Annotated in this window: 46 protein-coding genes; 31 read left to right on the top strand and 15 right to left on the bottom strand. The window is 65.7% G+C overall.

Going from position 1 to position 48,860, the window contains the following annotated elements:
- From Q8K99_06265 to Q8K99_06235, 7 genes are all read left to right on the top strand, one after another.
- Window positions 1-853, top strand: an 853-nt coding sequence (locus Q8K99_06265) for a hypothetical protein (protein ID MDP2182155.1), incomplete at its 5' end; no start/stop codon positions are given.
- 174 nt (window positions 854-1,027) lie between these two features.
- Window positions 1,028-2,326, top strand: coding sequence for an arginine deiminase (locus Q8K99_06260; protein MDP2182154.1), 1,299 nt, complete (start codon window positions 1,028-1,030; stop codon window positions 2,324-2,326).
- Window positions 2,327-2,407: 81 nt separating this feature from the next.
- The gene (locus Q8K99_06255) at window positions 2,408-2,851 is read left to right on the top strand and encodes a GatB/YqeY domain-containing protein (protein MDP2182153.1); all 444 of its coding nucleotides are present in this window, start codon (window positions 2,408-2,410) and stop codon (window positions 2,849-2,851) included.
- Between the two features lie 13 nt (window positions 2,852-2,864).
- Window positions 2,865-3,746: a radical SAM protein gene (locus Q8K99_06250; protein ID MDP2182152.1), complete on the top strand. Its 882-nt coding sequence runs from the start codon at window positions 2,865-2,867 to the stop codon at window positions 3,744-3,746.
- On the top strand, window positions 3,743-5,038 hold the full coding sequence (locus tag Q8K99_06245) for a radical SAM protein (GenBank protein MDP2182151.1): 1,296 nt from the start codon (window positions 3,743-3,745) through the stop codon (window positions 5,036-5,038). The genes Q8K99_06250 and Q8K99_06245 overlap by 4 nt, the downstream gene beginning before the upstream one ends.
- 342 nt (window positions 5,039-5,380) lie before the next feature.
- Window positions 5,381-6,796: a hypothetical protein gene (locus tag Q8K99_06240; protein ID MDP2182150.1), complete on the top strand. Its 1,416-nt coding sequence runs from the start codon at window positions 5,381-5,383 to the stop codon at window positions 6,794-6,796.
- 142 nt (window positions 6,797-6,938) lie between these two features.
- Window positions 6,939-8,186, top strand: a complete 1,248-nt coding sequence (locus tag Q8K99_06235) for a DEAD/DEAH box helicase (protein MDP2182149.1) — start codon at window positions 6,939-6,941, stop codon at window positions 8,184-8,186.
- A 24-nt stretch (window positions 8,187-8,210) separates the two neighbouring features.
- Here Q8K99_06235 and Q8K99_06230 read toward each other — a convergent pair whose 3' ends face one another.
- From Q8K99_06230 to Q8K99_06220, 3 genes are read right to left on the bottom strand one after another with little or no spacing between them, the layout of a single operon-like run.
- On the bottom strand, window positions 8,211-8,441 hold the full coding sequence (locus Q8K99_06230) for a DUF2905 family protein (protein ID MDP2182148.1): 231 nt from the start codon (window positions 8,439-8,441) through the stop codon (window positions 8,211-8,213).
- Between the two features lie 7 nt (window positions 8,442-8,448).
- The gene (locus Q8K99_06225) at window positions 8,449-9,246 is read right to left on the bottom strand and encodes an endonuclease V (GenBank protein MDP2182147.1); all 798 of its coding nucleotides are present in this window, start codon (window positions 9,244-9,246) and stop codon (window positions 8,449-8,451) included.
- Between the two features lie 5 nt (window positions 9,247-9,251).
- Window positions 9,252-10,412: an RtcB family protein gene (locus tag Q8K99_06220; GenBank protein MDP2182146.1), complete on the bottom strand. Its 1,161-nt coding sequence runs from the start codon at window positions 10,410-10,412 to the stop codon at window positions 9,252-9,254.
- Between the two features lie 254 nt (window positions 10,413-10,666).
- On the opposite strand from Q8K99_06220, the gene Q8K99_06215 reads away from it, so the two are divergent.
- The 3 genes from Q8K99_06215 to Q8K99_06205 are packed head-to-tail and all read left to right on the top strand — an operon-like array spanning window position 10,667 to window position 14,089.
- A complete protein-coding gene (locus Q8K99_06215; GenBank protein MDP2182145.1) occupies window positions 10,667-12,676 on the top strand; it encodes an EAL domain-containing protein in 2,010 nt (669 codons plus the stop codon).
- A gap of 27 nt (window positions 12,677-12,703) precedes the next feature.
- Window positions 12,704-13,054 (top strand): transposase, encoded by a 351-nt coding sequence (locus Q8K99_06210; protein ID MDP2182144.1) that lies wholly within the window; start codon window positions 12,704-12,706, stop codon window positions 13,052-13,054.
- 27 nt (window positions 13,055-13,081) lie between these two features.
- Complete coding sequence (locus Q8K99_06205; GenBank protein ID MDP2182143.1) at window positions 13,082-14,089, top strand: Fic family protein; 1,008 nt, start codon at window positions 13,082-13,084, stop codon at window positions 14,087-14,089.
- Between the two features lie 39 nt (window positions 14,090-14,128).
- Here the strand turns inward: Q8K99_06205 and Q8K99_06200 are convergent, their stop codons facing one another.
- The gene (locus tag Q8K99_06200) at window positions 14,129-14,764 is read right to left on the bottom strand and encodes an RlpA-like double-psi beta-barrel domain-containing protein (GenBank protein MDP2182142.1); all 636 of its coding nucleotides are present in this window, start codon (window positions 14,762-14,764) and stop codon (window positions 14,129-14,131) included.
- A gap of 197 nt (window positions 14,765-14,961) precedes the next feature.
- Between Q8K99_06200 and Q8K99_06195 the strand changes: the two genes are divergently transcribed.
- Both Q8K99_06195 and Q8K99_06190 read left to right on the top strand, forming a co-directional pair.
- Entirely contained in the window at window positions 14,962-16,140 is a 1,179-nt protein-coding gene (locus tag Q8K99_06195) for an acetate kinase (GenBank protein MDP2182141.1), read from the top strand.
- Window positions 16,137-18,539: a phosphoketolase family protein gene (locus Q8K99_06190; GenBank protein ID MDP2182140.1), complete on the top strand. Its 2,403-nt coding sequence runs from the start codon at window positions 16,137-16,139 to the stop codon at window positions 18,537-18,539. Before Q8K99_06195 ends, Q8K99_06190 begins: the two co-directional genes overlap by 4 nt.
- Before the next feature lie 16 nt (window positions 18,540-18,555).
- On the opposite strand, the gene Q8K99_06185 is transcribed toward Q8K99_06190, so the two are convergent.
- Window positions 18,556-19,293, bottom strand: coding sequence for a hypothetical protein (locus tag Q8K99_06185; GenBank protein MDP2182139.1), 738 nt, complete (start codon window positions 19,291-19,293; stop codon window positions 18,556-18,558).
- 196 nt (window positions 19,294-19,489) lie between these two features.
- On the opposite strand from Q8K99_06185, the gene Q8K99_06180 reads away from it, so the two are divergent.
- From Q8K99_06180 to Q8K99_06155, 6 genes are all read left to right on the top strand, one after another.
- Window positions 19,490-20,065, top strand: a complete 576-nt coding sequence (locus tag Q8K99_06180) for a hypothetical protein (GenBank protein ID MDP2182138.1) — start codon at window positions 19,490-19,492, stop codon at window positions 20,063-20,065.
- A 105-nt stretch (window positions 20,066-20,170) separates the two neighbouring features.
- A complete protein-coding gene (locus Q8K99_06175) occupies window positions 20,171-20,857 on the top strand; it encodes a response regulator transcription factor (protein ID MDP2182137.1) in 687 nt (228 codons plus the stop codon).
- Window position 20,858: 1 nt separating this feature from the next.
- Complete coding sequence (locus tag Q8K99_06170) at window positions 20,859-21,983, top strand: HAMP domain-containing sensor histidine kinase (GenBank protein MDP2182136.1); 1,125 nt, start codon at window positions 20,859-20,861, stop codon at window positions 21,981-21,983.
- Between the two features lie 109 nt (window positions 21,984-22,092).
- Complete coding sequence (locus Q8K99_06165; protein MDP2182135.1) at window positions 22,093-22,602, top strand: MarR family transcriptional regulator; 510 nt, start codon at window positions 22,093-22,095, stop codon at window positions 22,600-22,602.
- A gap of 67 nt (window positions 22,603-22,669) precedes the next feature.
- Complete coding sequence (locus Q8K99_06160; protein ID MDP2182134.1) at window positions 22,670-24,400, top strand: ABC transporter ATP-binding protein; 1,731 nt, start codon at window positions 22,670-22,672, stop codon at window positions 24,398-24,400.
- Entirely contained in the window at window positions 24,397-26,385 is a 1,989-nt protein-coding gene (locus Q8K99_06155; protein MDP2182133.1) for an ABC transporter ATP-binding protein, read from the top strand. Before Q8K99_06160 ends, Q8K99_06155 begins: the two co-directional genes overlap by 4 nt.
- Window positions 26,386-26,419: 34 nt before the next feature.
- Here the strand turns inward: Q8K99_06155 and Q8K99_06150 are convergent, their stop codons facing one another.
- On the bottom strand, window positions 26,420-26,923 hold the full coding sequence (locus Q8K99_06150; protein ID MDP2182132.1) for a hypothetical protein: 504 nt from the start codon (window positions 26,921-26,923) through the stop codon (window positions 26,420-26,422).
- A gap of 88 nt (window positions 26,924-27,011) precedes the next feature.
- Entirely contained in the window at window positions 27,012-27,470 is a 459-nt protein-coding gene (locus Q8K99_06145; protein ID MDP2182131.1) for a PaaI family thioesterase, read from the bottom strand.
- A gap of 173 nt (window positions 27,471-27,643) precedes the next feature.
- Here Q8K99_06145 and Q8K99_06140 point away from each other — a divergent pair, with 173 nt between their 5' ends.
- The gene (locus tag Q8K99_06140; GenBank protein ID MDP2182130.1) at window positions 27,644-29,752 is read left to right on the top strand and encodes a cell wall-binding repeat-containing protein; all 2,109 of its coding nucleotides are present in this window, start codon (window positions 27,644-27,646) and stop codon (window positions 29,750-29,752) included.
- A gap of 11 nt (window positions 29,753-29,763) precedes the next feature.
- Here Q8K99_06140 and Q8K99_06135 read toward each other — a convergent pair whose 3' ends face one another.
- Genes Q8K99_06135 through Q8K99_06125 form a run of 3 tightly spaced genes read right to left on the bottom strand, consistent with a single transcriptional unit; the run spans window position 29,764 to window position 32,641 of the window.
- On the bottom strand, window positions 29,764-31,161 hold the full coding sequence (locus tag Q8K99_06135; protein MDP2182129.1) for an ATP-binding protein: 1,398 nt from the start codon (window positions 31,159-31,161) through the stop codon (window positions 29,764-29,766).
- 16 nt (window positions 31,162-31,177) lie between these two features.
- On the bottom strand, window positions 31,178-31,957 hold the full coding sequence (locus Q8K99_06130) for a hypothetical protein (protein ID MDP2182128.1): 780 nt from the start codon (window positions 31,955-31,957) through the stop codon (window positions 31,178-31,180).
- A 9-nt stretch (window positions 31,958-31,966) separates the two neighbouring features.
- Window positions 31,967-32,641 (bottom strand): zinc ribbon domain-containing protein, encoded by a 675-nt coding sequence (locus tag Q8K99_06125; protein MDP2182127.1) that lies wholly within the window; start codon window positions 32,639-32,641, stop codon window positions 31,967-31,969.
- A gap of 100 nt (window positions 32,642-32,741) precedes the next feature.
- On the opposite strand from Q8K99_06125, the gene Q8K99_06120 reads away from it, so the two are divergent.
- Both Q8K99_06120 and Q8K99_06115 read left to right on the top strand, forming a co-directional pair.
- Entirely contained in the window at window positions 32,742-33,965 is a 1,224-nt protein-coding gene (locus Q8K99_06120; GenBank protein ID MDP2182126.1) for a M28 family peptidase, read from the top strand.
- Between the two features lie 9 nt (window positions 33,966-33,974).
- Window positions 33,975-34,448: a YaiI/YqxD family protein gene (locus Q8K99_06115; protein ID MDP2182125.1), complete on the top strand. Its 474-nt coding sequence runs from the start codon at window positions 33,975-33,977 to the stop codon at window positions 34,446-34,448.
- Window positions 34,449-34,502: 54 nt separating this feature from the next.
- Here the strand turns inward: Q8K99_06115 and Q8K99_06110 are convergent, their stop codons facing one another.
- A complete protein-coding gene (locus Q8K99_06110) occupies window positions 34,503-35,171 on the bottom strand; it encodes a TMEM165/GDT1 family protein (GenBank protein MDP2182124.1) in 669 nt (222 codons plus the stop codon).
- 160 nt (window positions 35,172-35,331) lie between these two features.
- On the opposite strand from Q8K99_06110, the gene Q8K99_06105 reads away from it, so the two are divergent.
- Window positions 35,332-35,808, top strand: a complete 477-nt coding sequence (locus Q8K99_06105; protein ID MDP2182123.1) for a MarR family transcriptional regulator — start codon at window positions 35,332-35,334, stop codon at window positions 35,806-35,808.
- Window positions 35,809-35,849: 41 nt separating this feature from the next.
- Complete coding sequence (locus Q8K99_06100) at window positions 35,850-39,449, top strand: efflux RND transporter permease subunit (GenBank protein MDP2182122.1); 3,600 nt, start codon at window positions 35,850-35,852, stop codon at window positions 39,447-39,449.
- Between the two features lie 6 nt (window positions 39,450-39,455).
- On the opposite strand, the gene Q8K99_06095 is transcribed toward Q8K99_06100, so the two are convergent.
- On the bottom strand, window positions 39,456-39,998 hold the full coding sequence (locus tag Q8K99_06095; protein ID MDP2182121.1) for a hypothetical protein: 543 nt from the start codon (window positions 39,996-39,998) through the stop codon (window positions 39,456-39,458).
- A 95-nt stretch (window positions 39,999-40,093) separates the two neighbouring features.
- Between Q8K99_06095 and Q8K99_06090 the strand changes: the two genes are divergently transcribed.
- The 5 genes from Q8K99_06090 to Q8K99_06070 all read left to right on the top strand — a co-directional run bounded on the left by Q8K99_06090 (window position 40,094) and on the right by Q8K99_06070 (window position 45,493).
- A complete protein-coding gene (locus Q8K99_06090; GenBank protein MDP2182120.1) occupies window positions 40,094-40,618 on the top strand; it encodes a hypothetical protein in 525 nt (174 codons plus the stop codon).
- Between the two features lie 106 nt (window positions 40,619-40,724).
- Window positions 40,725-42,197: a 4Fe-4S binding protein gene (locus tag Q8K99_06085; GenBank protein MDP2182119.1), complete on the top strand. Its 1,473-nt coding sequence runs from the start codon at window positions 40,725-40,727 to the stop codon at window positions 42,195-42,197.
- A gap of 98 nt (window positions 42,198-42,295) precedes the next feature.
- Window positions 42,296-42,823: an L-2-amino-thiazoline-4-carboxylic acid hydrolase gene (locus tag Q8K99_06080; GenBank protein ID MDP2182118.1), complete on the top strand. Its 528-nt coding sequence runs from the start codon at window positions 42,296-42,298 to the stop codon at window positions 42,821-42,823.
- Window positions 42,824-42,830: 7 nt separating this feature from the next.
- The gene (locus Q8K99_06075; GenBank protein MDP2182117.1) at window positions 42,831-43,742 is read left to right on the top strand and encodes a glycerophosphodiester phosphodiesterase family protein; all 912 of its coding nucleotides are present in this window, start codon (window positions 42,831-42,833) and stop codon (window positions 43,740-43,742) included.
- A gap of 86 nt (window positions 43,743-43,828) precedes the next feature.
- Entirely contained in the window at window positions 43,829-45,493 is a 1,665-nt protein-coding gene (locus Q8K99_06070) for a hypothetical protein (GenBank protein MDP2182116.1), read from the top strand.
- Here the strand turns inward: Q8K99_06070 and Q8K99_06065 are convergent.
- Both Q8K99_06065 and Q8K99_06060 read right to left on the bottom strand, forming a co-directional pair.
- The gene (locus Q8K99_06065; GenBank protein ID MDP2182115.1) at window positions 45,483-45,857 is read right to left on the bottom strand and encodes an EamA family transporter; all 375 of its coding nucleotides are present in this window, start codon (window positions 45,855-45,857) and stop codon (window positions 45,483-45,485) included. The genes Q8K99_06070 and Q8K99_06065 overlap by 11 nt on opposite strands.
- Window positions 45,854-46,579: a polyprenol monophosphomannose synthase gene (locus Q8K99_06060; protein MDP2182114.1), complete on the bottom strand. Its 726-nt coding sequence runs from the start codon at window positions 46,577-46,579 to the stop codon at window positions 45,854-45,856. Before Q8K99_06060 ends, Q8K99_06065 begins: the two co-directional genes overlap by 4 nt.
- Window positions 46,580-46,700: 121 nt before the next feature.
- On the opposite strand from Q8K99_06060, the gene Q8K99_06055 reads away from it, so the two are divergent.
- From Q8K99_06055 to Q8K99_06045, 3 genes are all read left to right on the top strand, one after another.
- On the top strand, window positions 46,701-47,081 hold the full coding sequence (locus Q8K99_06055) for an HsmA family protein (protein MDP2182113.1): 381 nt from the start codon (window positions 46,701-46,703) through the stop codon (window positions 47,079-47,081).
- The gene (locus tag Q8K99_06050; GenBank protein MDP2182112.1) at window positions 47,078-47,923 is read left to right on the top strand and encodes a DMT family transporter; all 846 of its coding nucleotides are present in this window, start codon (window positions 47,078-47,080) and stop codon (window positions 47,921-47,923) included. Before Q8K99_06055 ends, Q8K99_06050 begins: the two co-directional genes overlap by 4 nt.
- 130 nt (window positions 47,924-48,053) lie before the next feature.
- A complete protein-coding gene (locus Q8K99_06045; protein ID MDP2182111.1) occupies window positions 48,054-48,524 on the top strand; it encodes a hypothetical protein in 471 nt (156 codons plus the stop codon).
- Between the two features lie 220 nt (window positions 48,525-48,744).
- Here Q8K99_06045 and Q8K99_06040 read toward each other — a convergent pair.
- A partial coding sequence (locus Q8K99_06040; GenBank protein MDP2182110.1) for a hypothetical protein occupies window positions 48,745-48,860 on the bottom strand: 116 nt, incomplete at its 5' end.

Below are 48,860 nucleotides of genomic sequence, written 5' to 3'. Positions count from 1 at the left end.
GACAAGCGCGCGGGTCGTGAGCGGCACACCGGGCACCAACGGCTGGTGGAAGAGCGGCGTAACGGTCGAGCTGACGGCCGAGGACCCCGTAAGCGGAGGGGTCGCCTCCGGCGTTGACGAGACCTGGCACAGCCTCGACGGGGGGACAACGTGGAGCAAGGGCACGGTCGTTCCCGTATCGACCGAGGGCGAGCACACGCTTCAGTTCTACTCGATCGATCGCGCTGGCAACACCGAAGCGACCAAGACCTTCGGCGTCAAGGTCGACCTCAATGCACCGCTCGTGAACGTGGCAAGTCCCACTGCCAAGACGTATCTCTACGGCGCCAACATCGTAGCCGGATTCTCGGCAGCCGACAGCTGTTCCGGGGTGTTGCCGGGCATGCCTACCGCCAAGTTCAACGGGAACGCTGTCTCCAACGGGCAGACCCTGGCGCTCACGACCCCGGGCACCAACGAGTTCGTTGTCTGCGCCACCGATCAGGCGGGTCATGCGGCAGTCGTGACGGTATCGCTGACGGTCGCCTTTGCTCCCGGTGTGATCCTGCCTCCCGGCTCGCTCGACCACACATGGAATGCTGGCAGGATGATGCCGGTCAAGTTCACCGTTCTCGACGCCAATGGTCGGCCGACGGACGCCGCGATCGCGATGGTAGACGTCAAGCTCATCAACACAACCGGTACCACGACCACGCAGGTGGCGTACGGTCAGGCGTTCGTTTCGTACGAGAATGGCGTGCCGTCGTACCACTTCAACGCCAAGACCATCAAGGGGCAAGCGGGGACTCTCAAGGTGAAGATCACGCTTAATGACGGAGTAACGGGCATGTGCAAGGACATGTACTTGCGCTAGAGCCTCCGTTCCAAGATTCGCCGTCACCTGTCGGCCCGCCACTCGTGGCGGGCCGACAGCGTTTGGGGCAGTCGCTGCGTCTGCATGTCGAGCCGTTTGGCACGTGACCTCGCGCGGACTCCCGGTCCGTGGCATCCTGGTGGGGACCGCGACGCGAGAAGGAGCGGGCTCAACGTGCAGCGCCCCGGCGTCTACTCGGAAACCGGCAGACTCAGGACCGTGCTCGTTCATCGGCCGGGCATCGCGCTCGAGCGCCTGACTCCGGCGAACCGCGAGGACCTGCTCTTCGACGACCTCGTGTGGGTCGAGCGCGCGCAGGCGGAGCACGATGCGTTCACCGACGCGCTCCGCGAGCGAGGCGTAGAGGTCCTCTACGTCGAGCAGCTTCTGGCCGAGACGCTGGAGGCCTCGCAAGAGGCTCGCAACGAGGTCATCGGCAGTGCGGTCTCATCGTTCACGGTGGGGCTGTCGTTGGTCGAAGAGCTGCGCGCCTACCTGGCGCAGCTACCGTCCTCGCGTCTCTCCGAGCTGCTCATCGGTGGCGCGCTCGTCCGCGAGCTCGACGGTATCGATCTCGATTCGCTGTCCCGGCATTCCCTGGGGGCCGTGCTCGCCGACCCCGACGAGTTCGTCCTGCCTCCGCTGCCCAACTCCGTCTTCACGCGCGATTCGAGTGCCTGGCTCTACGGCGGAGTGGTGCTGCCACCGCTGTTTCGCTCGGCACGCCGCCTCGAAGTCGTGAATCTCTCGGTCATCTACCGGTACCATCCGGCCTTCGTCGCCGCGGAGTTCGAGTTCTGGTATCCGCCGGAGGGAGACGCGACGCGCTTCGCCGTCGAGGATTTCAGCCAAGGAGTGTCGCTCGAAGGCGGCGACGTCATGCCGATCGGCAACAGCACGGTGCTCGTGGGACTGGGAGAACGCTCGACCGGTCGCATGGTGGAGCATCTCGCGCGGTCGCTGTTTTCGGCCGGAGCTGCGGAGCGCATCATCGTGTGCAGGATGGTTCAAGAGCGCGCCTACATGCACCTCGACACGGTGTTCAACTTCGTCGACCGCGACACGGTCACGCTGTTTCCCCAGGTTGTGGATCAGATGCGCGTCTACAGCATCCGCCCGGGTGCACGTGGCAGCATGTTCGATGTCGCCGAGGAGGAAGGCTTGCTCCCGGCAATCGCCGACGCGCTCGGCGTGGGCAAGCTGCGTGTTGTGCCGACCGGTGGGGACAGCTTCCAGTCGGCCCGCGAGCAGTGGGACGACGCCAACAACGTCGTGGCGGTCGAGCCAGGAGTCGTGATTGGCTACTCGAAGAACACTCACACGAACCGGGCGCTCAGAGCGGCCGGCATCGAGGTCATCGAGGTCGAGGGCTCCGAGCTTGGCAAGGGGCGTGGCGGCTGCCACTGTATGACTTGCCCGATCGTGCGCGAGGCAGTGGACGGGCATCCCATTCGAGCTGGCCGACTGTCGTGATGCGTTCGAACCCGTAGAGGCCCGCCCGGCCGCGTGGTACGGTTCCCTCATAGGCACGGTACTTCGGCAACGGGGGGCGTCATGGACAGGGACCTCATCATCTCCGAGATCACGAAGGCGATGCGCGAGAAGGACAAGCCGCGGCTGTCGATCCTTCGCCTCGTGAAGAACGAGATCGACATAAAGGAAAAGGAATCGGGCGAGACGGTCTCCGATGCGGATGTCGTCGCGCTGGTGAAGAAGCTCATCAAGCAGACCGGCGAGACACTCGAAGCCTCGATCAAGGCGGACACCGACGCCGACCGCACGGCTCTTCTGCAGACCCAGGTCGACATCCTCGCGGGCTACCTCCCAAAGCAGGTCGCCGGTGATGAGCTCGCCGCGATCGTCGATCGCGTGGTCGCCGAGAACGGCATCTCCGAGAAGCGCGACATGGGTCGCGCGATCGGGCTCGTCATCGCCGAGACGGACGGCAACTGCGACAAGGCCGAAGTCGCGCGGCTCGTCGGCTCGAAGCTGGTGTAGGGAGGAGCAGCCGGTGCTCGCTCGGCTCCGATACTACGTCCCATACGGGTGGCACTTCCTCGTGACCCGTACAGCCGGGCCGCTGATCTGCGGCCTCGCCGTCACGGACCGCTGCAACCTCGCGTGCCGCGAGTGTCACGTGTCCAACACCGGCCGGCCGGACATGACGTGGGACGAACTCGTCGATCGCCTGCGCTCCGCGTACGACCGGGGCTGTCGCGAGGCGTACTTCAGCGGCGGCGAGCCGATGTTGTGGCGCGATGGCGAGCGCACCCTCGAAGACGCGATCGCCGAGGCGCGCCGCATCGGCTACTTCCACGTGCACGTCTACACGAACGGGACCCTCGGGCTCGCCTCCTCGGCGGACCTCGTCTGGGTGAGCATGGACGGGCTTCCGGGCGTGTTCGAGATGCGCCGCGGCGACCACTTCGCCGAGGTCGAGCGTGCCGTGCGCGACAAGCCGCACGCTAAGACCGCCGTCATCTACGTGATCGACCGGTTCACGGCTCCGGGCGTCGGGCCGTTCCTGCGTTGGGTCCGCGACACGCGACTGCCCGTCATCGGCGTCATGGTCTACTTCCACACGCCGTACTACGGCATCGACGAGCTCTTCCTTTCCGCCGAGGAGCGCGCTCCCGTCATCGACGAGCTGCTCGCACTCAAGCGCGAAGGCCTGCCGCTCATCAACTCGCGCGCCGGGCTGCGTGCCCTGCAGCGTGGCGACTGGCCAAGGAGGTTGCCGGTCGCGCTCGTCGCCGATGTCGACGGCGAGTCGATGTGCTGCCGTGCCGTGGATGCGGTCTGCGCCGATTGCGGCTACGCTGCATGTACGGAGATCTCCGAGGCGCAGCGGCTGCGCCCGAGCGCCGCCTGGGGACTGGCGAGGTACGTATGAGCGGACCCGGACAGGGCGTCTCGAGGGCGATGACCCGCGCGGTGCGGCGACACATGGTCGGGTCCGCGCAATCGTGGGTCTTTGCGCCGCCCGAACCCGACTGGGTTCCCGGTCGCGTCGAGCGCACCTCGCTCTACCTGCACGTTCCATTCTGTCGCAACTGCTGCCCCTACTGTCCGTACACGAAGGTCGCCTACGACGAGGCGCTCGTTGAGCCCTACACGCGGGCTGCGCTTGCCGAGGTCGACCGGTGGGCCGATGCCGTCGGGCCAGCCGAGGTCACGAGCGTGTACGTGGGAGGAGGCACGCCGACACTCGCGCTCGCGAGCGTGGGCCGCGTGCTCGAGCGGGTGCGGGGGCGCTTCGACCTGACCGGCGACATCTGCATCGAGACCGGCCCCGCAGACGTGACGCCGGAGATCGTCGCACACCTGCGTGACCTCGGTGTGTCGCTCGTGTCTCTCGGCGTGCAGTCGTTCCGGCGCGAGGCACTCGACATCATCGGCAGACGCTACGCGCGCGAGGTGGTCGAGGACGCACTTTCGCTGCTGGTTGCCGGCGGCTTCGCATCGGTCAACGCCGACATCATGTTCGCGTTGCCGGGGCAGGAGACCGCGGGCGTCATCGCCGACCTCGAGCGAGCCGCCGAACTTGGCGCCGACCAGATCACCACGTACCCGCTCTTCACGTTCCCGTACACAGCCGTGGGCGAGTACCTACACCTGCAGGGTGTCAAGATGCCCGACCTCGCCACGAGACGGGAGCAATACCGCGCAATCGCTGCGTGGTGCGAGACGCACGACTTCGAACGCGTGAGTGTGTGGGGGTTCAAACGCGGTGGCGCACCACGCTACTCCTCGGTCACGCGGGATGGCTACATCGGCATCGGTCCCGGTTCGGGCTCCCACCTGCCCGACGGGTTCACTCTCAACACATTCGATCTCGCCGAGTGGGAGAACTCACTTGCCAAGGACCGGTCGCCCATCGCGCTTCGCATGCCGTTCGAAGGCGAGATGGGTGGCTGGTGGTGGCTCTACTGGCGCTTCTACGACACGAGCATTCCGATGATGGCGCTCGACGACGCGCTAGGCGATGACGCCGAGAAGGCGCGACGATGGCTCCGCGCGATCACGACTGCGGGCCTCGCGCGGCGGCGAAACGGCTCGCTCGATCTCACCGACTCCGGCGCGTTCTGGTTGCACCTGGCCCAGAACCACTTCGCGCTCTCGTATGTGAACACGCTTTGGACCGCCGCCAGGTGCGAGCCTTGGCCGGGGGCCGTGCGCATCTGAAGGCGAGGCTCGCCGAGGGGAGAGGCCGGTCATGGAGGAGCTTGCAGGTTCAGCGAGCGGTCCCGCCGGGCGGAAGCCCCAGCGGGGGATTCCGGTCGTGGCGGAGGTCCTCGGCTATGTCGGGGGTGCACTTGCGCTCGCGGCCGTCGTGGCGCTGGTGGCCGCGTTCTGGACCGCACTCGGCACGTGGGGCCGCGTGGGAATCGCGTCCGGCCTGGCGGTCGCCGGGCTCCTCGGAGGCTTTGCGATCGGGCGTCGTCGCCGTCGGAGTGGGGCTGGTTCTCCGCCTTCGCAAGCGCGGCTGTGGTCGGCGGACTCGTGTGGTGGAAGCGTCGAACGTGGATGCAGCACCTTGCGTTCGGAATCGGTGTCGGAGTGGCGTCGCTTCTGGTCCTTCCGCTCATTCCTATCGATGGCCCCGAGTGGGGTGCCGGTGCCGTTCTCGTGTTCGTGGGCGTGGTGTGGGGCGCATTGGCCCTGAGGGGAATGCTCGATCCGGCAGATGCCGGGCTTGCGCTTGCGTGCCTCGGGATCCTTGGTGGTATCGAGCTCATGGCGCTCACCGGAGGGTCCGGGGGGCCTGCCGACATGGCGCGTGGCATGTGGTCCGCGCCGTGGGCGTTGTGGCTCGGACTTGCGGCTGCCGTCGGGCTCACTGTCGGTGGAGTCAAGATCCGGCGCACGGTGGTTCTCGGCTGTGGAGCTGCGGGTGTCGTGGTGTTCGCCGCCGAAGCAGTGACCGACGTGTTTGGCAGCGGGATTGGAGCCCCGGTCGCCCTCATCGGCGTTGGGATCGTGATCCTGCTCGTCGCGGTCATGGGATTCCGTCGCTCGCGCGCGAGAGGCGCGAAAGCGATCCCGATGGTCTCGGAGATTGCCGGATACGTCGGCACGGCCTTCCTTGCCGCGGGCGGTGTTGCGCTCGTTGCGGGGTTCTGGGAGGAGATCGGTGTCTTCGGTCGCGTCGCGGTGCCCGCGATCGGTACGGTGGCGGCGTACACGGCCGGAACGTTCATCGACCGCATAGACGATCAGCCTGCCCGACGACTTGCCCAGATGCTCCTCGGCACCGGAATCGTAGCGACGGCCGTGACGGCTGCCATGGCGGCCAATCCCATCGCGGTGCACGTCCTTGGCACGCCGACGGCGGCCGAGATCGACTACGTCGGCACATGGACCGCCCTCAGCGGCGGGGTGGCGGGTACGCTCGCGGGGGGCATCACATGGTGGTTGCGCAAGGGCGGCATCACCCTGCTCGCCTTCTCGGGGGCCGTGTTCATGACGACCCAGCTGGCGTTCGAGCTTGCAGCTCCGGACACGCTCGATTTCTGGATTCCGGGAGTAGTGGTGCTCGCCGTCGGGCTCACGTGGGTGGCCCTCGGCGCGACCGAACGGCTCACGCCTTCGAACATGGCGCTGGCGTTCGGATCCTTCACGACGATCTCCGGACTGATGATGCTGCAGAACACGAATCAGGGAGAACCTCAGGCATGGGCCGCATGGCTCGGCATTGCGGCGTCAGTCGCTGCGATCGCGGGGAGTATACCGCTCAGGCGTGGAGTGCTGCTCGGCTTCGGTGCAGCTGGTGTCGTGATGTTCACCCTCCAGTCGGTCCTGAGCTTCTTCGAGGGGCAGATCGCGGCCCCGATCCTCTTGCTCGTCGCGGGGGTGGTATTCATCGGCATGGCGGTGCTCGTGGCGGTGCTGCTCCCGAAGGTGCGCAGCCACTCACGCTCGGGGTCGATGCCCGCCGTGTAGAAACGTGCTACACTGCGTGAGGCTTTTCCCAAAGACCCGGTTGTCATGCGTCGCCGAAGAGAGCGACGACCTTCTTGAGCAACTGCGTCTACAACGCGGTGCCGCCCGACATAGGGCTGGCACGCTCGAAGGAGACAACTGAATGTCGTTTGAATCACTTGGCCTTGAGCCGCGCCTTCTGTCTGCCGTAGACAAGATGGGCTACACCGACCCCACGCCGATCCAGCGCGATGCGATTCCCCACGTGCTTGAGGGTCGCGATGTCGTGGGCGTTGCCCAGACGGGCACGGGTAAGACCGCTGCGTTCGTACTGCCGATGTTGCAGCGGACCCCGACCAGGCGCGGAATCCGCGCACTCGTGATCACCCCGACCCGCGAACTGGCGACGCAGATCGCCGACGTGACCCGTGAGGCTTCGCGGAGCACAGGTCACCGCTCGGTGGTCATCTTTGGCGGTGTCGGTCAGAAGCCACAGAAGGACGCGCTGCGTCGAGGGGTGGACGTCGTGATCGCATGCCCCGGCCGCTTGCTGGACCTTCATTCCCAAGGAGCTGTCGACCTGTCGCAGGTCGAGACCCTCGTTCTTGACGAGGCCGACCGCATGCTCGACATGGGGTTCTGGCCTGACGTGCGCCGCATCCTGGCGCTGCTTCCCGCGAAGAGGCAGAACCTGCTCTTTAGCGCGACGATGGCGTCTGAAGTCATCAGCGTGGTCGACTCGGTGCTCACCAATCCCGTTCGCGTGGAGACGTCACCTCCGGCCAAGCCGGTGGATCGTGTCGTGCAGTCCGTCTTCCCGGTCTGCAACACCCAAAAGACCGACTTGCTCGTCGAGCTGCTTGCCCGCCATCGCGGCTCTCGCACGCTCGTGTTCACCCGCACCAAGCATCGCGCGGATCGCGTGAGCCGCCAGCTGTCCAAGCGAGGCGTGCGCAGCGAAGCGATTCACGGCGACCGCTCGCAGGGTCAGCGCGAGAAGGCATTGCACGCATTCAAGACGGGTCGCTCGCACGTGCTTGTGGCGACCGATGTCGTGGCGCGCGGCATCGACATCGACCGCATCACCCACGTGGTCAACTACGACATCCCTCACACAGCCGAGGACTACGTTCACCGCATCGGGCGGACAGCCCGGGCCGGAGCCGACGGCAACGCGATCAGCTTCCTCTCCCCCGAGGAGATAGAGAAGCTCACCACGATCGAGAAGCACCTCAACACCGTGTTGGCCTGCGAGGACCTCGAGGGCTTCTCGTACAAGAGCCGCACGGTACCCAACCCCGGACGTTCGGCCAGGCCGGTCGCGAATTCCTCGGCCAAGCCTAGCTCGCATCGGAAACGCCGCGGCGGTCGCGGACGCGCCGGACACAGCGGAGGCTCCTCGGCAGCGTAGACCAGGGTTCGTATCCCCTCCCTGCTAATTGCCGAACCACCGCCACACGAGATTGAGCACCAGGGTGAGCAGCAGCGAAAGCAGGAGCGCCGTCGCGATGGGCAGGTAGCAGCTCCACTTTTCGTTGCCGAAGCGAAGGTCGCCCGGCAGCGACCCGAGCCCCAGCCCACCGGCCGCCCACAGCAGTCCGCCAAGGACCGCCAGCGCGATTCCGATACCGATGAGCATCTTGCCGATTCCCTGTAGCCCTCCCACGATTCACTCAGCCTTCCTTTCGCAGTTCGGGCAGCGTGGTGGGCTGAGCAGCGTTCGCTGACGAATGCCGTTCGGCGTCGTTGCAGAAGCGGGCGAAGCAGGCGCGGTCCGTTGCCGCATTCCGCGCCCGTACCGACATCGTGTGCGCCGCTGCCAGCGGCTCGGGAACGCGGTGAGAGCCGCTGGACCACGCGAGCGACAACGCGCGTGCGCTCTGAAGGTCGACGAGGTGTCCGGGCGATACGTAGACAGGCTTCACCCCCGCCTTGAGCCTGACTGAGGCGCCCTGTGCACCCCATTCCTTCGTGAGGACATAGTGGTCGCCACGATGGGGACCAGGCAGGTGGTCGATCGAGTGGAACGGTGTCTTGGGTACGCCGATAGTGGGCAATCCGAGCAGGACTCCGACGTGCGACGCGAGCCCCAGGCCGCGCTCGTGGACCACGCCGTGGCTGTCGAGGAACACGATGTCCGGCTCGATATCCAGACCGAGCAGGGCCTCGACGGTGAGGCGTCCCTCGCGAAACGCCAGGTAGCCAGGGGTGTACGGGCTGTCTGGCTCGCCCTCGGCTAGACTCCACGATAGGGTCTTGAACCGCCGGTCCATTACGACTGCGACGGCCCACGCGCACGGGCCGTCCTTGGCGTAGGCGACGTCGACGCCGGCCGCCAGACGCGGGCTCGCGGAGCCTTCGGCAGGCAGGGGGCGCAGCTCGACGAAGCGCGCGAGGTCCCGCTGGATGTACGCAGCTTCTTCGCGGGAGATCCGCCACGGATGCGCGAGCTCGACCCGGAGTGCCGGCATCCACATCACCCCTTCACCACTCCGAGCGGCCGAAGAGGGATGCGCGCCTCCACAAGGTCGCTCTGCCAGCGCATGACGTCGTCGATGTCCTTGTAGGCTTCGGGTGCCTCCTCGGCGATATCGCGGTAGTCTCGCTTGAAGAGCCGGATGTCGCGCTCCTCGAGTTCGGCCAGCACAGCATCACGGGGAAGAGCTCGCATCGCGGCTTTCCGACCCATGGCGCGGCCTGCGCCGTGGCTGCAGGACTCGAAGGAGTCGGGATTCGCGAGACCCTCGCCGACATACGAGACGGTCCCCATCGACCCCGGCACGAGGACGATACCGTGCGCACGAACCGCTCCCTTGCGATGCATGACGACCTCCTCGCCGAAGTGGCGTTCGATCGACGCGTAGTTGTGGTGGACGTCGACGGCGGGCTGCCGCGGCACTCCGGCGAAGCGCCTGCCCAGCGCGGTCTGCACGGCTTCGGCGATGAGCCGACGGCTCTCGCGCGCAAAGCGTAGGCACCAGTCCATCGCCGCCAGGTACTCGGCACCCTCGTCGCTATCGCAGGCAAGGTGTGCGAGACCCCACTCAAGCGGCACCGGAGAGCCCTCGCGACGGTTCACCTCGCGTGCGACGCGGTCGAAGTGCTCGGCCACCTGTTTGCCGACGTTGCGGGAACCCGTGTGCACCATCACCCACGCTGTGCCGTCCGGGTCGGCCTGCAGCTCGATGAAGTGGTTGCCCCCGCCGAGCGACCCGAGCTGCCGCTCCGCCTTGGCGGACTCCGCCTGCAGCGCGGGCACGTCTGGAACGTCACCGAACAGCCCGGTGCGCCCCGCCTGGCTCGACCGGTGCCAGTTGAAGCCCTGGGGGACCGCGCGCTGGACCTCGCGGAGAATGGCGTCGCGGACGGGAAGCAGGTCCTTGGCAGGGATGTTGGTCTTCCAGGCGCACACGCCGCAGCCGATGTCCAGTCCGACGGCGTGGGGAATCACCTGGCCCCGCGCCGCCAAGACACCGCCAATCGGCATTCCATAGCCGACGTGCGCGTCCGGCAAGAGCGCGACGTGGTGAAACGCGAATGGCAGGTTCGCGAGGTTGCGCGTCTGCGCCAGCGTCGCCTCGTCGATTGCCTCGCCCCACACGAAGATGGGGACACGCTCTGTGTCGATGGTGCGCATCAGTCCCTCCGTGGGGTTCGTACCCTCTCGGGACCGTTCCGCATGGGCCATCTGTTGTCCTTCGGCATCACGCCTCCCGCAGGACGCTTGGCTTTCCGAAGAAGTGGAAAAGTACAGTAGTGGCGACAGCTCCACGACGTCTGCTTGCGAGCGCTGCGGTAACTGGGGGGTAGTAACGTCGGATTCTGCGGCAGGTCTTCGCGGGACGCATGCGGCCTGTACGTGGTCGGGACCGTAGGGGTGGTGCGGCAAGTGTGAGCGCTGACGGCCTCGCAGTGGCGATCTTCGCGATAGGCGTGCTCATGCAACTCGCGGCGGCGGGCTTCGCTCTCCTGTCGATCCGGCTGAGCGGGAGGCATGTCGCATGGATTCTTCTGACCTGCGGGTTGATGCTCCAGGTCTGGCGACGCCTCTATGTCGTACTGATGTGGCCCTCCGTGTCGCTGCTGCACGAGGGCGTGACCGCGCTCTTCGTGTCCGCGTTCATGCTGCTGGGCATTGGAGGGATCCGCTCCATCTTCCGTTCGATGAATCAGACCGCCGAGCGCCTGAGGATCGAACGGGGCCGGATCCAGGAGTACCTTGATTTCACCGAGGCGATCGTCGTCGGTCTCGACACCGAGGGCAGGATTGCGCTCATCAACCGCGCGGGGGCGCGGATACTGGGCGACGAGAAAGACGCCCTGCTCGGCGAGGACTGGTACGGCCAGTTCCTGCCTCCAGAGCGCCGATATGAGGGGCAGCAGTTGTTCTCCAAGTTCATGCAGGGCGAGGCGGAGCCGGTAGCATGCTTCGAGAGCCCCATCATCACGACTGCGGGTGACAGACGGTCGGTGGTGTGGCACAACGCGATCCAGCGCGACGAAGATGGCCGCATCACGGGCACGCTGTCCTTCGGGATCGACATCACCGAGCGCAAGGAAGCCGAGGCGGCTGTCGAGCGCATGGCCTGCTATGATGCGCTCACGGGGCTACCGAATCGCATCCTCTTCGAGGACCGTGCCGAGATGGTGATCGCCAGTGCGCGGCAGAGCGGCAGGCCGCTGGCCCTCCTCCTCTTCGATGTAGACGACCTGAGGGGAGTGAACGACAGGTACGGGCACAGTGTCGCGGATCAACTGCTCTGTGAGGTTGCGCACCGTATCGCGGGCGTGTTTCGGAGGGAAGACGCAATCGTGCGATTCCCAGGCGACGAGTTCGGCGTGCTGCTGCCGGTCTCCGACACGGCAACGGCGGAGGTCGCGGCACGCAAGGCGCTGAAGGCACTGGGGCGGCCCTACCGGATCTACGGCAAGGAGATCCGGTCGACGGCGAGCGTCGGGATTGCTTTGTTTCCCAAGGACGCGGAGGACATCGAAGGGCTGCTGCGGAGAGCGGATGCCGCAGCACGCAAGGCCCGGCAGTCCGGAGGGAACGATCTGAGCTTCTACGTCTCCGGTATGAGGGACGGCATGATGGAGAAGTTGTCCTTGCGGGATGACCTGGCCGCAGCCGTCGAGCACGAGCAGTTCGTGCTGCACTACCAGCCCCAGATGCGTGTCGACACGGGGGAGATGATCGGTGCCGAAGCGCTGATCAGGTGGAACCATCCGGAACGGGGGCTGGTGGCACCGGTGAGCTTCATCTGTCTGCTGGAGGAGTCCGGCCTCATCGAGACCGTTGGCGAATGGGTCATCCGGGAGGCGTGCGCGCAAGCCATGGCATGGCAAGAAGTGGGTTTCAAGGGCCTCAGGATGGCTGTCAACACATCCGCACGGCAGTTCCGCGGCAGCGAGTTCCTGCGAATCATCCGCAACGCACTCGATCGATCAGGACTCGAGCCGCATGACTTGCAGCTGGAGATCACCGAGACCATGGCCGTCGAAGACCCCGAGGAGGCCATCGCGATACTCACGGGGATCAACGCCATCGGCGCCTCGGTCGCGATCGATGATTTCGGGACGGGCCACTCCTCGCTGGCCTATCTCAAGCAGTTCCCGGTACGGACCATGAAGATCGATCGGGCGTTCATCATGGACCTCGACGGCTCCGAGGATGACAGGAGGCTCGTCTCCTCGATGATCGACTTGGCGCACGATCTCCACCTTGAGGTCGTCGCGGAGGGAGTCGAGACGGAGGGACAGCTCGCGTGGCTCCGGGAACGCGGATGCGACCAAGCGCAGGGGTTCCTATACCGTCCTCCGCTCACCGTGGAGGAGTTCGCTGCGTTCATGAAGGCACAGCGATCAAGCGGGCTGTTGTCGGCGCGGGAGGGCTTGGCGTGACGAGTCCGCACGTCCTGCGCGGCATACGTGCCGCATTCTCTCTTTGGCGAGACGGCCTGCGCCTCGCGTTTCTCCGGCGATGCGTCCCTCGCGATGCACAACGGGACATCCCCGCTACCGGTCTCATCTGGCAAGTCGCAACGCCATCGCCTGAACCGTTGCGGCAACCGGCACCTGAACCCGGCGGTCTCGAAAACCGCTAGGCGGGTTACCCCCCGTCCCGAGGGTTCGAATCCCTCCCCCTCCGCCAGCGAGACACCGAACAGCTCCGGGTCATCGAGAAGGTGGTCGGGGCCGCATGTCGCGGGGGGATTGTGGGCGTACATGTTCGCGTTTGACATGAGTATGCTTCCAGGGCCGGGAATTTCGGTTGACTAATAACTTGACAGATGCTTGACTTATCCCATGTCGTACGAACCGCAGTTCAGCATCACACCGAGTCTCTTGGCCGTCGTCGAGGAGATCGCTCGACTGCGACAACGCATCGAGGACGCGTCGGTCGAACTTGCATGGATTCCGGCACTGCGCAAGGACACCCGGACGCGCAACGCCCATGCCTCGACAGCGATCGAGGGCAACCCCCTGACGCTGGCAGAGGTTCGCGCGCTGGCGGACGGGACGGACGTCCTCGCCACAGTCCCTCGCTCACAGCGAGAGGTGATTAACTACTTCGCCGGCCTCGGTTACGTCGAGCGACACAGCGCCGACAAGCGCATCACTCACGAAGATCTCTTTGGGCTGCACCGGATTCTAGCCAACGGCGTGATGGATCAGGGCGAGGCTGGCAGCTACCGGGTCATTCGCGTCCGCGTGGGCCGGCACGTACCGCCCGCACCGGATGACGTCGGGGGACTCATGTCCGAGCTGCTGGAGTGGTGGAACGGGCCCTCGACCGCGCTGTCGCCCGTCATTTCCTCGGCAGTCATCCACTATCGCTTCGAGGCGATCCATCCCTTCGCCGATGGCAATGGCAGGGCCGGCAGGGCGCTGGCGCTGTGGGAGCTGTACCGCCGAGGATTCGACACCCATCACATCTTCTCGGTCGACGAGTACTACTGGGAGGATCGTCTTGCGTACTATGCCGCCCTTGACCACGTGCGGGGTGATGGCGAGGACCTAACCGGCTGGCTCGAATACTGTGCCGAGGGCCTCCGGCTGACGCTGGAGCGTGTCTGGACCAGAATCCAGACCATCGCCCCTGATGGAACGCGGCGACTCGTCCTTCGCCCGAAGCAGGAGCGCCTGTTGAACCTTCTGACCGCGCAGGGAAGCATGTCCCCGTCGGAGATCTGGGAAGCGCTGGGCGTCTCGCGGCAGGGGGCCATGGATCTCATCAACCCGCTCATGGAGGCCGGACTTATCGAGAAGGTCGGAACCAAGAAGACCGGCCGGTACCGGCTGACGAAGCCGTGAACGAGACCGGAACCAGAGCCGGACAGTCAATCTGCTCGTCTACCGTGTGATGATGCGATGCCGGACCTCGCGCACACCGCTGAAGTCGAGCACCCGGACCACGCCTGGGCCAAGATCGAACGTGCGACCCTCCGTGTGCGGACCACGGTCGGCGACACGGGCGACCGCCCGCTTCCCGTTGTACTCGAACTCGATGAGCGTGCCGAACGGCAGCGTCCTGTGCGCGACGATCATCGAGTACGGGCCGATCGCATCGCCGTTTGCCCCGCGTCCGGTGAAGTCGCGTCCGTAGTGCGATGCAACCGCGATCTGCCAGGCACCGGAACCACTGAGTTGCTGCGTCGGGTCGCTTTCAACCGGTGGGATGGCAGGCTTGGCGCTCGCGGCCGTCCTGGCCGCGTACTCTTGCAGCGCGGCCTCGCTTGCGGCGAGTTCCTCCTTTGCGCGGGCGACCTCGTCGGCCATCGCATCGAGCGCGCGTGCTTCCTCGGCCTGAAGGTCGATCAGCTGCTCCGCAGACCGCTGCGCTTCGATGTGCGCGGTTTTCAGCTCTCTCAGGGTCTCGGCATCCTGCCTGGCAATCCGCGCCAACAGGTCCCAGCGCGCCACGAAATCCTGAATCGTCGAGGCATCCAGAAGTGCTGGGATGAAGCCGACGTCGGCGGAGCGGTACATCGCCTGCACGCGTGAGCTGAGCCGATCGCGGGCCTGGTTCTCCTCGGCGACGATGCGGTCGAGTTCCCGGGTAGCCTGAACGCATCTCGAAGGCGCGTGTCCTTGGGTACCATCAATAGAAGCGACTGAAGCGGCCTCTGGCGCGCGGTCGGCTGCTGGTCCGTCGTCTACGTACGTTCGCTCGAAGGGGGCACGCGTTGCAGGTACTCGTCATCAACTCCGGCTCGAGCTCGGTGAAGTTCGAGCTGTTCGAGATCGAGCCTGCACGTTCCCTGCTCCGCGGTGAGGTCGAGAGAATCGGCCAGGACGGCTCTCTCGCACGAGATCACCTCGAGGCGTTTCGCGCGGTCCTCGGCATGCTCGAGAGCGCGGAACCGCCGGCGGACGTGGGCGAGATCGTCGCTGTGGGGCACCGGGTCGTGCATGGAGGCGACCGGTTCACCGGTCCCGTGACGATCGACGACGGCGTGCTCGGGGGCATTCGCGAACAGGAGCTGCTGGCTCCGCTGCACACGAAAGCCAACATCGCGGGTATCGAGGCAGCGCGGGTTTGGCTTCCCGGCGTGTCCCATGTGGCCGTCTTCGACACCACCTTCTACCGGACGATGCCGCGGCATGCGCGAGAGTACGCACTCCCACGCGCGCTTGCGCGCGAGCACGGCATCCGTCGCTACGGTTTCCACGGTACGTCACACGCATTCGTCGCGGGTCGCGCCGCCGCCATTCTGGGCCGCCCGCTCGACGAGCTGAACCTCATCACGCTGCATCTCGGCAACGGGGCGAGTGTGGCGGCGATCGAAGGCGGGCGCAGCATCGACACGTCGATGGGGATGACCCCGCTTGAGGGACTCGTGATGGGGACGCGGTGCGGAGACATCGACCCGGCGGTGCCGATGCTCCTTGGCGAGATCACCGGCCGGTCGCGCGAGGAAGTGCATCACCTCCTGAACTTCGAGAGCGGACTCGCGGGACTGTGCGGCGCGAGCGACATGCGGGAGGTCCACCGCCTGGCCGAGGACGGCGACGCGGACGCGCAGCTTGCGGTGGAGATGTTCTGCTACCGCGCGAAGAAGTACATTGGCGCCTACTACGCCGTGCTCGGGCGCGTTGACGCAGTGGTGTTCACGGCGGGTATCGGCGAGAACGACCCTGAGGTGCGCGCGCGGATCTGCACGGGCCTCACGCGTCTCGGAATCGAGATCGCCGGGGACGCAAACCAGGTCGCGACTGGCAGCGGTGTCGCGACGATCAGCCCGCCCGGCGCCGAGGTGACCGTGCTCGTGATCCCGACCGACGAAGAGCTTGAGATCGCGCGCGAGACGTTCGCGTGCGCGTTCCCGGATCGACAGCCCCAACCGAGGAGTGATTCTGCATGATCGACCCGACCCAGCCTGCCGTCAGCGCGACCGGCGCCGAGCCGCTCTCGCCCGACGAACTTGCCCTCATCGACGCGTACTGGCGCGCGGCGAACTACCTCGCAGTCGGCCAGATCTACCTGCTCGACAACCCACTGTTGGCCCGCCCGCTCACTGCCGAGGACGTGAAGCCGCGGCTCCTTGGCCATTGGGGGACAACGCCGGGGCTGAACTTCGTGTACGCGCACCTCAACCGTGTCATCAAGGCGAGCGATCTGGACATGATCCTCGTGACCGGGCCGGGGCACGGTGGGCCGGCGATCGTGGCCAACACCTGGCTCGAGGGCACGTTCAGCGAGCGCTACTCGGCGGTGTCGCAGGACGCCGACGGGATGCAGCGGCTGTTTCGGCAGTTCTCGTTTCCCGGCGGGATCCCGAGCCATGTTGCTGCCCAGATTCCCGGGTCGATCCACGAGGGTGGAGAGCTCGGGTACTCGCTGTCCCATGCGTTCGGGGCGGCGTTCGACAACCCCGATCTCATCGTGACGTGCGTGGTCGGCGACGGCGAGGCGGAGACGGGCCCGCTTGCGACGGCCTGGCACTCGAACAAGTTCCTGAACCCGGTGACCGACGGCGCGGTCCTGCCGATCCTGCATCTCAACGGCTACAAGATCGCCAACCCGACCGTGCTCGCGCGCATCCCGCGTGACGACCTCGAGGCGTTGCTCATAGGATACGGCTGGAAGCCGTACTTCGTGGAAGGCGACGATCCGGCCGCGATGCACCAGCTGATGGCCGCGACGCTTGACCAGATAGTGGGAGAGATCCGCGGAATCCAGGCGGAGTGCCGGACAAGGGGCGCATGCGCGCTCCCGCGCTGGCCGATGATCGTTCTACGCACCCCGAAGGGCTGGACCGGGCCCGACGTCGTCGAGGGCCACCAGGTCGAGGGGACGTGGCGGGCTCACCAGGTGCCCATCGACAAGGTGCGCGAGAACCCGGAGCACCTTCGCATCCTCGACGGCTGGCTGCGCAGCTACCGGCCCGAGGAGCTCTTCGACGAGAGCGGTGCCCCCCGAGCCGAGATCGCCGCACTCGCCCCACGCGGAACGAAGCGCCTCGGCGACAACCCGCACGCCAACGGCGGTCTGCTCCGACGCGAACTCAAGATGCCCGACTTCACCGACTACGCTGTGGCCGTGCCCGAGCCGGGGCGCGTGACTGCCGAGGCGACCCGCGTCCTTGGCGAGATGCTGCGCGACGTGATGGCGGCCAACATGGACCGCTTCCGGGTGTTCGGCCCCGACGAGACCGCATCGAACCGCCTGGGCGCGATCTTCGAGGTCAGCAAGAAGACGTGGCTTGCCGGGCGGCTACCCGTCGACGACGACGGAGGAGAGCTCGCGCCCGACGGCCGGGTCATGGAGATGCTCTCGGAGCACACCTGCCTCGGCTGGCTCGAAGGCTACGTGCTCACGGGGCGGCACGGCCTGTTCAACACCTACGAGGCGTTCGTGCACATCATCGACTCGATGTTCAACCAGCACGCGAAGTGGCTCGACGTGAGCAAGAACGAGGTGCCGTGGCGGGCACCGATCTCCTCGGCCACGTATCTGCTGTCGTCACATGTGTGGCGCCAGGACCACAACGGCTTCTCGCACCAGGACCCCGGCTTCATCGACAACGTCGTCAACAAGCGCGGCGACGTGATCCGCGTCTACCTGCCGCCGGATGCCAACACTCTGCTTTCCGTCGCGGACCACTGTTTGCGCAGCACCGACTACATCAACGTCATCGTCGCGGGCAAGCAACCTGCGCTGCAGTTCCTCGACATGGATGCGGCCGTGAAGCACTGCACCGCCGGCATCGGGATGTTCGAGTGGGCGAGCACCGATTGTGGCGAGGAGCCAGACGTCGTCATGGCATGCGCGGGCGACGTCCCCACACTCGAGACGCTTGCGGCGGTCGACCTGCTGCGGCGCGAGGCACCGGACCTCAAGATCCGGGTCGTCAACGTTGTCGACCTCATGACGCTCCAGCCTGCCGAGGAGCATCCTCACGGCCTCTCGGACAAGGCATTCGACGAGCTGTTCACCACCGACAAGCCGGTCATCTTCGCCTACCACGGCTACCCGTGGCTGATCCACCGGCTCACCTACCGGCGCACGAACCACCGCAACATCCACGTTCGCGGCTACAAGGAAGAGGGCACCACGACGACACCGTTCGACATGGTGGTGCGCAACGACCTCGACCGCTTCCACCTGTTCGGCGACGCTGTCGAGCGGATCGAGAAGCTCGAGCACAAGCGTGCGTACGTGTCGCAGTTTGTCCGCGACACGCTCGTGGACCATCGCGAGTACATAGAGCGCTACGGCGAGGACATGCCGCTGGTGCGCGACTGGACGTGGGAGTGGTAGGGGGCGGGCGGCGCTACTAGGGTGCTCCTGCAGTTGGATGCTCGATCTTGACGGGCGCACGGCCCGTGACCTCGAGCGCCCCCTCCACGACTCGCGCCTCGTCCACGATGAGGTTGGGTGCCGCGCGTACGTGCGCGTTGAGGAAGTTGGCTACGAGATCGATGGCCTGAGCACGCTTGTCGCCCTTCACGCCGAAGCCCTCAACGGTGAGGTCGGCGCCTTCCGACTGTGCGACGATACGCCCGTCTTTGTAGGTCACAGACGCCTCGGCCTTCAGCCCGTATCGGCTTCCGTCGAAGACTAGCCGACCGTCGATGCTCGCGCGGTCGTCTGCCGGGAAGCCAACGACCGCGCTCTCAACGGAGATGGAGCCGCCTTCGACGGTGTAGTCGGAGCGGTACATCGTGAGCAGCGCGCCGATCTCCTCGGCGGTGAAGGTCGCTGTGAACTCGTGGACGCCTGTGGCGCGCACGTCGGCAAGGTTGACGGGTTCGACGGGGAAGGTGGCCTCGACGCCTGCCTTGGCCATCGCCGACTCCCACGCGGACCGGTAGGACTCGTAGGACACCGCTGCCGGTGGAGCGGGCGTGCGGCTCTGCGCGCGATTGAACAGCCACAGGAAGCCGCCCACGAACACGACGATCGCTGCGAACGAGAGCGCAACCACGATCGCGGTCACGCGCTGCTGGCGACGGTAGGGTGCCATCGGGTCGCTGTCCTCGGCGACCTCAGGGCTCTCTCCCCATCTTCTCACCGGTCGGCTCCTTCGCGACGCATCTCCGCTGTCGCCCGATTCTCGCACACAGGGTGGCTCGTGCGGCGGCGTGCTGCCCTGGTGCGACTCGGCCGAGGCGCCTTCACGAACCCCGCAGGTGGTGTTCACATCCGCTTCAAACCTCGGGCGCATCATCTGTAATGAAGATCGTTCCAGCTTTCGAAAGGAGCACACCATGAAGATGCGACGTACGACGATTCTGGTCGTTGCGGCTCTGGCACTCGGGCTACTCGCCGGCAACGCCATGATAGGTGTCGCAGCACCTGCGTCCGATCCGACGGCCACCGTGGCCGCGACGGGTTGGATCGGGATGGGACTTAGGCTCGGTGCCGCCATGCGCGACGCCGGCGGACGGCTGTCGGATGTCGTTGCCAGGCTAACCGGCAACGAAGTCGATGACGTCATCGCGAAGCGCACGGCAGGCGAGTCATTCGCTGACATAGCCGCTGAGGCTGGCGTCGGCTCCGACGCAGTTGTCGATGAGGCGCTCAAGGTCCGTGCGGACCTCCTGAGCGAGCGCGTGAAGGACGGCACCATCACCCAGGACCAGGCCGATGCGGCGCTGGCCCAGATGGAGACCCGTCTGACAGAGCGCGTCGAGTCCACCGATGAGGCCTGCGGTGCTGGTGGCGGCTTCGGTCGCGGTGGCGGTCGTGGTGCCGGTGGTCGTGGTGCCGGTGGCGGTATGGGCATGGGAGCTGCCGGTGGTTGCGGTGGCGCATGCGTGCAGGCACCTGCTGCCACTCAGTAGGACAGCGTGATCCGGGCGGGGCGAGGCGAGAGCCCGCCCCGCCCGCGTGTGTCCGGGCACGATTCTCGTGGGATACTCCCGGTAGCGTCTGGAATAGGAGAAGCCATGGCCACCGTGCTCGTGGTCGACGACAACGAGAAGATCGTCGAGGTTCTCGCCGAGTATCTCGCAGCGGCGGGCCACACCGCCGTGACGGCACTGGACGGCGACGCCGCACTGCTGCGCGCAGCGGAGGCCAGGCCGGATCTCGCGCTGGTGGACGTGATGCTTCCCGGCATCGACGGGCTCGATCTCACCAAGCGCTTCCAGGCTCAGGGCATACCGGTGATTCTGGTGACGGCCCGGGGAGATGAGGTAGATCGCCTGGTCGGGCTCGAGATAGGGGCGGACGACTACATCACCAAGCCCTTCTCGCCCCGCGAGGTCGTTGCGCGCGTCAAGGCTGTCCTGCGACGTTGCTCGCGGGAGCGCGATCGTGATCAGGACGACGCGCCGCCGCTGGTCGTCGGCGACCTGTCGATCGACCCCGAGAGGCGCGAGGTGAGGGTGCAAGGCGTGGTCGTCGATCTCACCCGGACCGAGTTCGACATCCTGTACGCGCTAGCAGGGCATCCCGGTCGCGTCTACACGCGGCTCCAGCTCCTTGAGATCGCATCAGGTGATGCTTTCGACGGCTACGAGCGCACCGTGGACGCTCACGTCAAGAACATCCGACGCAAGCTCGGCGAGGACTCCAAGAACCCCCGCTACGTGAAGACCGTCTTCGGCGTCGGCTACAAGTTGGAGGCCTGACGTGCGCCGCGTGAGCCTGGGTGCACAGGTCTTCCTGTCGATCGTCGGCGTCTCGCTCGGCACCGTGGTAGTCGTGGCGGCCTTCGCACGCGTCGCGCTTTCGGCGGCGTTCGACAGCTACCTTGCAGGTCTTCCCAGCGGTGGCGGCATGGCGGGGCGGCCGGGGATGGGGCGCATGCTCCTTGGCACGGCGGAGCAGAGCTTCATCGCTAGCGTGGACAGGAGCGCACTCGGGGCAGCGGCTGTCGTGATAGCCATCGCCGCGCTGGTCGCGCTGGTGCTGGCCGCGTACCTTGCGCGACCGCTTCGCCGACTCGAGGTAGCTGCCGAGGAACTCGCGGCGGGCGACCTCACCCACCGCGTGCAGGCGGATGGTCCCGCCGAGGTCGCCGCGCTCGGGGACGCGTTCAACCACATGGCCGACTCGCTAGAGCGTGCCGAGGAGCTGCGTCGGCGCATGGTCGCTGACGTCGCGCACGAGCTACGCAACCCGCTCGCAGCGGCGCGTGCCCAGGCCGAGGGGATGGCCGACGGCGTTCTGCGCGTCGACGAAGCGCGGTTGCTCTCGCTCGTCGACGACCTCATGCACCTTTCGGCGCTAGTCGACGATCTGCAGGAGCTGGCTGTCGCCGAGGCCGGACGGCTGCGCTACGAGATGGCGCCGACCGATCTCTCGACCCTCGCGCGGCAGGAAGCGCAGCGCGTCGGCCCGTTGCTCGCCGACGGCGTCGAGATCCGCGTCGAGGGAGATGACGCCCCGCACGTGGTCACCGGTGACGAGCGACGCCTCGGCCAGGTGCTGCGCAACCTGCTCTCGAACGCCGCTCGCCATACCGCAACCGGCTCCGTGGCCGTTCGCCTCACATCGGACGGGGAGCGCGAGATTGTGAGCGTGGTCGACACGGGCGAGGGCATGTCCGCCGAGGATGTCCAGCACGCCTTCGAGCGTTTCTACCGGGCGGATGCGGCGCGGGCGGCTAGACGAGGCGGTGCGGGCCTTGGCCTGGCGATATCCCGCGCGATCGTGCTCGACCACGGCGGGGAGATCAGCGCCGAGAGCGAGCCGAACGGCGGCACCGCGATAGCCCTCACGTTGCCGGCAGCAGCTCCCGAGCGGGACGCATAGACGCACCCAGGTCGTCGCACGACCCACTAGACCCTCTTGCGCAAGAGTCGTTAGCATGCTAATAGTTAGCACGCTTACAGTAATGCTGTCACCGCCGGGAGGCGCGACCATGTGCCCATACCATCCGCATCACCGCCCTCACGGGATGCCCAACCCGGCGAACCTGCCGGACATGAAGATCGACGAGAACACGCCACAACCGTACCGGGTGTTTCACGCTCTGCGCGGAGTGCTTCGTGCCCAGAAGCTTCTCATGATCACGAAGCTGGGCGAGAAGGACACGCACATGGGGCAGGCGTTCTCGCTATGGGTGCTCAGTCAGAACGACGGAATCAGCCAAAGCGATCTTGCCGACATGCTGAACGTGAGACGGCCGACCGTCACCATCATGATCCGCAAGATGGAGAAGTCCGGTCTCGTCGAGCGCTGTCCCGACGAGCACGACCGCCGGGTGATGCGCGTCTTCATGACCGGGGCCGGGCGCGAACTCCACGCGAAGTTAGAGGCCGTGCACGCCGAGGTGGTCAGGACCACCGTCGGCGAGATGTCCGAAGAAGACCAGCGCGAACTCGAGCGGCTCCTTCGCGTCGTTGAGAAGAACCTCGAAGCGACACAGTAGCCGCCGCACCTGACCGCCGTCGCACGTCCCGGACGGCTCGAGACACGAGAGAAGAAAGGTACCGAACGTGATACGACTGCTTGTGACATATCTTCGGCCATATCGCAAAGCGATCGCGATCGTGATCGTCTTGCTGTTCGCGCAGGCCATCGCGAACCTATACCTGCCGGAGCTCAACGCCGAGATCATCAACAACGGCGTGGTCAAGGGCGACATCCCCTACATCTGGCGCACCGGTGGAGTGATGATCCTCGTGACGGCCTTGCTGGGGGCCGGCTCGGTCGTCTCGGTCTACTGGGGCGCGAAGACAGCCATGGCATTTGGCCGCGACCTTCGAAGCGCACTGTTCCGTCGCGTCGAGGAATTCTCGCAGTCCGAGCTCAACCATTTCGGTGCGCCGTCGCTGATCACGCGAAACACCAACGATGTGCAGCAGGTCCAGATGGTCATCGTGATGGCGCTGAATGTCATGATCCTCGCTCCTATCATGGCCATCGGCGGGATCATCATGGCCGTGCGCCAAGACATTGCGCTGTCGACGATGCTCGCGGTGATCATCCCGCTCATGGGCGTCATCATCGGACTCATGCTGCGCACGGCGCTGCCGCTGTTCCAGTCAATGCAGAAGAAGGTCGACCGCGTGAACCTCGTCATGCGCGAGAAGCTCTCGGGCGTGCGCGTCATCCGGGCGTTCGTGCGCACCGACTACGAAGAGCACCGATTCGACGAAGCCAACCTAGACCTGACCGACACGCAGCTCAAGGTCACGCGTCTGTTCGCGCTCATGATCCCGTCGCTCATGGCGATCTTCAACTTCTCAAGCGTGGCGATCATCTGGTTCGGCGCCTACCGCGTCGACAGCGGCGCGATGCCGATCGGCAACCTCACCGCGTTTCTGATGTACATCATGCAGATCCTCATGTCGGTCATGATGGCCGTCATCATGTTCGTGATGGTGCCCCGGGCTGCAGCCTCGCTCGAGCGCATCAAGGAAGTCCTCGACACCGAGCCGTCCGTAAACGACCCCGAGACACCTGCCAAGGAGACCGCACAGCGCGGGCTCATAGAGTTCCGGAACGTTGAGTTCCGCTATCCCGGCGCCCAGGACGCGGTCATCAGCAACGTGTCGTTCACGGCGAGTCCGGGTGAGACCACGGCGATCATCGGTAGTACGGGTAGTGGCAAGTCGACGCTGATCAACCTCATTCCGCGCTTCTACGATGTCACCGGCGGCACGATCCTGATCGACGGGGTCGACGTCCGCGATCTGACACTCGCTCGGCTGTGGAGCAAGGTCGGCTTCGTGCACCAGAGAGCGTTCCTATTCAGTGGCACGGTTGCCAGCAACCTGCGCTACGGCAAGGAAGACGCGACCGAGGACGAGTTGTGGCACGCGCTCAAGGTTGCCCAGGGCACGCAGTTCGTCACGGAGATGCCGGAGGGACTCGAAGCGCCGATCACGCAAGGCGGCACGAACGTTTCCGGCGGCCAACGTCAGCGGCTTGCGATTGCGCGCGCTCTGGTGAAGAGGCCCGAGGTGTACGTCTTCGACGACAGCTTCTCTGCGCTCGACTTCAAGACGGATTCGCGGCTGCGTGCGGCACTCAAGCACGAGATCGCCGAGGCGACTGTCCTCATCGTCGCGCAGCGCGTCAGCACGATCATGGATGCGACGCGCATCATCGTCATGGACCGAGGCGAGATCGCAGGTGTTGGCACACACCGGGAACTGATGGACTCCTGCGAGACCTACCGCGAGATCGTCTACTCACAACTCAGCGAGGAGGAGGTGGCATGAGCGCGGACACCAAGAATGTGGACACCAAGACCGCTCCTCCTGGTCGACCACCTGGCGGTCGAGGATTCGGTCCCGGGGGCCACATGGGCATGGGCGCCCCGGCGGCCAAGCCGAGGAACTTCAAAGCATCACTCAAGCGTCTCGCCAGCTATCTCAAGCCCGAGGCCGTCATTCTGATCATCGTGCTTGTGCTGGGTATCGCGAGCGTTGCGTTCAGCATCGTTGGGCCGAAGCTCCTCGGCAACGCTACCCAGCTGGTGTTTGAAGGCGCAATCGGCAAGCAGTTCCCGGAGGGCGTGACCAAGGACCAGGCGGTTGCGGGCCTCAAGGCCGCCGGCAAGACCGAGGTCGCCGACATGCTCGCGAAGATGGACATCACGCCGGGTGCCGGCGTCGACTTCTCCGAAGTCCGAAGGATTCTCACGATCGTGGCGATCGTGTATGCGCTCAGCGCTCTGCTCGCGTGGCTCCAGCAGTACCTGATGGCGGGCGTGGCGATGCGCAGTGTCTACCAGCTTCGGCGTCAGGTCGACCTGAAGTTGGCGCGCCTCCCCCTGCGCTACTACGACAGCCAACCACGGGGCGATGTGCTCTCACGGGTCACGAACGACATCGACAACATCGCGCAGACCCTTCAACAGAGTTTGACCCAGATCATCACAGCCGTGCTGACCATCGTCGGCGTCCTTGGCATGATGATCTGGATAAGCCCCCTGCTCGCCCTGATATCTCTGGTAACCATCCCTCTGTCGATCGTTGCCACGGTCATGATCGCGAAGCGTTCCCAGAAGCAGTTCGCCGCACAGTGGGCGTCCACGGGCACCCTCAACGGCCATGTGGAGGAGATGTTCACAGGACACGGCATCGTGAAGGTGTTCGGTCGGCAGGAAGAAGCGATCGAGATCTTCGACGAGGAGAATGAGAAGCTCTACCAGGCCAGCTTCAAGGCGCAATTCATCTCGGGCATCATCATGCCGTCGATGAACTTCATCAACAACCTGAACTATGTGGCGATCGCCATCGTTGGCGGCCTCGGTATCACGCGCGGGACGATCTCGCTCGGCGATGTGCAGGCGTTCATCCAGTACTCTCGTCAGTTCACCCAGCCCATCGCGCAGACGGCAAGCATCGCGAACGTACTGCAGTCCACCATCGCTTCTGCCGAGCGGGTCTTCGAGTTGCTCGACGAGGCCGAGGAGACACCTGAGTCCGAGACGCCGGTGAGGCTCGACCACGTCAGCGGCCACATCACGCTCGACGACGTGTCGTTCCGCTACGAGCCCGAGACTCCGCTCATCGAGGAGTTGAGTCTCGACGCGAAGCCGGGCAGCACGGTGGCCATCGTCGGCCCAACGGGTGCCGGCAAGACGACGCTCGTGAATCTCCTGATGCGCTTCTACGAGATCGACGAGGGCCGGATCTCGATCGACGGTGTCGATATCAGAGACGTCGCCCGTGAGGACCTACGTCGCACGTTCGGCATGGTGCTGCAGGACACGTGGCTGTTCCAGGGCACGATCCGCGAGAACATCGCCTACGGGCGTGAGGACGCCACCGAGGACCAGATATGCACTGCGGCGCAGGCCGCCTATGTCGAGCACTTCGTGCACACCCTACCCGACGGGTACGACACGGTGCTCGACGATGAAGCATCCAACATCTCGCAGGGTGAGAGGCAGCTACTCACCATTGCACGTGCGTTTCTCGCCGATCCCGAGGTGCTCATCCTCGACGAGGCGACAAGCTCGGTCGACACGCGCACCGAGGTTCTGATCCAGGACGCGATGGCCAAGCTCATGAAGGGACGCACGAGCTTCGTGATCGCGCATCGACTCTCGACGATTCGCAACGCGGACACGATCATCGTGATGAACGAGGGACACATCATCGAGCAGGGTAGCCACGACGAACTCATGGCGGCCGAGGGATTCTACTGCGACCTGTACAACAGCCAGTTCGTGGAAGCCTACGACGAGGCGTCGTAGCGCGTTGATGTGGAGCGTGCGCGGGTTTGTTGCCTCACTCGCCCATTCGGTGCCAGGAAACGGCGGGCACGCGCGGTCGCCATGTCATCGCCCTGCGGGCAGCGAAGAAGCCGAGAGCTGCGACAACGCCGAATACCCCGAATATGGCGAGTGCGATAATCAGCGCCGCGACCGGGCCGATGATGACGCGAGAGTCTTCGGACACCTGCATGTTGGGCGAGAGAACGAGTCCGACCCAACTCTTGCCTACGGACACATCACCGGCGACGATGGCCCCGGCGTACACGCCCTCACCGGAAAGCGTTCTTGTCACGATTGCCGCGGCACCCGCCTGGTTCGCGTCGACGTTGCCCTGCGCAAAGATCGTGCATGCACCGCTCTGATTGAGCGTTGCCCCCCCTTGTGCGTTGACAATGCCCGCGAAACTCGCGGTCACCTCTACATCGCGTTCCGAGACGACGCTCGGTGCGAGTGTGTTGTGCACATGTCCTTCGGTTTCGTCTGTCTCTTCCATGGGTTCGTTCACATTTGCGTTCATGGTTCCTCCCGGGTCGCGGGGTCTCATCGACTGCTTACCCCGCAGCGGACGTGGTCTCACGCATTGGTGGGCCGATGGCGGGCGCCCGCTAGATGTCGATGGTGTCGGGCCTCGCCCTGTCGTCGACGAACCATTCCTCGGCGAAATCGCCGTCTGCGATGCGTTCGATGGGCATTCGCATGTAGCGCCCCGAGGCCTCGACCGCGATGCTGCCGTCATCGAGCACGATCTCCCCGCTGCCTTCGAAGAGTCGCCCGGAATCCTTCGTGATGCGGCCCAGTACTCGCAGCTCCCCGCCGAGCGGGACCGGCTTGCGGAATCGCACGTTCAGCTCGACGGTGACGCCCCACGCGTCAGGGTCGCTCGTGTTGATCGCGCGCCCGATCGTCTCGTCCAGAATCGCCGAGGAGATGCCTCCGTGCAGTCGCCCCGGGTAGCCCTGGTGCTCCTCGGCAGGTTCGAAGATGCCAAGGAGCTCGCCTCCCTCGAGCTCGTAGAAGCGGGCGTGCAGGCCAGATGGGTTTTCGGCGCCGCACACCATGCACATGCGGCTGATGTTCTGGGCTCCTGTGACGGGGCGGTCCACGCGGGGTCCTCTCGGTCGGCGTCCGCCGACATGATACGCCCCCTGACGCCGTCGAGTCGCGGGTCTCCTGTTCGCGAGCGCGCGTGCCGCGTACGATACGAGTGTCCCAGACCTCTCTCCCCAGGAGTCCCGTCGTGCGATCAGCCTACCCTCGTGCCGCCATACACCTCCTAGCTGCCGCGCTGATCGCTGCGAGCACCCCTGCAGCCGCCGTCGCCGATACGTTGTCGCCCGCGATGGAGCACGCACGCGACATCGCGGCCTCCAAGCTCTCGTCGACGCAGGCGGCCACGTCCGTGGGCCAGTTCCCGTTCTACACGACGGGTCCGACATGGAAGACGGTGAACCCCCGGAGTTGGGGTTCGAGCTTCCTGCCCGGAAGCCTGTGGTATCAGTACCAGCGCACGGGGGAGTCTCGGTGGCGTGATTGGGCGCGCTCGCGGCAGAAGTCCATCGAGCCCTACAAGACCGATACCGGAACGCACGACCTTGGCTTCCTGATGCTCAACACCTTCCGGCTCGGTTACCGGCTGACCGGGGAGGCGGCCTACCGCGACACGGCCCTCATCGGAGCTGGATCGCTCTCCCAGCGGTTCGATCCCGATGTGGGAATGGTTCGGAGTCGCACGGTCGACGGCAGGTTCGTCGTCATCACCGACACGATGATGAACATCGAGCTGCTGTTCTGGGCGGCCAGCAACGGGGGAGACCCGCGCCTGCGCGACAAGGCCACAAGCCACGCGCTGCGCACTGCCGCCGACTTCATCCGGCCCGACGGAAGCAGCTACCACTACGTCTCCTACTCCGAGACGACCGGGTCTGTGATCGACAAGGGCACAAGCCAAGGAGCGTTCGACGAATCGACGTGGTCGCGCGGGCACGCGTGGCTGATCTATGGGCTTGCCGCGGCGTACCGCGAGACGGGCGACCCCCGATTGCTTGACGCGGCACATCGTGCGACAGACTACTGGGCCGCCCACGTACCTGCTGACCTCGTGCCCTACTGGGACTTCGATGTGCCAGGGATTCCCGACGCTCCACGGGACAGCTCAGCCGCCGCCATCGCCGCCTCCGCATTCGTCGAGCTAGGGCGACTCGATCCGGACGCCGGTCGCCGTGCGGACTACCTCACCCTCGCGCGCGACACGCTCGAAAGTCTCTCCTCGGCGGACTACTTGGCCGACAGGGCGGTCGAGCCTTCGACGCTGCTGCACGGGACCTACTACGGGCGGACCGGCTCTGCCGACCACGGGACCTCGTGGGGTGACTACTACTTCGCCGAGGCGCTGATGCGCCTTCGTACGCAGGTGCTTCGCGTGGCTGGCCCGGATCGCTACGAGGCGGCGGTGCGAACGAGCCAGCTCGGCTTCGAGCGATCGGACACCGTTGTGATCGCCAGCGGAACGGGTTTCGCCGATGCGCTGTCCGCGAGCAGTCTGGCTGGCGCGTATGAAGGCCCCGTGCTCCTCACCCGGCCAGCGTCGGTGCCGGCGAGCGTCTCGCGCGAGGTCAGGCGACTCGGCGCAAGGGAGGTTTGGATCGTTGGGGGTCCCCGTTCCGTATCCGAGGCTGTTGCGCGTGAACTCGACGCCCTACCCGGTGTGCGTGTCAGTCGCATCGGCGGTCGCGACCGCTACGACGTGGCTGCGTCCGTCGCGTCGAAGGTCGCCACAATGCGTGGGGGCGCCTTCGATGGGCGCGCGCTGCTCGTGCGCGGCGACATCTTCCCCGATGCGCTGTCGGTGTCGCCGGTCGCGTACTGCGCGGGGATACCGGTGCTGCTCACGCGACCCGAGGCGCTACCCTCCGCCACGGCGGTGGCGCTTCGCCCGTCCGCCATCGATGAAGTCGTCATCTGCGGCGGCACGGCTTCGGTGTCCGCCGGCATCGAGCGGTCGCTGCGCGATTCGGGCCGCTATGCGAGTGTGACACGCATCGCCGGACGCGACCGGTATGCGGCTGCAGTCGCCTTCGCACGGTGGGCGCGGGCAGCCGATCTCGCCGGCCCCGGGTTCGTGGGAGTTGCGTCCGGGCTCGACTACCCTGACGCGCTCGTGGGCGGTGCAGGGGCCGGCGCCCGCCGGGGCGTACTCCTCCTCACAAGGCGCGCGCAGCTTCCTGCTGAGACGGGCGCGTACCTCGCGGGTGTGGGCGCCGATGCTGAGGTGTGGCTATTTGGCGGGGAGACGAGGGTTGTGTCACCGGTCGAGAATGCTGTGCGAAGCGCTCTGCCCGAGCAGTAGGCTCCGCTCGCTCACGCGCTGCCCGGCGCCTCCACAGGAAGCGTGAGGGTGAACGTCGACCCCTCTCCGACCGTGCTATCAACGCAGAGCGTCCCGCCAAGGAGAACCGCCAGCCGACGGGAGATCGCGAGCCCCAGGCCGGTGCCGCGAAGGGGCGACACCGTACCCTCGTCTCCTTGCACGAACTCCCCGAAGATGGCCTCGACTCGCTCTGCCGTGATGCCGGGACCGGTGTCCGCTACCTCGAAGGCAGCGAGGTCGGGGGCCGGTTGGTGAACACGCAGGGTCACGCTGCCCTGCTCGGTGAATTTCACCGCATTGCCAAGGAGATTGAGCAGGATCTGGCGGACCTTGGTCGGGTCAGACGCGACTTCGAGATCATCGGACGCCATCTCGAGACCGGTCGACAGCCCCTTCTCCTCGGCTTCGGGAGCCACGAGCCCGAGGGCTTCGCGAGCGAGGCCTTCGATTCCGAACCGCTCGTAGTGCAGCTCGACCTTGTTCGCTTCGATACGCGAAAGGTCGAGGATATCGTTGATGAGCTCGAGCAGGTGATGTCCCGAGTTGTTCACCATCGAGATCTGCTTGAGCTGCTCGTCGTTGAGCTCGCCGGCCATGCCACGCCTGAGGATGTCGCTGAAGCCGATGATCGAGTTGAGGGGGGTGCGCAACTCGTGGCTCATCGCCCGGAGGAATCGCGTCTTGGCTTCGTCCGCCTCGGACAGCCGTGAGTTGGCGATCAGCAGCTCCTCGTTCGCCGCCGTCAGGTCGTGTGTGCGCTCCTGGACGAGCTGTTCGAGCGTGATGTTGCGCTTGCGGATCTCTACAGACCTGTCGAAGTACTGCTCCAGTGCGAGAAAGAGTTGGCAGATGAGAACGGTGGCGAGGGGATAGATGGTGATAACCGGCAGGGCGATCTGCCGGAGCACCTCTGGCGCCATACCCTGTGGCAGGGCGCTCGTGAGACCGAGCATCAAGAGGTGGACGACCATCGCGAAGACCCAGAGGGGAAGCGGTTTCATCAGAAGCGGTTTGCGTGCCGCGAGGTAGTGCATCGCGACGCCGAGTGCGCTCGCTTCCGAGATGACCAGTACTCCCATGAGCGTGCCGGACCCACCAAGGTATATGCGGAACAGGCTCGCAGTGGCGGCGGCGAAGACGGCCGCGAGCGGGCCGCCAAAGAGTCCGGCGATGCTGAGCACGATGGAGCGGCCGTCGAAGAAGACCCCGGGGGCCAGAACGAGAGGAGACGCCATTCCCGCGATGGCGACGCCGCCGTAGAGCACTCCGGAGATGGACGAGCGAACGGTCGGCGAGAACCGGATGCGTCCGAGCACGAACTGCTGTACGAGGCTCAGCATGACGAGCAGCGCAACGTTCTGCATAAGGCTGATGAAGGCTATGAGCACGCGCTCTCCTTGGCGGCTACTCCCAGACGCGCTTCCAGTCCACGTTCTCCATGTTGTGCGCTTCGCCACCGATGTCGGCAAGCGGCATGCCGGCGTAGATGCCGCCGCCCATGCGTCTGTTGGAGAGCATCCCCCCGATCGCGTCGAGTGCTTCGCCGCCCGTTGCGTAGGCGCCCGTGAGCGCGACCTTCTTCAGCGGCACGTTCGGGTCGAGCCCCCCGCCTGGCCAGGAGCTCGCCGGGCTGTCCTCGCGAAAGACCTCGATCGACGTGATCCAGATCGGCTTGAACCCGATGTTGTCGGCGTACCAGGCCACGTAGGTCGTCGGCGCCGCCTGCTCGACCGGAGTCCCGCCGCCTCCCGAGGAGCCGGTCTGGCTGCCGGCCCCACTGCCTCCGCCGCTCTCACCTGCCGAGGGCGCATCGCCGTCGTCCGTCGCGCCGCTCGCGCCCGAGGAGCCGCTCGCGCTCTCCTCGGCATAGCCGACGGCCAGCTGACCAAGGCTCATTCCATCGGTGAAGCCGAGGCCGACCGGGTTCTTGGCGACGTCTGGCGAGCCGATCGTCTGCGCGGACAGCGCGGCTTCGGCAAGTCCCGTAGCGGCTTCCAGCGGCGCGGTTCGCTGGTCGCGCTGCACCCGGTCGAGATCGACGTTCTGGAAGTCCTCGGCGGTTTGTCGGATGCCACTCGAGTAGCGGCTCATGGCCCCGCCCGACTTGATGCCGCCGGCGACTACTCCCACGAGGGACAGCGCCAGCAGCATGGTGGCGACAGCGGTCATGAGCAGTCCGAACATCGTGCGCTCCTAGTAGGTCTGGGCGGACAACAGCTGCCCGCCGGAATAGCCGATCGCCAGCCGGCTCTCGGGGTAGGTGAACGCCTCGTAGTCGGGGTAGCCCGCAGACGGCGCATCCGCCGGCGTACCGGTCTCGCCAAGGAGAGACTCCACGTCCGCCTGGGTCATCCAGCGGCCGAGTTCGGTTGGACGCACGGACGGTGGAGCGTATTCCACAGAGAAGGTCACGCCGTACTCCTGGGTCTTCGCACCGTCGAAGAACGTGACGATCGCGCCTTCAGTCGGGTAGAACCACTCCTCTATTCGCACGAGGTCGCTTTCGCCCGGTGTGCCCGGGCCGTCGGTCAGCCAGAATGCCTCGGGCTCACCGAGTCGGCCGAGGACCTCCTGCTGATCGGGTGAGGGCTCCGGCGCGGCGGGCTCCGCCGTGAACCACCCGTAGGCGAACGATCCTGCGAAGCCAAGGACGGTGAGCGCGAGCCAGACAGGCAGCGCCACCCGCCAGAAGCGACGCACCCTCGAGCGGGTGGGGGCAGGGGCGGGAGCGGGGCCGTCGGGGCCGGTCGTTGCCGGCGCCGACGGTGCAGCAACCGGCGCGCCGCACGACGCGCAGAAGCGCGCGTCAGACGCCAGCTGTGAGCCACATTGCGTGCAGAAGCGCGGCTCGTTTGGAGTATCGGGCATGGTGACCCCCTTGGCCCATTATAGTCATAGATTCCCAGCGGTCGTGTCGGAGGCGGAGAGTACAATACTGGCCGATGATGCCTAGGATTGGGTGGCGAGCATGGACGACGGGCTGGCTAGAGCAGTCGAGCACAGCATGCAGGTGCTCACGGAGCATCCGGATCGTCGCGTGGGTGGACCGGGGAACCTGGAAGCCACGGAGTTCTTCGCGAAGGAGATGGAGCGCTGCGGGCTCGAGGTATCGCGGACGGAATTCGAGTGCGTCGACTGGGAGTATGGCGAGGCGTGGATCGAGTGCGAAGGCGAGCGGTTCCAGGTGTTCGCCGGGCCATATTCGCTGCCGTGCGAAGTGGACGCAGAGCTCGTGTCGGCGGTATCTGTCGAGGATCTTGAGAGCGAGTCCGTGAGGGGACGCGTCGTCCTGCTTCGCGGGGACCTTGCCCGCTCGCAGATCATGCCTCGCAACTTCACCTTCTACAATCCAGAAAGCCACAAGCGAGTCTACCGTGCGCTGGATGCATTTGGCCCGGCGGCCATCATAGCCGCGACCGGGGCCGACCCGGAGATGGTCGGCGCTCAGTACCCCTTCCCGCTGTTCGAGGACGGCGACCTCGATATCCCAAACGCCTATATGAAGGATGTGGATGGAGAGCGTCTTCTCGCCTTCGCCAGCAAGGAGGTCTCTGTGCGTATCGATTCGGGACGCGTCGCGGCCACAGGCGAACATGTGGTGGCGACGAAGGCGGGTGACGCGCTCGGGCGCGTGGTGCTCACGGCGCACATAGACAGCCGCACCGGCTCGCCCGGTGCGATAGACAACGCGAGCGGGGTTGCGGCGCTCCTTGGCTTGGCTCGTCTCCTCGGGGACTACACGACCGGGCCGACCGTGGAACTCGTGCCGTTCAACGGCGAGGACAACTACGCGAACCCGGGAGAGATGCTGTGGGTGGCGGAGAACGACGGGCGGTGGGAGGAGATCGTCCTTGGCGTGAACATCGACGACGCGGGTCAGCGGGGGACGGGGACACATGTCTCGATGTACGGGGTGCCGGAGGGCATCGGGCAGATCGTCCGCTCGGCACTCGATGGTCGCGACGGCTTCGCCGAAGGCCCGCAATGGTTCCAGAGCGACCACGCGATTCTTGGCCTGTACGGTCGCCCGGCGATAGCCATTGCATCGAGCGACATCGCCGGGTTCATGGCCTCGTACGCTCACAGCGACCGCGATACGCTCGAGCTTGCCGACCCGGCCATGATCGCGGGTATCTCGCGGTTCCTGAGAGATATCGTGGACGGCATCGCGGCATCGCTTGCGCGTAGCTAGACTGGCTACATGACTACGCTCTTCATCGACGCCGACGCCTGTCCGGTCACGAGGGACGCGCTCTCGCTTGCGCGTTCGCACAAGACACCGGTGGTACTCGTCGGCAACACGACGCAGAACCTCGGACGCTACACGGATCGCCCTGGAGTAGAGGCGATCCAGGTTGGCGCGGGACGAGATGCCGCCGACTTCGTGATCATCGAGGAACTGAGTCCGGACGACATCGTCGTGACTGCGGATATCGGCCTCGCCGCGATGGTGCTCGGACGGGGTGCACGCGCGGTCAGTCACCGCGGCAGGGTCTTCTCACCGGCGACCATAGACATGGAACTCGCAGTGCGTCATGCGGAGCAGCAGCATCGGCGCGCTGGTGGTCGGACGGGCGGACCGTCCCCATTCGAGGAAGAGGACAGGGAGCGGTTCGTCGACGCGCTCAGAAGGCTGCTACGCGAGGACGAAGGCCGTACCGGCGGACCCCGTTGAGCGTGGTCGACAAGGGCCATGTCTAGCAGTACCACGATGGTGAAGATGTCCTGCCTACCCGCCAAGGAATACCGACGTGATCGTCAGCAGTCCGAAGGCGATGAAGATCGCGCCTGACACGCGCCGCATGAGCAGCTCGGGCAGCTTCTTCCCAAGCGCCCGTCCGATGAGGATGGCGACAGCGTCCGCCAGCACCATGCCGACCGTCGAACCGAGCGTGACGGCCCAGAATCTGGCCATCGGCCCGGCCGTGTCTGCCGAGCCGAGCACGCCGAGCCATCCCTGAACCATCGGTCCGGCACCCTTGAGGTAGACGAGGAGTGCGGAACCCGGGTCCGCGGCGATCGTGAGCGTCATGATCTGGGTCTTGTCGCCGAGCTCCGCGAAGAAGAACGCGACGGCTGTGGCGAGCACCGGCCCGAACCGCTTGGCTCCTCGGTCAGCTTCGGACGCTTCGATGTTGTCGCCGCGCAATGTCCAGATGCCGAAACCGACGAACAACAGACCCGAGATCCACGGTAGCAGCGCATTCGGAAGCGCACCGCCGAGGAACTGGCCCACGAGGGCCGTGAAGAAGTGCACGACGAGGGTGGCACCGAAGATCCCGAGCAGCACCTGCCACGTCTTGTAGCGTGTGGCCAGCACGAGCGCGAGCAGCTGGGACTTGTCGGCGAGTTCGCCGATCATGATCAGCACGAGGGCAACAAGAAACACGTATGCCACGCGGTCCTCCGAGTCTGCCCATCGGACGCGGCTTTGGGCACGGCACAGGCTAGCAAGTCCGGGGGAGTGTGGTCAAAGCCCCGGCTTTTTCGCCCCGGTCTGCATGAGAGGCGCCGCAGATGTGTTGACCTGCTTCGGCGCCGCGCATATAGTTCGTGCGATGAACAATTCAACTCATGAACCAATTCGCCCTGACGACGAGATCGACGCCATCCTCGACGAACTCGACGCTGCAATGTACCGCCTAGGTCGCCTGATGGCGTCCCGGCAAGCCGAGTGCTTCCGGAGCGCCGGGGTGCCGGCTCCCCAGTACATGGTGTTGCGCATCCTCGGCGTCGAAGGACACATGCGGGTGTCGGACATCGCCGACATGCTGGGAGTCAAGAACCCGGCCGCCTCCGCAATCGTCCAGGGTCTCGAGCAGGCGGGCTATGCGTCGCGAGAGCGCGACGAGACCGACCAAAGAGCTGTTCGCATCTCCCTGACAGACGCCGGTCGGGAGCGGCTGTCCACGGCCGATGAGCATCACAGAGCACTCATGCGCCGATTCACCTCAACGCTTTCCATCGAGGACTTGCGGACACTTTCGCGAATTCACAATACTTTGGCCGAGACGATTGCCAGAAGCGAGACTTAGCCGCCGAGTTCCCTTGGCGGAGCAAATATGAGAGGACCCCGATGGACCGCCTGACACGATTCAGCCTGAAGAACGCAGCCGTCGTCATGATCGTCACAATCCTTGCTACCGCGGGCGGTCTCTACTACGCCGGTCAGCTCAAACGTGAGACCATGCCCGACGTGACGATTCCGATCGTTGCGATCGTCACGCCGTACCCCGGTGCCGCTCCGGCAGACGTCCATGAGAAGGTGACGGACCCGCTGGAGCAGGCTATCTCGCGTGTCGAGGGTCTCAAGAGCACAAGCGCGATGTCGAATGACTCGGTGTCGGTACTGGTCGCCGAGTTCAGCTACTCGGCGGACATGGAGAAGGCCGAGAGCGACATCCAGCAGGCCCTCGATGGTGTCGATCTTCCCGAAAACGTCATCGCGCCCGAGACTTCCCGCGTGAGCATGGGATCGCAGCCTATCTTGCGCTTCGCCGTCACAGGTGGCGATTCCGCCGAGGAGCTTCAGGCCGCGGTCCAGGACACGTTGGTGCCGGTACTCGAGGCGGTGGACGGCGTCGGTGAGGTCAGTGTCTCGAACGAGACCGAGGACACCATCAAGATAGTGTTCGACTCCAAGGCGCTTGACGAGGAGGGACTGACGACCCAGGACGTGGTGCAGCAGCTGCAGGCCGCGAACCTCTCCTTCCCGGTAGGTTCGCTTGAGATCGATAAGGTTGACCAGCCGGTTCGTGTGAGCGGGACCCTTGAGAGCGTCGACGCGATCAGGGACTTCAAGGTCGCGGTCTACCCCAACGCCAACGCCATGTTCGCAGACGCGTTCGCCGCGATGGGTGAAGGGATGGGGGCCCTCGGGAGCGCTGTCGGGCAGATGGGCGGCGCGATGGGCCAACTGGGCGGTACAGTCGGCGACCTGGGCGCCGGGATGGGCGACATGGCCGTCGGTATGGGAGAGATGGGCCAGGGCCTGGGAATGCAGATAGGTCTGACCGGTGCCCTGCAAAGCGTCCAGTCCCAGTCGCTCCAGGCCAAGATACAGCTCTCCTCGGCGCAGTCCGTGATGCGCGATCTCGAGAGTGCAGGCGCCACCACGACTCCCGAGTACATCGCGGCCCAGATGGGCGCAGCGCAGCTGGAGGCCGTGATCCCGGCTCTCGACCAGGCAGCGGCCAGCATCGCGGCGCAGATTGTGGCGCTGCAGCAGAACGTCGCAGCGGGGGCCGCAGCGATGCCGGCGATGCCGTCCGGCTCTGCCGAGATGCCCTCGATGACGGCGCCGTCCGGAGGTTCCGCCTCGATCGACATGGACATGGAGATGGACGAGCCGGAGATAGGGCTCGTCCGCCTTGGAGATATCGCGAAGGTGACATACGGGGCCGAGGAGGGCGCTGTCCATTCGCGCGCCAACGGTCAGCCGGCCGTACTGATCAGCATCGTCAAGACCCAGGACGCCAACACGATCGACGTGTCCGAGGCGGTCCAGCAGGCCGCGAACGACGGGCTCGCAGATCTGCCCGAAGGGGCCGAAGTGACCTACACCTACGACGGTGCCGTCATGATCGACAAGTCGATCGACGACATGGTCCAGGAGGGGCTGCTCGGCGCGCTCTTCGCGTTCATCGTCATCCTCGTCTTCTTGCGCAACATCCGGTCGACGCTCATCTCGGCCATATCGATACCGCTGTCGATCGTGTTGTCGCTGCTTGCCATGAAAGTCGCCGGCGTCACGATGAACGTCATGACGCTTGGAGGGCTCACCGTCGCCATCGGTCGCGTGGTCGACGACTCGATCGTGGTTATCGAGAACATCTTCAACCACATGCAAGCCGGTGGGGAGAGGAGCGTCAGCCTCATCAGGAAGGCCACAGCCGAGGTCTCCTCGGCCATCACGTCCTCGACGCTGACGACCGTCGCTGTGTTCGCGCCGATGACTCTCGTGAGCGGCATCGTGGGCAAGATCTTCACCCCGTTTGCCCTCACGGTTGCTGTCGCGCTGCTGTCCTCGCTTCTCGTGTCGCTGACGATCGTGCCGTTGCTCGCGAAATGGTCGCTCCTGAATGCGAAGGTTCCTCACCGTGACGAGCAGGATACGCGGACGGCGCGCGCCTACCACCGTGCGCTGGTTTGGGCTCTCGACCGCCCGGGCGTGGTCGTCGTGACCGCGACGCTGCTATTCGCCGGCTCGCTCGCTCTCGTGCCGATCGTCGGCACGGGGTTCATGCCGCCTGCCACAGAGAAGTACATCAACGTTGACGTCGAGTACCCCGGTGGATTCACCGCAACGGACGTGGACGCGGCACTCAGAGTCTTGGAGGCCAAGATTGCGGACCGGGAGGACGTTCAGTTCCAGACTGCCACCGTGGATACCGCGAGCGGGTTCAACATGGCTCAGGGTGGCGTCACCGACGGCAAGACCGGCCACATCTTCGTGAAGCTAGACGACGACGGTGATGTGGACGATGCGCTCACCCAGATCCAATTCGCGGCCGCGCCGATCGAAGCCAAGGGCGGCAAGATCACAACGTCCCAGGTCAGCATGTCCGGCGGCTCCGACAACTCGGTGGACATCGTTGTCACGGGCCCCATGGAGGGCATCGAGTCGGCAGTGGAGAAGCTCCTGGTTGAACTTGAGGACGTCGACGGGCTCGAGAACGTGGCGAGCAACCTCGCAGAGAACCGGCCCCAGATAACGGCCGAGGTCGACCAGGCCAAGGCGGCGAAGTACGGCCTCAACGCGGCCATGGTCGCCATGACGATCAGGGGCTACGTCGCCGAGCAGAGCGCCGGCTTCACCCAGATCAGCGACAAGGATGCAGAGATCCTCTATGTGACCGCGCTTTCCGGTGTGACGTCTGCCAAGGACATCGCCAACCGCAAGCTGGCAACGCCCCTCGGTGATGAGATCCGTATCGGAGACGTCGCACGTGTCGAAGAGACATCGACACCGGTGTCGATCCTTACGAATGACCAGCGCCAGTATGCTTCCGTGACCGGGTCGATCACGACACGCGACACGAGCTCTGTGATCAACGCCATCCAGTCCGTCATCGACGCGCAGAAGATGCCTGCCGGCGTTGAGGTCGAGATCGGCGGCGTCGCGCAGATGATGAGCGAGAGCTTCACCCAGCTCGGGTTGGCGATGCTCATCGCGATCGCAGCTGTCTATCTCGTGATGATGCTGACTTTCGGCGAGGCTATCGCGCCGCTCGCCATCATGTTCTCGCTGCCACTGGCGGTCATCGGCGGTCTTATCGGCCTGTTCATTGCCGGTATTCCGCTCGACATGCCTGCGATGATCGGCGCGCTCATGCTCATCGGAATCGTGACCACGAACGCGATCATGTTCATCGAGCGGGTGAATCAGCGTCTGGCCGAAGGTTTCGAGCGGCGCGAGGCGCTTCTTGACGCAGGCGCGAACCGCATGCGGCCGATCCTCATGACAGCACTGACGACCATCATCGCCCTCGTTCCGATGGCCAGCGGCTTCAAGTCCGGGGCGCTGATGTCCCAGTCGCTGGCGATCGTTGTGGTCGGAGGGCTTACGACATCGACGGTTCTTACCCTCATCGTCGTGCCCGTGATCTACGACCTGCTGGAGGCGCTGAAGGAGCGCATCGTCGGACACCTCGACAGCGGTGACGCGACTGCATAGGAGAGCCTACCGCCGGGTGATCTCGACCCCGCGCAGCTCGATCGCCTCATCGGAAGGGTTGATCGTGAGGGTGAACGGGCCGGTTGGCAGCCCGTTCGCGATGATAGACCCGACAGTGCCGTCGGTTGCCCGCAGACGAGCCCAGTAGCCGAACTCACCTACGACAGTACCGTCGTAGGTGCCAGGCTCGACGTCTTCGCCCACGCGGTAGATCCCGTCTCCGAGGGTTCCTTCCGGAAGCGATGGAGCGGTGGTCTTTCCGTCGGCGCCATCCGCGTCCACGCGGTCCTGGAGGGCATCTCGCTGTCGCGACAACGTCCAGTTCTGCTCCTTGAGAGTGTCCACAACGGCCTCGAGTGTCCGCACGTCCGCCGTCTGTTCTGGAGGCGTCGGATTCGCGCTTCGGAATGGGCTCGGTATGAATGAGCCAAGCAGCAGGCCGATGACGAGGAAGACCAGCGTGGGCAGAATCGGGAAGCGGTTCGGCATCTCCGGCTCTCCGGCGCGCTGCGGAGCCACGCGCCTCTCGGTCGGTGTATCGTCGCTCATTCGCTGCCACACCCCTCGTCGCGTTGCGGTCGATGTCCCGCAAATGGTATCAGGAACACAGCACCCGCCCACATCGCGATCTGCGGAGGCAGCCGTTGTTGCACGGACAGACCCCTCATGCCCGGAAGAACGCGTGGCGCAGATACCTGGTCGCGCTTGTCGCACTTCTAGCCATCTCGATCGCGTATACCGCGTACCAGTTCCAGACCGGGCTTGCCGTGCCGTCACCGGGGGTCAAGGCACTGGTTGCGAACGCGGGCGATATCCAGCGGACGCTCGACGCCGAAGGCTCGCTCCGAGATTACGGCGATGCCGTGCGCACGTGCCTCAACGCGTACCAGCGGTTCGACCCCAAGAGCGGGGGAGACAGCGACGTGCGTCGGCTCATCGGCCGCGCTCTTGACTACCACCTGGCCGCTCGCGAGGCATGGGAGGCCGATGAACTCGGACTTTGGGAGCCGACGACGTTCGGCGATCCCGTGCACTGGCGCGTGACCCATCCCGGGCTCGAGTTCGGGGACTCAGGCTCTAGCACCCTCAGCCCCGACGCGGTCACCCGGGAATGCTGGGAGCGGGCGGCCGAACTCCTTGGTCAGGCACGGGAGCGGGTCTCCGAGTAGCCCGTTGTACTGTCCTCGCATGCGTCCGGGGTGGTATACCTTTGGAGCGTACTTTCGCTCTCTTGCCACGGAACCAGCCGCGGCACGGACGCCCCCCGGAGTCCCGATGAACAACCCGGTCAAGAAACCGCGATGGGTTGGCGCGCGCCGCGTTGTTCAAGCGACGGCGCTCGTCGTGTTCGTCGTGCTCACGGTCGCCGGGTTCTCGCGCATGATTCCCTGGCTTCCCGAGACGGTGTTCCCGCGTTTCGATCCACTGATCGGACTCGCCGCGATGTTGGCGTCGCGCACCCTGCTTGCGTTCGGGGCGGCGGCGATAGGGACCGTCGTGCTGACGGTGGCCTTCGGCCGCGCATGGTGCGGCTGGATATGCCCGGTCGGAACACTCCTCGACACGGTGCCCGCCTCGCGCAAGCAGCCGGGTTGGCTCACGGACAGGTGGAGACTCGGCTCCTACATCACACTCGCTGTCGTTCTCGGCGCTGCCGCGTTCGGGACTCTCTCACCGATGATCCTCGACCCGGTGACCATCGCGACCCGGCCACTGCAGGAGTTCGTGATGCCGCTCCTTGGCAGTGACGCGGTTGGGCGCGCTACGCGCATTGCGACCGTGCGCGCGGGCTCGGCCGGCATGCTCGTTGCGGTCCTGTCCGTCGTCCCGCTTGCGCTGGTGCTGGGACTCAACACACTTGGACGCCGGACATGGTGCCGGATGCTGTGTCCGTTGGGAGGGCTGCTGGCGCTGATCACCAGGCTCCCCGGACTGCGCCGCGTCGTCGATGCCGGGACGTGCACCTCGTGCGCCAGGTGTGCCGTGGCGTGTCCGACGGGCGCCGTCAATCGCGCCGAGGAGTACGCCGTCACCGCCACGGAGTGCACGGTCTGCATGCAGTGCGTGGACGTCTGCCCGACCGGGGCCGCCGTGTTCCGAACCAGTCCGATCCGCCCGGCATCGTCGGCGCTCGAACTCGATCGTCGCGACGCCCTACTGGTCGCCGGGGCGACGGGCGTCTCGCTGCTGGCAACGGCGGTGGCGCCGGCGTTCGGATCCGAGGACGGCATCGTGCGGCCTCCGGCCACCGACGAGCGGCGACTTGCGGAGCTGTGTGTGCGATGCGGCGCCTGCTACGCCGCATGCCCGACCGGCGCGCTACGCCCGAGCCTCTCGTTCGCGTCGGTGGCGGGGCCATGGACTCCCATGCTCGACCAGCGCCCTGCGCACTGCTCGCTGAGCTGCAACCTGTGCGCCACCGTCTGCCCGACCGACGCGATCCACACGCACACCTTCGAAGAGGAGCTGCTGCTCGGGCTCTACGTGATCGCGCATGTCGATCGTGCGAACTGTAGGGCCTGGGGGAGGGGCAAGCGCTGTCTCCAGTGCTTGGCCGCATGCCCGATACGTGGCGCGCTGGTCTCCGTCGAGGACCCGATGAAGGGGCAGCCACGCCGGGAATCTCTACTGCGCGTGCCGGTTGTCGACCCCGAGCTCTGCATCGCATGCAACCTGTGCGCCGGCGCCTGCCCGATCGCACCTGCGGCGATCGGGACCCACGTCCCAAGGAACTCTGACCAGGTCTAGTCCCGCACCGCAATCCCGGATTGCTGCGTGGTGCGCTACGCTCGTGTCCGTTGCGGCGCGTAGCGGTATGCTGGTCTTCCTACCGGAGGGGGCCCGTCATGCACGACACCGATCGCGAAGCGCTCGAGAAGGCCCGACGCGAGACTCGCGCCGCTTTCGAGAACCGCGCGCTCATGTACCACTACATCTTCCAGGAGTTCGCCGAGGAGATCGGTGGCTCCCGCACTGCCGAACTCATGAAGCGTGCGATTCGTCGCCGCGGTCGGGAGGGGGGCACGAAGTACCTCGAGGCCGCCCAGGCCGGCGATCTCGACACTGTTGGCAGGATCTTCTGCGAAGGCTCCGCGTCGGAGGGCGCCCTCTTCGAACCCGGTGTCGAGTCGCGTGGCGAAGGCGTGGTCGTGCTCAGGATGACCGCGTGCCCGCTCGTTGACGCCTGGCGCTCTCTCGACCTACCTGCCGAGGAGATCGACGCGCTATGCGAGATAGCTGCGGCCGTCGACGAGGGGACCTTCGAGGGTGCGGGGCTCGAGTTGACTTTCCTCGACCGGCTAGGCTGCCCAGGGTCCTCGCGGTGTTTGCTGGAACTCCGTCTGGTCGGCCAGTCCTCGGAGAGTGCCAGGTGAGCGTGTTGTGAGTGCTCCAGTCCGACGCTTCCTTGGCGCAACCGCCGTGCTCGTAGTGCTCGGCGCCGTCTGGACCGGAGTTGCTATCGCGGTCCTTGGCTCCGTCGAAGGGGGGCCTGCCCGGATTCAGGCGAACGACCGGCCCGGTCCCAACCCGCCTGTTGCTGCCTTCATGCTTCGAGAGTCCGAAGACCCGATGTACCGTTGGGCCGAGCGCAACGACCTCATCGCTCACGGCATGGGCGGCGTCGACGGTGTGCCCGTGACCAACAGCCGCGAGGCTCTCGCACAAAACTACGCAGCGGGCTACCGCGTATTCGAGGTCGACTTCGAGGTCACCCGGGACGGACATGTGGTTGCCCGTCACAACTGGGAGCGGTCCGCCAGTCCCGGGCAGCAATCGCCGGCCGATGGAGTCCCCACGCTCGCGGACTTCCGCAAGATGCGGATTCGCGGCGAGTACACTCCGCTGGCCCTCGATGACGTACTGGGCTTCATGCGCCGTTACCCCGACATCTATATCATGACCGACATCAAGCCCCGGGACCTCGATGAGCAGATGGGTGCTCTCGACGGTATCAGCGAAGCGCTCGGCTCCGACAAGGCGCTCCGCGAGCGGTTTGTCGTCCAGATCTACGACGGGTCGGAACTCAACTACGTGCGCAGCAAGGGCTTTCGCGAGGTTGTCTACACCTTCTACCGTCTCAGGACGACTCCCGAGGCCGCCTTGGACTTCTGCGAACGCGAACACATTCGCTTCGTGACGATTCCTAAGAAGAGGGCCACGGCGGAGTTCGTTCGGGACATCCGTGCTCGCGGTCTGTGGTGCGCGGTCCACACCGTCAACGACGCCAACGAAGCACGGGTCCTACGCGCCAGGGGCGTCACGCACCTGTACTCGGATTCCATGTGCCCCTAGCGCTCCTGCCTGCCGTGTCTTGCTGCCCGCCCCCTCTGCTACACTCTCCTCGCACGGGTCACTGCCGCGCGTGAAAGGTCGCTACGATGGGCAATTCCGCCAAGACGCGCACACGCAGCTCCCGCTCCGCACCCGCGCGCCCAACGCGCTCCGCGACGGCCATGCGCATGCTGGACCCCGCGCCCACGCGCGAGATCGCATTCGCTGCGTTCGCCGCGACAGTCTCCTTCTACATCGTCTTTGGCTACACGAAGCCTCTGCCGCTTCTGTTTGCGCCCATCGTCGCCGGCGCAGTGGCCGGGCTGATCGTGCGCATACCCGTTTGGGCGGCAGTGTGCGGCGCAGCCGGCGGCCTGATCGGCGTCCTTCTCGCGCTCGCCACGACAAGCGTCGATGCGTTCGTACGGCTTGCGAACACAATGCCGCAGTACGCGAATCCTGACGTGCTCGTCTCATACGTCTACCAGGACTTCCTGTACGGCCTGGCCACGAGTAACCCGCTGAATCCCGGTGGCGTCTCCGGCGCGGGTACCGCGCTCGTCCTGCTCGTGGGCGTCATCGCCGCTGCGGCAGTCGCCTTCGGCGTGCGGTTCGGCCTCGCCTCGCTTCCCGGTATGCCTCGCACCGAGCAGTACGTCGGACATGGCGTGGTTGCGCTCCTTGGCGTCCTGCTCGTCTACACACTGTCGGTTGGGACTCCAGCGTTTCACACCTACCTGGCCGAGGAACCCGTCAGCGGCACCTACGCCTACGATGCCGTGGTCTACCAGAACACGCACCTGCTCATGACGCGTGGTAGCGGGTACTATCAGGCGCTTCTCGATTCGGCGGCTGGCGACAGCCGCGTGGCGGAGAACAACTGGGTGCGCGACGGCAAGTTCTACGGATGGGTCAACACGCCAACACTCGCCCGCGAGCCGGCCGCCTTCTACCTCTGGCGAGTGGCTGCTCCGAACGGGTCCACCGGCGTCTTCTACCTCGCGCTCGTTGCGAGTCTCGCTGCGATGGCGGCGGTCTACTGGGGTCTCCTTGGCCAGGCTCCGCGCGCTGCGATTCTCGGGCCGGTCATCTTGCTTCCGATGCTTGAGCTGCTCGCGTCGTGGCAGAACATCTTCTTCCCAGACTACTGGGCGGGACTCGCGCTGCTCGCCAGCGTCGGTTTCCTGCTCCGGAAGAACCTACTTGTGGCGGGTGCATTCGCGCTGCTCGCCGCTCTCTTCCGCGAGACGCTCGTCTTCTGGCCGATGATCCTGCTTGCGGGCGCGGCGTGGCGCCGCAAGGAGCTGGCCGGTGGGTGGCGCACGGTCGGGGTACTGGCAGGCTACGTCGCGCTGTTCGCGGCCGCGTATGCCCTCCACTACGTGAACGCCGCGCGGCTCATCGCCCCTGAGGCGATGGTGAGCGCGTCGTTCATCGCCCGCCTCCAGCAGAGTTGGGCGCAGACGTTCGCGGGCAAGTTCCTCGCGCCTGCGTCCTACATGATGTGGCCGTACGGCGCGTTTCGGATTCCGGGTGCGCTCTACATGTTCACCGGCACCGCCGGGTTCGCGCTCGCTCTCAAGGACTCGCCGCTCGCGCGTTGGACGGCGACGGCGCACGCTGCGTTCTGGATCGTCTTCTACCTCACGATCGGCGCAGCGAGCAGCTACTGGGGTCAGCAGACGATGCCGTTCTATCTCCTCGGCACGGTACTTCTCGTTGCGTGGGCAGGCGGAGCGATGGAGCCGGTCGCCATCAAGCCTAGAGCGTGAAGGCGACGATTCCAACGCCAAAGGTGATCACGAGCGTCCCGACCCACCGCATCACAGGGACCTGTTCGCCAAGGACGAGCCAGGAGATCAGTGCGATGGCGAGGTACGAAAGCCCGGCGAAGGGGTAGGCCGCTGACAGGTCGACCCGCGAGAGCGCGACCATATAGAGCAGCGCCGAGATGAAGTAGAGCGCGAGACCTCCGACCACCTTAGGGTTGGCCGCGACGCGCACGATCGTCGCGCCGAGGTCTCTCACCTCAGCGCTCCCGAGCCTGCCGACATCGGACATCCCCATCTTGAGCACGGTCTGTCCGGCGACGGCGAGCATGACGCTTGCAACGAGAACTAGGATGGAGCGATTCATCGCTGGGTCCTTCCTGCGAGCCGGCGTAGGCCGAGCAGTGTGGTTCGGGCAAGCGCCTCGAGAATGATCATGCGCGATATCTTGGACGATCCCGCACGCCGGTCGACGTACGTGATGGGCACCTCGGACACTGAGAAGCCCTTGTCGGAGAGTATGCCAAGGATTTCAACCAGGAAGCTGTAGCCCTCTGAGCCGATGGTGGACGACGCGACGACCTGGGCGGCCTCTCGGCGGTAACAGCGAAACCCGCTCGTACAGTCGCGGGTGGCGATACCGAGCATGGTGCGTGCGTACCCGCTGCCCCAGCGGCTGACCGCTCGCCGGAGGGGCCCCCACTCGACGCGGAGTGCTCCGCCCGGGGTGTAGCGCGATCCGATCACGACATCCGAGCCGTCTCGCGCTCGTTCGAGCAGCCGGGGAAGGACGTCGGGGTCGTGCGAGAGGTCCGCATCCATCGTGCATACGATGTCGTTGTCGGCATCCACGGCAGCCCGGAAACCCTCCAAGCTGGCCCGCGCGTAGCCACGCTGGCCGGTGCGGTGTATGACCCGGAAGCGTGGTGAGGTGGTGGCGATCTCCTCGGCCAGTTCACCCGTGCCGTCGGGGGAAGCGTCGTCGACGATGAGCACGTCGATCGGCGGATCAAGCGCGAGTAGCCGGTCGGTCAGCACCGGAAGGTTGTCACGCTCGTTGTATGTCGGAACGATCACGACCCAGCGCATCTGGGGTTGGGCCTCTCGTTGGAATCGGGCACTGCGCGTATGATAGCGCGCGGGTCAGGGGTTGGCCCAAGGATTCGCGGCGCGTCGTGTGTCCCGGCCTGCGATTCGCTACGATAGGCGCATGCCTGCCTACCTCATCGTCGCGACAGTCCTCATCACCCTCGCGCTGGTCTTCTACACGGTGGGCGTGTGGAGCGAGCGCATCCAGCGCTACCTCAAGTCGTGGCACCTCGCTGCGTTCTGGCTCGGGCTCGTCTTCGACGCCGCCGGCACCTACGCGATGGAGCTGCTGCTACCCGGATGGAGATGGGACTTCCACACGCTCACGGGACTTGCGGCCTTCCTGCTGATGTTCGCTCATGCAGTGTGGGCATCGTGGGTCGTGCGCCGGGGAACTGAAGAGGTGCGGGGGGGCTTCCACCGGTACAGCATGGTCGTGTGGCTCGTCTGGCTCGTGCCATACCTTGGCGGTATGTTCGCGGGCATGAGCGCGGGCAGATGACGACCGTCCTGCTTGCCAGCGCCACCGCGGCGCTGTTCGGCTGTGCCGACTTCCTTGGCGGAGTTGCGAGCAGGCGCGTCTCCGCGTTGGCTGTGACCGCGACATCGCATGCGCTCAGTCTGGCTCTGCTCGTCTTCGTGTTGCTGTTCACTCTGCCGGTCGCTGTCGCCCGGGCGGACTTGACGTGGGGTGCTCTCGCAGGTATTTGCGGTGGTTTCGGCGTGGCCGCCCTGTACGCCGCGCTCGCCATGGGGCGAATGAGCGTCATAGCCCCCGTCACCGCGGCGCTTTCGGGAGCGTTGCCCGCCACCTACGACCTCGTCCGCGGATCGACGGTGAGGCCGACCGGGATGGTGGGTATCGTGCTTGCGCTCGTGGCGGTAGTCATCGTGAGCGTGGCATCAGATCCTGCGGAAGACGAGCGCGCGACGAGCCCTGCTTCGATCGGTTGGGCGCTTCTGGCCGGAGTGGGCTTCGCGGGCGCGTTCGTCGCGTTCTCAATGACCGGGACGGAGTCGGGGGTCTGGCCGCTGGTCTCAGCGCGTGTTGCGAGCGTGTCTCTCATGGTCGTGATCGCTCTTGCCCGTCGGACGGGACCGATCGTCGGCAGATCGGCGCTGGCTCCGACTCTGGCCGCCGGAGTGCTCGATACGTCGGCCAACATCACCATGCTCGCTGCGATACGCATCGGTCCGCTCGCGATCGCGTCGGTACTCGGATCGCTGTATCCGGTCGCGACCGTGTTGCTCGCGCGCGTCTTCCTGGGGGAGCGCGTTCGGGGGCTGCAGGGGGCCGGAATCGCGCTGGCTCTCGTGGCAGTCGGGCTCACCGCGCTTCCGTAGGAAGGCCGCGACGCTTGCCTACGGTGACGGTGCTGGGTATATCGAGGAGTACGGACCCCCGCTCGGACGACCGGCAACGCGATCACGGTCGCGCTTGTGACCGGCCCATTGGGATCCCAGGGAGAGATGCATGCACATCCAGACACACGAGCGGCTCACGCGACAGTGGGCACTCGAGGCGGGGTTCTCCAGGCACGAGGCCGATGAGCTGGCGTTGTGGAACGGACGTGTGGATCGCGCATTTCCCGGGCGCAAGCTGCGGTACAAGCGGTTCCACCTCGTGCTGTGGGGCGCTGGTCGTCTGGCCGAGGAGTACCTTCGGGTCGCGGTGGACGAGCGCAGCCTGGCGCATCTTGGGGTGGCGCTGCACTGCGCTCAGGATGCGATCGGGCATGGGATCGTCGGGTCGGTCATCCACTGGCCGGGACTCGATGCGTGGGAGCGCCGGAGCGAACGAATTCGTACCCGCATCGAAGCGGAGAGCAAGCGTCTGATGCGCTTGTACCGCGCGCCGGAGCCGCGCAAGTCCCGGGCCGTTCGTGACCGGGCGTACACTTCGACAGAGCTCCTACTCCCGCATTCCGGCGAGGGCGAGGCGTAGTCTGCGTGATTGCGGCCAATCATGCCGGATGATTGCAGCCAGTGAGGTCTAGCCGCCCGAGAATGAGGTATCCTTACGTACGGGGAGGACGAGAAGGAGTGAGGGGTTTCGTGCCTGCAACAGTATGGTCTGACAAAGCGCCCACCCTCACCCGGACGTTGTGCGTCGCGCACGTGGTCATCTAGCCAGGTATTTTCGGATCTTGTGACACATGTGTGGGTCACGCCCGACCTCTTCCGGGTAGCGGGGGGCAGAGTCCGGAGAGCGTGAGCTGGGCGAGCGCTATCAGTGCGAAGGGGTCGTGGAAGCCGTAGGCTCGTTGCTGTATGAGCCGGA

It is taken from the genome of Actinomycetota bacterium, from assembly GCA_030682655.1.
In the GTDB taxonomy this organism is placed as follows: domain Bacteria; phylum Actinomycetota; class Coriobacteriia; order Anaerosomatales; family JAUXNU01; genus JAUXNU01.
The sequence above is the reverse complement of the archived record's forward strand: the minus strand, read 5'-3'. Positions and strand labels throughout refer to the sequence as shown.

Bases quoted from the DNA above. Each gene is read 5' to 3' on its own strand.
- Q8K99_06145 (MDP2182131.1), bottom strand. From the start codon at position 27,470: ATGTGCATGGTGTGCGGCGCCGAAAACCCATCTGGCCTGCACGCCCGC.
- Q8K99_06065 (MDP2182115.1), bottom strand. From the start codon at position 45,857: ATGAATCGCTCCATCCTAGTTCTCGTTGCAAGCGTCATGCTCGCCGTC.
- Q8K99_06150 (MDP2182132.1), bottom strand. From the start codon at position 26,923: ATGAACGCAAATGTGAACGAACCCATGGAAGAGACAGACGAAACCGAA.
- Q8K99_06060 (MDP2182114.1), bottom strand. From the start codon at position 46,579: ATGCGCTGGGTCGTGATCGTTCCGACATACAACGAGCGTGACAACCTT.
- Q8K99_06080 (MDP2182118.1), top strand. From the start codon at position 42,296: ATGCACGACACCGATCGCGAAGCGCTCGAGAAGGCCCGACGCGAGACT.
- Q8K99_06045 (MDP2182111.1), top strand. From the start codon at position 48,054: ATGCACATCCAGACACACGAGCGGCTCACGCGACAGTGGGCACTCGAG.
- Q8K99_06180 (MDP2182138.1), top strand. From the start codon at position 19,490: ATGAAGATGCGACGTACGACGATTCTGGTCGTTGCGGCTCTGGCACTC.
- Q8K99_06125 (MDP2182127.1), bottom strand. From the start codon at position 32,641: ATGCCCGATACTCCAAACGAGCCGCGCTTCTGCACGCAATGTGGCTCA.
- Q8K99_06100 (MDP2182122.1), top strand. From the start codon at position 35,850: ATGGACCGCCTGACACGATTCAGCCTGAAGAACGCAGCCGTCGTCATG.
- Q8K99_06200 (MDP2182142.1), bottom strand. From the start codon at position 14,764: ATGTACCGCTCCGCCGACGTCGGCTTCATCCCAGCACTTCTGGATGCC.
- Q8K99_06220 (MDP2182146.1), bottom strand. From the start codon at position 10,412: ATGCGCACCATCGACACAGAGCGTGTCCCCATCTTCGTGTGGGGCGAG.
- Q8K99_06165 (MDP2182135.1), top strand. From the start codon at position 22,093: ATGTGCCCATACCATCCGCATCACCGCCCTCACGGGATGCCCAACCCG.
- Q8K99_06205 (MDP2182143.1), top strand. From the start codon at position 13,082: ATGTCGTACGAACCGCAGTTCAGCATCACACCGAGTCTCTTGGCCGTC.
- Q8K99_06175 (MDP2182137.1), top strand. From the start codon at position 20,171: ATGGCCACCGTGCTCGTGGTCGACGACAACGAGAAGATCGTCGAGGTT.
- Q8K99_06225 (MDP2182147.1), bottom strand. From the start codon at position 9,246: ATGCCGGCACTCCGGGTCGAGCTCGCGCATCCGTGGCGGATCTCCCGC.
- Q8K99_06085 (MDP2182119.1), top strand. From the start codon at position 40,725: ATGAACAACCCGGTCAAGAAACCGCGATGGGTTGGCGCGCGCCGCGTT.
- Q8K99_06235 (MDP2182149.1), top strand. From the start codon at position 6,939: ATGTCGTTTGAATCACTTGGCCTTGAGCCGCGCCTTCTGTCTGCCGTA.
- Q8K99_06050 (MDP2182112.1), top strand. From the start codon at position 47,078: ATGACGACCGTCCTGCTTGCCAGCGCCACCGCGGCGCTGTTCGGCTGT.
- Q8K99_06190 (MDP2182140.1), top strand. From the start codon at position 16,137: ATGATCGACCCGACCCAGCCTGCCGTCAGCGCGACCGGCGCCGAGCCG.
- Q8K99_06155 (MDP2182133.1), top strand. From the start codon at position 24,397: ATGAGCGCGGACACCAAGAATGTGGACACCAAGACCGCTCCTCCTGGT.
- Q8K99_06120 (MDP2182126.1), top strand. From the start codon at position 32,742: ATGGACGACGGGCTGGCTAGAGCAGTCGAGCACAGCATGCAGGTGCTC.
- Q8K99_06240 (MDP2182150.1), top strand. From the start codon at position 5,381: ATGCAGCACCTTGCGTTCGGAATCGGTGTCGGAGTGGCGTCGCTTCTG.
- Q8K99_06255 (MDP2182153.1), top strand. From the start codon at position 2,408: ATGGACAGGGACCTCATCATCTCCGAGATCACGAAGGCGATGCGCGAG.
- Q8K99_06245 (MDP2182151.1), top strand. From the start codon at position 3,743: ATGAGCGGACCCGGACAGGGCGTCTCGAGGGCGATGACCCGCGCGGTG.
- Q8K99_06070 (MDP2182116.1), top strand. From the start codon at position 43,829: ATGGGCAATTCCGCCAAGACGCGCACACGCAGCTCCCGCTCCGCACCC.
- Q8K99_06105 (MDP2182123.1), top strand. From the start codon at position 35,332: ATGAACAATTCAACTCATGAACCAATTCGCCCTGACGACGAGATCGAC.
- Q8K99_06115 (MDP2182125.1), top strand. From the start codon at position 33,975: ATGACTACGCTCTTCATCGACGCCGACGCCTGTCCGGTCACGAGGGAC.
- Q8K99_06055 (MDP2182113.1), top strand. From the start codon at position 46,701: ATGCCTGCCTACCTCATCGTCGCGACAGTCCTCATCACCCTCGCGCTG.
- Q8K99_06095 (MDP2182121.1), bottom strand. From the start codon at position 39,998: ATGAGCGACGATACACCGACCGAGAGGCGCGTGGCTCCGCAGCGCGCC.
- Q8K99_06130 (MDP2182128.1), bottom strand. From the start codon at position 31,957: ATGTTCGGACTGCTCATGACCGCTGTCGCCACCATGCTGCTGGCGCTG.